This is a genomic window from Thauera mechernichensis (assembly GCF_029588855.1).
Taxonomy (GTDB): Bacteria; Pseudomonadota; Gammaproteobacteria; order Burkholderiales; family Rhodocyclaceae; genus Thauera; species Thauera mechernichensis.
The window spans coordinates 1-55,505 of sequence record NZ_JARQZE010000008.1; the positions used below are offsets into that span (position 1 = coordinate 1).

The window sequence follows — 55,505 nt, forward strand, 5'->3', positions numbered from 1 at the left end:
ACTTCTGCAGCATGAAGATCACCCAGGACGTGCGCGACTTCGCCGCACAGCAGGGCATCGACGAGACCGAGGCGCTCAAGAAGGGCATGGAGGTGAAGTCGATCGAGTTCGTCAAGAGCGGTGCCGAGGTCTATCGCAACGTGTAAGGTCAATCGCCAGAGCGTAAGCCTCGACGGGCCGCACATGCGGCCCGTCGGCTTTTTGTACATCACGCTCGGAATTCGAAAGGCAACCGCCCCGGCAAACTGCAAGCCGCAGTTTCCAACGCGCAACACGAGCCAGCCTTCACGTTCGACGTGTAAACTGACGGGTTTTCCGCTCACGCCCGTCTCGGGCGCGCCCCAAGCCCATGACCCCGCTCGACCGCTTCACCCAGGATGACCTGATCGCCCAACTCGGCATGGAGACCGTCGCCAAGGGGCTGGGCTATCTGAGCCGGGTGAGCGCACTCTCCGCCGACGGCTGCTCGGTGTCAGCCCTGGTCAAGGGCAGGCAACGTACGCCCTACGACGTTTCCGCTGACGTGATCGAGGAAGAAGGACGCCCTGCGCTTGTCAGCGCATGCACCTGCCCCATGGGTTACGGTTGCAAGCATGTCGCCGCGATGATGCTGGTATGGCTGCACCAGCGTCGCCGACCGGACCGCCCGCGCGAGCAGGTGCGGGCGTGGGTAGAGGGCTTTCGCCAGGCCGCTCGGGCGCTTGAGCCAGGAGCCGCGGGCAAGCCCCAGTCCAGCAAGACGACCCACGCACTGCACTACGTCATCGAGCACGATGCCTACAGCAGCGATCACCGCGTCGCCTGCTACAAGGTGCGCCTGGACCAGCATGGACAGATACGCCAGCATGAACGCTGGAACAACATCGAGCGTGCGCTGCAGGCACCGCCCGCCTTCGTTGTCGACGACGACCACGAGATCCTGCGTCTGCTGTGGGCGCACAGGCCGCATGGCCGCCCCATCCCGAGCGATGGCGTGACACTGGAGGGCAGGCACAGCAACGCGCTGATGGCGAGCCTGCTCGCCAGCGGTCGCGCGCACTACGACGGCCTCGCCACACCGGTACTGAGCGCCGGCGAAGCGCGCCCGGGCACCCCGGACTGGACGCTCACCGCCGACGGCCTGCGCGCTCCGGTACTCAAGCTCGACCCCGCCGCTGCCCGGGTCCTGCCACTGCTGCCGCCCTGGTACATCGACACGGCCAGCGCGAGTGCCGGCCCGATCACGCTCGACCTTGCCCCCGAACTGGTGCAACGCATGCTGTGGCTGCCGCCGCTGACACAGGCGGAGTCGGAACTGGTGGCCGAAACCCTTGCCGAAGTCGCCCCCACCTTGCCCCCGCCGACCCTGCGCGGCGAGCCGCCCGTCGAAGTGAGCGGAACACCGGTACCCATACTGCGCCTGGAGACTCGGCCGGTGCTGCAGGCGCGCTATCGCAGCTATGCAGCCTATGGCACCTATGTCTTCGACTTCGCGCTGCTGGCCTTCCGCTACGGCCCGGTAACCATCGACGCCGGCGACGGCCGCCTCTTCCTCCCCCTGCCGGACGGCCGCAGCGCCCGCCTCACGCGCGACGAGACAGCCGAGCGGGTCGCGGCCCAGCGGCTCGCCACCGCTGGCTTCACCCGCATTCCGCCGGGTGCGATACAGGGCAGTTTCGGCCCCCTGCCGGCAGACGCACTCGGACTCGCAAGCGAGGCCGAGTGGCCGACCTTCATGGCCGACACAGCGGCCGCACTACGCGCCGAAGGCTGGACAGTCGAGTTCCCGAGCGACTTCCGCCACCACGCCATCGACATCGACCACCTGATGCTCGACATCGACGAGCATCAGGACGGCTGGCTGGGCCTGTCGCCCGGTATCGAAGTGGATGGCAAGGCATTGCCACTTGCACCTCTGCTGGCGGGGCTGTTCGCACACGATGCACGCTGGCTGTCGGGACGGCTGGACGATATCGACGACCACGAGGCGCTCATCCTCGAGGACCAAGAGCTGGGCCGCCTGCGCATCAGCGCCGGCCGCGTGAAGCCGCTCGTGCGCGCGCTCGTCGACCTCTTCGACCGCCCCGACCACGACTGGCGTCTTTCAAGGCTCGACGCCACACGACTGGCCGAGCTCGACCTGCCAGGCCGCGGCCACGATCTCATCGCACAACTCTCCAGCCGCCTGCGCGGCGCCACCGGCATCGCCGCAGTGCAAACGCCGAAAGGCTTCGGCGCCGAACTGCGCCCCTACCAGCTCGAAGGCCTGGCCTGGCTGCAGCACCTCGTAAGGCACGACCTCGCCGGCATCCTCGCCGACGACATGGGCCTGGGCAAGACAGCGCAGACGCTCGCTCACCTGCTCACCGAGAAGCACGCCGGCCGGCTGGATGTACCCGCACTGGTCATCCTGCCTACCTCGCTGGTGTTCAACTGGCAGGCCGAAGCCGAGCGCTTCGCGCCCGGGCTGAAGGTGCTCAACCTGCACGGCTCGGATCGTCACGCACGCTTCGACGAGCTCGATGCCGACGTGAAGATCGATGTGGCGCTCACCACTTATCCGCTGCTGTGGCGCGACGCAGAACAGCTGCAGGCGCGCCAATGGAGCCTGCTGATCCTGGACGAAGCGCAGACGGTAAAGAACGCCGCCAGCAAGGGCGCGCAGGTGATCCGACAGCTCAAGGCCCGCCACCGTCTCGGCCTTACCGGCACGCCGCTGGAGAACCACCTCGGCGAGCTCTGGGCGCAGTTCGACTTCCTGCTGCCGGGTTTCCTCGGCACGCACAAGCAATTCACCCAGACCTGGCGCACACCGATCGAGAAGCATGGCGACAGTGACCGCCGCGACCTGCTCGCCGCCCGCCTGCGCCCCTTCATCCTGCGCCGGCGCAAGGAAGACGTCGCCACCGAATTGCCGCCCAAGACCATCATCGTGCGCAGCGTCGGTCTCGAGGGCGGACAGCGCGACCTCTACGAGACGGTGCGCGCAGCCATGGACGAGAAGGTGCGCGCCGAAATCGCCGGCAAAGGCTTCGCGCGCAGCCAGATCGTGATCCTCGATGCTCTGTTGAAGCTACGCCAGGTGTGCTGCGATCCGCGCCTGCTGAAGTCACCGGCAGCGGCGCGCGTCAAGGAGCGCGCCAAGCTCGACCTGCTCATGGACATGCTGCCCGAGTTGATCGACGAAGGCCGGCGCATCCTGGTGTTCTCACAGTTCACCTCCATGCTCAGCCTGATCGCTGCGGAGCTCGACAAGGCGAAGATTGGCTGGGTGGCGCTGACCGGCGACACCCGCGACCGCCGCATTCCGGTCGAAGACTTCCAGAAGGGCCGCGTGCCCGTGTTCCTGATCAGCCTGAAGGCGGGCGGCGTGGGTCTCAACCTCACCGCCGCCGACACCGTGATCCACTACGACCCGTGGTGGAACCCTGCAGCCGAGAACCAGGCCACCGATCGCGCCCACCGCATCGGCCAGGACAAGCCGGTGTTCGTGTTCAAGCTGGTATGCGCAGGCAGCATCGAGGAGAAGATCCTCGCCCTGCAGGAGAAGAAGGCCGCACTCGCCGAGGGTGTGCTGTCGGAAGACGCCAATGCGCTCGCCAAGTTCGGCGAAGCAGACATCGCCGCGCTGCTGGCGCCCCTGCCGCCCGCAGGGCGTTGAGCCCGAGCGGCGAGGCGCTCCCGGCAGGAGCGGCACCAAGCACGGGGTTGAAGGCAATGCGAGTCGGTCAGGGCCGACGAGAAGCAGGACCGGTAGGAGCTGCGCCAGCCGCGAGGGGTTGAGGGCGACGCGGCTGGGCGGAACCGATGAAAAGGCTCGCGGCTTGCGCCGCTCCTACGGAGGGTGCGAGACATCTGCCCCAAAAGGCCTCTCGAAACGCGTGCTGCTGTCCCGCGGGACACGCCTCCGAGGCATCTTGGGGCACGGAGGTGCTCGTCAGCGTGCCTGCTCGGCGATGAAGATCTCGACGCGGCGGTTCATCGCCCGCCCCGCCGCAGTCGCATTGTCGGCGATCGGCTGATAGGAACCGCGGCCATCGATCGAGATACGCTGCGCCGACACCCCGCGCATGACCAAGTAGTCGCGCACGGCAGCGGCACGGTTGACGGACAAGGGGTTGTTGATCGCATCCGTGCCCGTGCTGTCGGTATGACCGATGATGCTGACGGTCGTGACCGGGTGCTGGTTCAGCGTTGCGGCAAGTCGATCGAGCACCGGCCGCATGTTCGCCTTGATGTCGTGGCGGCCGACATCGAAGGACACATCTGCGGGAATATCGACCTTCAGCTGATTGTCCACGGTCTGGCTGACACCGACGCCAGTCCCTGCGGTTGCCTGCTCCATCTCGGCGCGTTGCCGCTGCATGTTCTGCGACCACAGGTAACCGCCTGCGGCGCCCACTGCCGCCCCCACTGCGGCGCCCGTCGCGGTACTTCTGCCCTTGTTTCCGCCCGCCGTCGCACGGCCGATGACTGCACCGGTCACGGCGCCGATACCTGCACCCACCGCAGTGTCGCGCTGGGTTTCGGTCATCGTCGCGCAGCCGCTCATCACCAGGGCCGTTGCACACACACTCATCGCAAGTATCTTCATGTTGCTCGTTCTCCGATTAGGTGCGGGCGGGCAGGTTCGACCGATCAGTTGACCTTGAGCGTACCGCCACGCCCGAGACCACCTTTTACATCCTGCGCCTTGTAGTTGCGAAGCGCCACGACCATATTGTTGTAAGCATCCATGAATGCCGCGACGGTCGCCTTGCCTTCAGGCGTACGCGAGAAGCCGCCCAGAGCGCCTCCGGCACCGCCACCGAAGGCACCCAGTGCTGCGCCGAAGTTCGTTGCCGTCGAGCTCCCCTCGGAAGCAGCAATCTGGACCGCCGAGCGGATATCGAAGAGCGATAGCGTCACGACCGACGCCTTGGACTGGATGCCGCCGGCGAGCGCGCCGAGGCGGCCACCAACGAGGCCGCCGACCAGGCCGCCCACGGAGCCGACCGAGTCATTATTGATGATGATCTGCGGCTCAAGATAGTAGTCAGCCGCAACGCGTTGCCCCTTCTCTTGCTTGGAGCCTGCACGATACTCGCCCGAGTTGCGCTGGATATCGGTAATCCGCGACAGGCGGCTGTCCGTGCGAAGGTTGCCGATCGACGTGATCACGAAGCAGTTGGATTGCTGAACGGCAAGGCGAAGCAGGGGCTCGATGGTCGTCACCTGAGTTGCGCTACCGAATTGGCCATACCAGTCGGCGGCCCGTCCATCGTCCACCGCGAGCGTACCGAGCGGCGCGTCGCAGCGTTCGAGTTGGGGGTTCGCATCGACGCTCGCCCCTCCGCCTGCCGCCCCCGACACCGCGGTCGAATTCGTTCCCGTCGTAACGCACCCGGCGAGTGCAGTCGCTGCGGCAAGCGCCAGCGCAATTTTGGAAATCCGGTGTTGGATCATGCTGCGTTCCTCCTGTTGAGTTTTTCCTTGAGCGTCGAGGGGTCCGCCGACGCAGGCGTGACTCGGGGCCGAGTCACTCGCAAAAAACCCCTGCACAGGCTGCAGGGGTTCGATCATGCGCTCAGCGGTAATACCAGTAGCCGTCGCGCCAGTAACCCAGATAGGTGTAGCGCCGGTACCAGTAGTCGTAGAACACACCTCTCCAGCGCTGGCGCCACTTCCACTCCGCCTCCTCCGACTTGCGCGCTGCAGAGGCCTCCGCAAGCAGGGTCCGCGCCTCCGTGTCGCCACGCCCCGCGGTAATGGAGAGCCATTTCTCGGCTTCACGGGGGTCCGGCCCCATCTCTTCCAGTCCGGTCAGGTAAAAGCGTCCGAGCGCCTTCTGCGCCTCCAGATGGCCACGCTCGGCGGCTGACCGCATCCATGTCAGCGCCTTGTAGCTGTCCTGTCGCACGCCGTCGCCGCGGAAGTAACGCAGACCCAGATCGTAGGCCGCACGGGGATCCTGTTCCGCGATGGCTTCGAGGGCTGCGGCACGGCCGTCATCCGCCTCATTGAAGGTCCGCGTCTCCTGCGTGACGACGTCCCTGCCCTGCTCGCGGCAACCGCCGCCATCGCATATCGTCACCGTTTCGCGTTGCGGTGGCTGCGCGCAGGACGCCAGCACGACACAACCGACAATAACGAGCCATCTCTTCATGATGAAGACCTCCACACCAGCGCGCAGCATATCAAGACTCGTTACATTAAAGCACAAAGTCATGAATCTGAAGATCCGACTCGCGAACACGCCTGCCCCAGGAGCGCTCACCCCCCCCGCGTCACCGCATTGAACAGCGCAAACCCTGCCCAGGTCATCAGCAGGGAGCCCAGGACATGGGTCAGCAGATGCACTCCCAGCCAGCCCAGCGCTCCGCGCTGCAGCAGGTGGAATGCCTCGGCCGAGAAGGTCGAAAAGGTCGTCAGGCCACCCAACAGCCCCGTCGTCAGCAGCAACTTCAGGGCGGACGACATCGCCGGCCAGGCCTGCACCGCAGCCAGCGCCACGCCCATCAGCAGACCGCCGACCAGGTTGGCCGCCAGAGTGCCGAGCGGCACCAAGGCGAACACCGGGTTCAGCCACAGCCCGAGCCCCCAGCGCAGCCAGGCGCCGCACGCCGCGCCCACCCCTACCGCCGCAAATGCCGCAAGATTCATTCCCACCGCTCCATCGTCAAGCGTTCGCACATACGCGCCCCGAGGCATCAGGCTCACATGCAGATTCTAACCGCGGCGGTGCAGCATCCGAGCCGGCGGGGCGGATCGGCTACAATTGGCGGGTTATCGCACCCTGGCAAGCACGGCCCGTGCCGCAGCGCCCTCACCAGAACGCTCAACAGATGAAACCCGAAAAAAACTCCGCCACCGAAGCCCCCGTCGTTTCCAATTTCATCCGCAACATCATCGACGAGGACATCCGCACGGGGAAATGGGGCGGCCGCGTCGAAACGCGCTTCCCGCCCGAGCCCAACGGCTACCTGCATTACGGCCACGCCAAGTCGATCTGCCTGAACTTCGGCCTCGCCGAGTCCTATGGCGGTGCCTGCCACATGCGCTTCGACGACACCAACCCCGAAAAGGAAGAGCAGGAATACGTCGACGCCATCATCGAGGCGGTGAAGTGGCTCGGCTTCGAGTGGGGCGAGCATCTGTATTTCGCATCCGACTATTTCGATCGCATGCACGACTGTGCGCTCAGCCTGATCAGGGCCGGCAAGGCCTATGTGGATTCGCAGTCAGCCGAGGAGATGCGTACCAACCGCGGCACGCTGACCGAGCCGGGCAAGGACAGCCCGTACCGCAACCGAAGCGTCGAGGAAAACATCGAGCTGTTCGCGCGCATGCGCGCAGGTGAATTCGCCGAAGGCACGCACATCCTGCGAGCGAAGATCGACATGGCGAGCCCCAACATCAACCTGCGCGATCCGGCGATCTACCGTATCCGCCATGCCACACACCACCGCACGGGCGACGCCTGGTGCATCTACCCGATGTACACCTTCGCCCACCCGATCGAAGACGCAATCGAGAGCATCACCCACTCGGTGTGCACGCTCGAATTCGAGGACCAGCGCCCGTTCTACGACTGGCTGCTCGACGCGCTCGCCGCTGCGGGCCAGTTCCCGCGCCCGCTGCCGCAGCAGATCGAGTTCGCCCGCCTGAACCTGACCTACGTGGTGCTCTCCAAGCGCAAGCTGATCCAGCTCGTCAATGAAGGCCATGTCGACGGCTGGGACGACCCACGCCTGCCCACGCTCATCGGCGCCCGCCGCCGCGGCTTCACCGCTACCGGCTTCCGTCGCTTTGCAGAGCGTATCGGCGTATCCAAGGCGGACTCGTGGATCGACATGAGCGTGCTGGAGGAATGCATGCGCGACGACCTCAACGAAGCCGCCGAGCGTCGCGTCGCCGTACTCGATCCGCTCAAGCTGGTCATCACGAACTACGCCGAAGGCGCCTCCGAACTGTGCCAGGCGCCGAACCACCCGCTCAAGCCCGAGCTCGGCAAGCGTGACATGCCCTTCGGCCGTGAGCTGTGGATCGAGCGCGAGGACTTCATGGAAGAGCCGGTCAAGGGCTTCCACCGTCTGTACCCCGGCAACATGGTGCGCCTGCGCTACGGCTTCGTCGTCAAGTGCATTGGCTGCGAGAAGGACGCCGCCGGCAACATCACCGCCGTGCTCGCCGAGTACATGCCCGACTCCAAGTCCGGCACGCCCGGCGCCGACAACTACAAGGTCAAGGGCAACCTGCACTGGGTGTCGGTCGCGCACGGCTACGAGGCAGAGGTGCGCATCTACGACCGCCTGTTCGCCCACCCCCATCCCGGCCAGCGCCGCGAGGGCGACGCGCCCGACGCCGAGCGCAGCTTCTTAGACGACATCAACCCGGACAGCAAGCGCATCATCACCGCCTACCTGGAGCCCGCGCTCAAGGATGCACAACCGGAAGAGCGCTTCCAGTTCGAACGCCACGGCTACTTCGTGGCCGACCGGGTGGACTCCAGGCCCGGCGCACCGGTCTTCAATCGCACGGTGACGCTGAAGGATTCGTGGGCGAAGGGCGGGAAGTAAGCCCCAGCCAAAGGAGAGCGAGCATGGCCATCTCAGCCCGAACGACCGACCCAATCGCAGCCTCGCTCGACTGCCTGCGCGGCCACCTGCCACCCGGCAGCCGCGTGATCGTGTTCGGTTCGCAAGCACGCGGGGAGGCTCGCGATGACAGCGACCTCGACCTGCTCGTAGTGGAGCCGGAGGTGCGCAACCGTTTCGACGAGATGGCCCGCCTCGCCTCCCTGCTCGGTCGTCAATTGATCCCGGCCGACGTGGTCGTGATGAGCGATGAAGCGTTCGAGCAGGAGTGCACCCAGCCGAACACCCTCGCTTGGCGCGCCACTCGCGAAGGACGGGTCCATGCATTCCCCCGGTGAACCCGCGCTCGGATTGCTGCGCAGGGCGCGGGACGATGCCTACGTGGTCGACCGTTTGGCGCAGGATCCCGCAGCACCGGACTGGGTCATCGGATTCCACGCCCAGCAGACGGCAGAAAACGGTATCAAAGCCGTTCTCGCAAATGCGAACGTCCTCTTTCCGAGGACGCACAACATCGCGATGCTGCTCGCTCTGCTAAAGCAGAACGGAATTCAGCCTCCCGATCAGGACATATTCCTCGAGAGGCTTACCCCCTTCGGAGTTGCGGCCCGATACGACACGGGACTGGATCAAAGCTTTTCCCTGAACCGGGAACGCACCCGAATGGAAACACTGGCGCTGCTCGAGTGGGCTGAAGCGATTCTGAGTAACGCCAAGAATGGCTCCGTGGGATCTCCATGACGGTACCCAAGTACCACGAACTCATTCGTCCCCTGATCGATGGCGAGGAGTTCGCCCGGCTCGCGGTCGAACACAAGGTCGGCGTGTCGGTGAAGCGCAGGATCGAGTTGAAACGCCTCGACTCCGACTTCTTCGACGAGCTCTGAACGTCCACGCTCGATGAAAGCCCTGCGCCGTCTTCTTCTCCTCGCACTCCTCGCCGCGCTGGTAGGCGCAGGGATCTGGTGGCTCACCAGACCGAAACCGGTCGAGGTGGTGGTGCATGAGGTCGCCCGCGGCACGGTCGAGGCCACGCTGACCAATACCCGTGCGGGCGAGATAGAGGCCTGCCAGCGCACACGGCTGGCCACCATCGTGGGAGGCCGCATCGACTGGCTGGGGGTGGAAGAGGGCGACCGGGTGGAAGCCGGGCAGGTGCTGATGCGCCTGTGGCACGGCGACCTCGATGCACGCGCGGCGGTCAATCGGGCCCAACTCGCAACCGCCCGCCAGCGCGTGCACGAAGCCTGCACCCTGGCCGACAACGCCGAGCGCGAGGCGGCACGCCAGGCGCAGCTGGTGCGGCGTGGTTTTGTTTCCGCCAGCGTCGAGGAGCGTGCGCGCACCGAGGCGCGCGCACGCCGCGCCGCCTGCGACACCGCCCGTGCCGACATCGCCACCGCCGAGGCCCAGCTCGCCGCCACCGAAACCGAGCGCCAGCGCCTGGTGCTCACCGCGCCCTTCGCCGGCACGGTGGCCAAGATCAGCGGCGAGCTGGGCGAATACTCCACGCCCTCGCCCCCCGGTGTGCCGACACCGCCGGCGATCGACCTCATCGACGATTCCTGCCTCTACGTGAAGGCACCGATGGACGAGATCGACGCGCCCAGAATCCAGCCCGGCCTGCCGGTTCGGATCACGCTCGAAGCCATGCCCGGCACCGTGTTCGAAGGCCGGGTCAAGCGCGTCGCACCCTACATCACCGCGGTCGAGCGCCAGGCCCGCACCGTGGCGGTCGACGTGGACTTCGTGCGCCCCGAGGAGGCGCGCGGCATGCTCGTGGGTTACAGCACCGACGTCGAGATCGTGCTCGCCACCCGCGCCGACACGCTGCGCATCCCCACCAGCGCGCTGCGCGAAGGCAGGCGGGTGCTGGTCGTCGAGGGCGACACCCTGATCGAGCGCGAACTCGAGACCGGGGTGGCGAACTGGGCGTTCACCGAGGTCCTGTCCGGACTGGCCGCAGGCGAGCGTATCGTGACTTCGCTGGAGCGCGACGGCGTGTCTGCGGGCGCGAAGGTGACCCTTCAGGCTGCGCCCTGAGCACACATGCAGCACAGCCGAGACGTACGCACGGCCATGGCCCAGATCGAACTCGACGGCATAAATCGCATCTTCAGGCTCGGTGACAGCGAGGTGCATGCGCTGCGCGACGTGAGCCTGCGCATCGAGGCCGGCGACTACGTCTCGGTGATGGGCCCCTCCGGTTCTGGAAAGTCCACCCTGCTCAACCTGCTCGGCCTGCTCGACCGCCCCGACGGCGGCAATTACCACCTGGAAGGTCGCGACGTCACGACGCTGTCGGCGGACGAACAGGCGGCCGTGCGCAGCGCACGCATCGGCTTCGTGTTCCAGAGTTTTCACCTCGTGCCACGGCTGACGGCAGCGGAAAACATCGGCTTGCCGCTGATGCTGGCCGGCCTGGCGGCCACCGAGCGTAGTGCGCGCATCGCGCAGGCGCTGAAGGACTTCGGCCTCGAAGGCCGCGCCCACCACCGACCGGAGGAACTCTCCGGTGGTCAGCGCCAGCGCGTGGCGATCGCCCGCGCCACCATCATGCGCCCGGCCGTCCTGCTGGCCGACGAACCCACCGGCAACCTTGACCGCAGCACCGGTCACGAGGTCACCGCCCTGCTCGAGGCGCTCAACACTGCGGGCACCACGCTGATCGTGGTCACCCATGACCCAGCGATGGGCGAGCGCGCCCATCGCTGGCTGCGCATGGAGGACGGTGCCATCGCCCAGGATCTGCGCCGGCACGAGCTGCCCGCATGAACCCGACCGACACCCTGCGCTTCGCCACCCGCGCCGCCACCGCCTACCCGCTGCGCACCGCGCTGATGACGCTGGCGATGTCGATCGGCGTCGCCGCAGTCGTGGTGCTGACCGCGCTCGGCGACGGCGCGCGCCGCTATGTGGTGGGCGAATTCGCTGCGCTCGGCGCACAGCTGCTGATCGTGCTGCCTGGGCGCACCGAGACCGGCGGCGTCAATCCGGGCAGCTTCGTCACCAGCACCCCGCGCGAACTCACCAATGCCGACGCCGCAGCCCTGTTGCGCCTGCCACTGGTGCAGCGCGTGGCACCGATCACGGTGGGCAACACCGAGGTTGCAGCCGCTGGCCGGCTGCGCGAGGTGATGGTGGTCGGCACCAGCACCGATTTTCTCGAACTGCGCGGCATGCGCATGGCACACGGCAGCTTCCTGCCCCGCGAGGACTTTGAGCGCGCCAGTGCGCTGGCGGTGCTCGGCGACGCCATCCGCGCCGAACTGTTCGGCCACGAACCGGCGGTCGGCCGCATGATTCGGGTCGGCGACACCCGGCTGCGCGTCATCGGTACGCTCGCTCCGGGCGGCCAGGGCCTGGGCATGACGACCGACGAACTGGTGCTGGTACCAGTGGCCACGGCGCAAGCCATGTTCAACACCAATGGCCTGTTCCGCATCCTGGTCGAGACCACCCAGCGCGATGCCCTGCCCGCCGCCCAGCGCCAGCTCGAGGCGTTGCTGCGCGCACGCCGCGACGGCGAACTCGACGTCACCGTGATCACCCAGGACGCCGTGCTCGGCACCTTCGACCGCATCCTCGGCGCACTCACACTGGGCGTCGCCGGCATCGCCGCGATCAGTCTCGCCGTAGCCGGCATCCTGGTGATGAACGTGATGCTGGTGGCGGTCACCCAGCGCACCGCCGAGATCGGCCTGCTCAAGGCACTCGGCGCCAGCACCGCGAGCATCCGTGCCGCTTTCCTCACCGAGGCCGCGCTGCTGTCGGTCGCGGGCGCGCTCACCGGCTTCGCGCTCGGCCACCTCGGCGCCTGGGGCGTGCGCCTGACCTGGCCCATGCTGCCTGCCTGGCCGCCCGACTGGGCGGTGATCGCCGCGCTTGGTACCGCACTCGGCACCGGCATCGCCTTCGGCGTGCTGCCCGCGCGCCGCGCCGCCGCGCTCGATCCGGTACAAGCCCTGGCCAGGCGCTGACACAGCATGCGCTGGCAGGACAGTCTCCACCTCGCCCTGCGCGCGCTCACCGCGCACCGGCTGCGCAGCTTCCTGACCCTGCTCGGCATCGCCGTGGGCATCGCCGCGGTGATCCTGCTGACGTCGATCGGCGAGGGTCTGCACCGCTTCGTGCTCGCCGAGTTCAGCCAGTTCGGCACCAATGTGCTCAGCATCACGCCTGGCCGCCAAGGCGCGCGCGGCGGCCCCCCCGGGCTGCCCTCCACCGCGCGCGACCTCACCCTTGACGATGCGGCAGCGCTTGCACAGCTGCCCCATGTGCGCCAGGTCAGCGCCTCTGTGAGCGGCAACGCCGAGGTCCGTGCCCAGGGGCGTGTGCGACGCACGATGGTGCTCGGTGTCGGACCCCAGATGCAGGAGGTGTACTCGATCCGCGTGCGCATCGGCCAGTTCCTGCCGCCAGACGAAGCAAGCAGCGCGCGCGCCTTCGTCGTGCTGGGCGCAAAGCTGAAACGGGAGCTCTTCGGCGTCGGCAACGCACTCGGCGAACGCGTGCAGATCGGTGACGAGCGCTTCCGCGTCGTCGGCATCATGGAGGAAAAGGGTCAGTTCCTCGGCGTTGACCTGGACGACGCCGCCTACATCCCGGTGGCGCGCGGCCTGGCCTTGTTCCGCCGCGACGGCGTGATGGAGATCGCGCTCACCTATGCGCCCACGGCACCGGCGGCACAGGTGGCCGAGAGCGTACGCACGCTGATGAGCGCCCGCCACGGCCGCGAGGACTTCACCATCATCACGCAGGAGGACATGCTCGCCACCTTGTCGAACATCCTCGCCATCCTTACCGCCGCGGTCGGCGCACTCGGCGGCATCTCGCTGGTGGTGGGCGGCGTCGGTATCGTCACCATCATGACGATTGCCGTCAGCGAGCGCACCAACGAGATCGGCCTGCTCGTCGCCCTCGGCGCACGCCGACGCACCATCCTCGCAATCTTCCTCGGCGAAGCGGTGGTGCTGGCAAGCCTGGGCGGCCTGCTCGGCCTGGCCGCCGGCATCGGACTCGCTCAGGGCATCGGCCTGCTGTTGCCGGCGATGCCGGTCAGCACCCCATGGCATTTCGTTGTCATCGCCCAGGCGCTCGCGATGATGGTCGGCCTGCTCGCCGGCGTCCTGCCAGCGCGGCGCGCTGCGGGCATGAACGCCGTCGACGCGCTGCGGGCGGAATAGCACGCCTGGTGACGAGGCCGCAGGTGCTTGATTTTTGTCAAACTCCTGGCAGATCGAGCAGCGCGGCAGCGCACATCGGCTAGATTGAAATCAAGCGTGACGTGAAATATTTCACGCCGCACAACGAATGGACTTCAGTCATCGCAAAAGAACGACACGAGGAGATGATCATGTGCACGCTGGATGCCCCCATCGCCCGCTGCGAAGCCGCCCGTACCATGGTAGTGCTGGATGAAACCCAGATGGAATGCGCAGTCGAGCATGAATGCCCGCCAGGGCGCAAGTGTCCGCTACAGGGATGCTTTGCCAAGGTGAGCGGCCTGTACGAGGCCCACCCCGAACTCGATGCGCGCATGCGCAGGACTTCACGCAAGGCCGCACACTGACGCTTGGTTCAAGCGCTGCGGCCTGCACCAAGCGTCGCGGCGAACGCGACGAGCACGCCCGACTTGGCGCCCGGACTCCGCGCCCGAGGACGACGGCTGGTGCCCTGACAAGGCGCCAGCCGTTCGCTTTTTGACGACATTGAGGAACCCCGGGCTGACGCGCATAGTCAGTTTCTCCCGCATAGAACGATAATATGCCGCGCGCCACAGCGCCGACGGCAGCCTCGAAGGGAGATGACGAACATGTGCATGAAGCGGGTGAAGGCGTGCTGACCAGCATCGGACTGATCGCGTTGGCGATGCTGGCCGCGCCATTGCTGACCCGTCCGCTGGACGATCGCGCGGGCTGGATCCTCGCGCTCGCGCCGCTTTCAGTGTTTGCCTATTTCGTCACGCTGGTGCCCGAGGTCGCACAGGGCGGCGTCATCACGCAGAGCGTGACCTGGGTCGGCGCGCTCGGCATCGAACTCGCCTTCCGCCTGGACGGGCTGTCGCTGCTGTTCGCCCTGCTGATCAGCGGCATTGGCACGCTGATCGTGCTGTATGCCGGCGCCTACCTGTCCGACCATCACCACCTTGGCCGCTTCTACGCCTACCTGCTGGGCTTCATGGCCGCCATGCTCGGCCTGGTGCTTGCGGACGACCTGATCGTGATGTTCGTGTTCTGGGAGCTGACCAGCGTCACCTCCTTCCTGCTCATCAGCTTCCAGCACGACCAGGCGGAGTCTCGGCGCTCGGCGCTGCAGGCCCTGCTCATCACCGGCGGCGGCGGCCTGGCCCTGCTCGCCGGCCTGATCCTGCTCGGCAATGTCGGCGGCAGCTGGCAGTTCTCGGGACTCTCTCCCGCGCTGATCGCCGATCATGCACTCTACCCCGCCATCCTCGCCCTGGTGCTGCTCGGCGCCTTCACCAAGTCGGCCCAGGTGCCTTTCCACCTCTGGCTGCCAAACGCGATGGCCGCACCCACACCGGTGTCGGCCTACCTGCACTCGGCGACCATGGTCAAGGCGGGCGTGTACCTGCTCGCGCGCCTGAACCCATCGCTCAGCGGCTCGATGAGCTGGAGCACGATCCTGATCACTGTCGGCGCCACCACCGCGCTGGTCGGCGCCGTACTGGCGATCCGCCAGACCGACCTCAAGCGCGTACTGGCCTACACCACGGTCACCGTGCTCGGCCAGCTCACCATGCTGCTCGGCACCAATACCCCCTATGGCCTGCAAGCCTTCGCGATCTACCTGGTCGCGCATGCCTTCTACAAGGCAGCGCTGTTCATGGCGGTGGGCTCGATCGACCACGCGACCGGCACACGCCAGATCTCCAGGCTCGGCGGCCTGCTGCGCTACATGCCGCTCACCGGCTTTGCCGTGGCACTGGCGGCGTTCTCCAACGCCGGCCTGCCACCGTTCTTCGGCTTCATTGCCAAGGAGTTCAAGTACGCCGGCCTCATCGAGCTCGGCATGGCGGGCTGGGTCACCACCCTGGTGATGATCCTCACCAATGCCTTGCTGCTCACCGCTGCCGGTCTCGTGTTCGTGCGCGCCTTCCTCGGCAAGGAAGGCCGCTATCCGCGCAAGCCACACGAGGTGAGCGTGCCGATGTGGATCGGCCCCATGCTGCTGGCCGTGGGTGGCTTCGTGTTCGGCGCCTTCAACAACCTCGCCGAGGTCTGGCTGATCGACGCCGCCGTGCAGGCGGTGTCCGGCACCGCCGTGCCGGTCAACCTCTACCTGTGGGGCGGAATCACGCCGGCTCTGGTGGCCAGCCTGCTCACGGTTGCCCTGGGTGTGTTCTTCTACCTGCGGCGGACCCGCGTGCGGCGGCGCCTGTCGCTGTGGCGTGTGCTGTGGCGCACCAGCGGCGACATGATCTGGGACCGCCTGCTCAAGCGCGTCTTCCTGTTTGCAGGCGGGGTGGCCGACCGCTTCCAGCATGGTTCGCTGCGCCAGCACATCAGCGCGCTGGTGGTCGCGATCGTCGGTTTCGCCCTCATAGGGGTCTTCGCCTCCACCGGAGAAGACCTGGCCTGGCCCGAGGTCACCAACCCGGTCAATCTCGCCGCCCTGGTCGGCTGCGTGCTTGCGGTTGCCGGTGCCGCCGCCGCTGCGGTAATGCCGGGCCGCGTGGCCCTGATCGCGACCCTGGGTGCGAGCGGTCTCGGGCTGGCGCTGTTCTTCCTCGCCGCACGCGCGCCCGACGTGGCCATCACGCAGCTGATGGTGGAGACGCTGACCGTCATCTTTCTGGCCCTGGTGCTGCGCAACCTGCCGCCAACGCGGATGGTCGGCTCGCGCAAACCGGCAGCCAAACGCTTTCATGCCCTCATCGCCGGCGCGATCGGGCTGGTCGTGAGCGCGATGATGCTGATGACCGTCAGCCAGCCCTTGCCGGGCGACATCGCGCGCTGGTACCTGGACAACAGCCTGCCGGGCGGCCACGGCGCCAACGTGGTGAACGTGATCCTGGTCGATTTCCGCGCCCTGGACACCCTGGGCGAGATCCTGGTCGTCGGGCTGGCCGCACTCGCGGCCGCTCCCCTGCTCGGCAGCGGCAAACCCGGCAAGGTCGCGGCCGAAGGCAGTTCGGACTTCGGCTCGGTGCTGCTGCGCCACGGCATCCGCCCGCTGTCCGCGCTGCTCGCGCTCATTTCGCTGATGCTGCTGTGGCGCGGGCACAACCTGCCCGGTGGCGGCTTCATCGGCGGGCTGGTGGCGGCGACCTCGGCGGTGCTGCTGGCACTGGCTTTTGGCGTCAACCGCGCGCGCGCCGTGCTGCGCGTACCGCCGACCACCGTCCTCGCCGTCGGCCTCGCCCTGGCTGCATCAGCGGGTGTGATCGGCCTGCTGCAGGGCCAGGCCTTCCTCACCGGCGGCTGGCTGTTCCCCGGCGGGCTGCCGCTGGGGACCCCCCTGCTGTTCGATGTCGGCGTCTTCTTCACCGTGCTGGGCGGCGTGCTGCTGATGCTGTTCCGACTGCTCGAGCGCGAGGACTGAACCATGGAAATCATCGCCTCCATCACCGTCGGACTGCTCGTCGCCATCGGCATCTGGATGATGCTTGACCGCGGCCTGCTGCGCGTCGTGCTCGGCGTCATCGTGCTTGGCAACGGGGTAAACCTCGCCGTGTTCGTCTCCGGCCGCCTCGATGGCCGCGCCGCCGCCTTCGTGGGCGAGAGCGGCGCCCCCGCGCTGGCCGCCAACCCGCTGCCCCAGGCGCTCGTGCTGACCGCAATCGTCATCGGCTTCGCCCTCTTCGTGTTCGCACTCGCCGTACTCAAGCGCAGCTGGGAGCTGCACGACAACGTCGAGACCGATCGCATCACGGCGGTGGCCGAGGAGCCGGCACCGGATCTGGCGCCCAAGCCCGTCGCGGACGGCCACGCCACGCCCGCAAGGGCAGCGGAAACGGAGGGCAAGGCATGAACGCCCTCATCATCGCTCCCATCCTGATCCCGCTCGCCACCCTGGTCCTGACCCTGCTCGCACGTCGCCACGGCCGCCTTGCGACCTTCTTCAGCCTTGCCGGCGCTGCCGCCCTGGCCGCGGTCGGCCTGGCGCTGGTGGTATTCGCCGCGGAGGGGCGCATCCTCGCCAGCCAGGCCGGCAGCTGGGCGGCACCCTACGGCATCAGCGTGGTGATCGACCGCCTCTCCGCTGCCATGGTGGCGATCACAGGCATCATCGGCCTCGCCACCGTGGTGTTCGCGCTGGCGCGCGACGACGACCCGGCGCGCAGCCGCGGCTTCCACCCACTGGTGCACGGCCTGCTGGTCGGCGTGTGCGGCGCCTTCATCACGGGCGACGTGTTCAATCTCTACGTCTGGTTCGAGGTGCTGCTGGTGGGCTCGTTCGCCCTGCTGGTGCTGGGTGGCGGCAAGCGCCGGCTGTCCGGCACCGTGGTGTACGTGGTGCTCAACCTGGTCGCAACGATGATGTTCCTGCTCGCCGCCGGCATGCTTTACGGCGCCAGCGGCAGCCTCAACATGGCTTTGCTGGCGCAGGCCTTCGCCGCCGGCGAGGTGCCGGCCACGGCCAATGCGGCGATCGTACTGATGCTCACCGCGTTCTCGATCAAGGCGGCGCTGTTCCCGGTGTTCGGCTGGCTGCCGGCGTCCTACCACGTCGCGTGGACGCCGATCTCCGCACTGTTCGCCGGCCTGCTCACCAAGGTGGGGGTGTATGCGCTGATCCGCATCGTCACCCTGTTCTGGCCGGACGCGGGCATCGCCCACGACGTGCTGCTGTGGGTGGCGTGCGCGACCATGCTCATCGGCGTGCTCGGCGCCGCGGCCCAGGTCGAGGTACGGCGCATCCTGTCCTTTCACATCGTCAGCCAGGTCGGCTACATGATCCTGGGCCTGGCGCTGGCCACGCCGCTCGCGCTCGCCGGCGCCGTGTTCTACCTCATCCACCACATCGTCGTGAAGGCAAACCTGTTCTTCATCGGCGGCATCGCCGCCCGCCTTACGGGCTCGGAGCGCCTGGCCGCAATGGGCGGTCTGTACGCCCATGCGCCCTGGCTGGCGATCCTGTTCGCCATCCCTGCCCTGTCGCTTGCGGGCATCCCGCCGCTGTCCGGGTTCTGGGCCAAGTTCGTGCTGGTCAAGGCCAGCCTCGATGCGAGTGCCTGGATCGCCGCCGCGGTGGCCCTGGTCACCGGCATCTTCACGCTGCTGTCGATGAGCAAGATCTGGAACGAGGCCTTCCTCAAGCCCCACCCCGCGGGCGGTATCAGCGCACGCAGCGCGGCCGGCCTGCGCCCGGCGCTGTGGGCCGTGAGCGCGCTGGCTGCGATGACCGTGGCGATCGGCCTTGGTGCCGGCCCGGTGATGGACTACGCGGTCGCCGCGGCCGACCAACTCGCCGCACCGCAGGCCTACATCCAGGCCGTGGTCGCGGCCGGAGGGCGATGAACATGTTGGGCTTGCATATTCTGCTTGCGGTGGGCCTGGCGGCCTTCGTCGGTGTTCTCAGCCCGCTCGGCGTGCTGGCCGCCTTTGTGGTGATCCACATCGGGCTGCGCCTGGCGAGCGACCTGCTCGGCCTTCGCCGCTACGTGTGCCGGCTCGAACACGGCACGCGCTTCGCGTTCTGGTTTGCCGCCGAGATCTTCAAGGCCAGCATCGACGTCGCCCGCATCGTGCTCGGCCGCAGCGTGCGGCCACAACCTGCGGTGATCAAGCTGCGCCTGGCGCGCCGGGACGATCGCGTCGCCACCCTGCTCGGCTGTCTGCTGACGCTCACACCGGGCACCCTCGCCCTCGACTACGCGCCCGAATCGGGCCTGCTGTACATCCACGCCATCGACGCCCGGGACGCCGACGCAGTGGAGTCCGGCGTGCGCGAGATCGAGCGCCGGCTGCTTGCCTGGATCGATGGCGGCGAGCCGCCCGCCCCCAAGGCCACCGATGGAGGACAGGCATGATCAGCGAAATCGCCGGCGCCAGCTGGGTACTGCCCCTCACCTTCGCACTCCAGGGCATCAGCGCGGTTCTCGTGCTCGTGCGCCTGATCCGCGGCCCGCACGCAACCGACCGCGTGGTCTCGATCGATGCGCTGACCTTGCTCGGGATCGGCGTCATCGCCCTGTTGGCGCTGGCGACCGCGGAACCGATGCTGCTCGATGGCGCCGTGGTGCTGGCGCTGGTGTCATTCCTCGGCACCACGGCCTTCATCCTGATGTTCCGCCGCCGCGGCCGCGGTGCGGACGAAAAGGTGACCTGGGTAGACCGCCCGCCGCCGGACGAACCCGCCGCGCTCAGCCCGCAACCGATGGAGGACAAGCCATGAGCAACGGATTCCTCGCCTGGCTATCGTCTGCCCTGCTGTTGCTGGGTGCCCTGATCGGCCTGATCGGCGCCATTGGCGTATTGCGCCTGCCCGACAGCTACACCCGCATGCACGCTGCGAGCAAGGCGGGCGCGCTCGGCGCCGCGCTCATCCTCGGCGGCGTCGCGGCAGCCACCAGCGGCGCCTTTGCGCTGGCGGCAGTGTTCGCCCTGGTCATCGTGCTCGCCACCGCACCGCTCGCCGCGCACGCCATGGCGCGCGCTGCCCACCGCTCGGGAATAACCCCGAAGACCGGGCCGCTGGGCGACGAACTCGCCGCCGACGTCGCGCGCGAACGCGCTCAGGCCTCTGCACCCCGCCATGGAGACTGAGCGCAGCCCTGGGTAGCGCTCAGAACCCCTCGTCCGCGCGCAGGAAACGCCACTGCCCGAGTGGCAGATCGCCGAGCTTGACGCGGCCGATACGCACGCGCTTGAGACCAACGACCTTCAGGCCCACAAGTTCGCACATGCGGCGGATCTGGCGTTTGCGGCCTTCGTTGAGCACGAAGCGCAGCTGGTCGTCGTTGATCCACTCGACCTTGGCGGGGCGCAGCGGACGGTCGTCGAGCATGAGGCCATGGTTGAGCAAGGCCAGGCCGCCGTCGATGATGCGGCCTTCGACCCGTACCAGGTACTCCTTGTCGACCTTGGAGTCCTCACCGATGAGCTGGCGAGCGATGCGGCCATCCTGGGTCAGCACCAGCAGGCCGGTGGAGTCGATGTCCAGCCGCCCCGCAGGCGCGAGCTGCTTGAGGTGGCTGGGGTGGAAGCGCTGCGCCGTGTCGCGGTCGAACTGGTTGTCGGCACCGATCAGGCTCACCGCGGGCGCATAGCCAGGCTCGGGTTGGCCGGACACATAGCCCACCGGCTTGTGCAGCAGGATGGTGACGCGCTGCTGCTGGCTGCGCGTGGCCTCGGGCGCGAGCGTGACACGGGCATCGGGGTCGATGCGCACGCCGAGTTCGGACACACGCTTGCCTTCGACGAAGACCCAGCCGCGCTCGATGTACTCGTCGGCCTCGCGTCGCGAGCACAGCCCGCGCTCGGCCATCACCTTGGACAGGCGCACGCCCTCCGGCAGGGGGCGATCGGCAGCCGGATGCTCAGCTGGCCGCGGCGTCGGCGCCAGCGCGCGCGCAGTCTCTGGCGCCGGCCTGGCGCGCGGCGGGCGATCGGCTTGCGGCGGCCGCTCCCTGGACCGTTGCGGGCGCTCTTCGGCGCGCTGGGTACGCTCGCCACGTGGCGAGCGCTCGTCCTGGGCCTGGCGTGCCGATCCTGGCTTGCGCGCAGGCTTCTCGGCCACGGTCTTCTCGGCCACGGTCTTCTCGGCTGCTGTCTTCGCTGCCGGAGGGGGAGCAGCCTCGCCCTGCGTGGCACGCGGGCGCAGCTTGAGCGTGCCTTCGATGGTCGAGGGCGCGGGCTTGGGTGGGTTGCGGCGTACGGAGCTCACACGTGATCCTTGTGCTCGGCCTCGGGCAAGCCGTCGAAGGTGCTCCAGCCCTGCTCGCGCCCGGTGGGCGGCAGGTCCTCGCGCAGTTCGACATGCTCGTGCAGATGGGCCTTGGCGATGAAATGGGCGGTAATCGGGGCGGTCAGGAACAGGAAGACGCTGATCAACACCTCGTGGATGGAAAGCGTGCCCTCGATACCGAAGAAGAACAGCATCGAGGCCACCAGCGCGCCACCGACCCCGAGCGTCGTCGCCTTGGTCGGCGCGTGCAGGCGGGTCAGCAGATCGGGCAGCTTGACCAGACCGATCGAGCCCACCAGGGCGAAGATGCCGCCGAGCACGATCAGCGCCGAGATCAGCAGTTCGAGCAGGAAGTTCATGGGCCGCTCACTCGATGACGTCGCCGCGCAGGATGAAGCGGCAGTAGGCGACGGTGGAAATGAAACCGAACATGGCGAACAGCAACGCGCCCTCGAAGAATACCGTGGTGCGTTGCTGGATGCCGAACAGGATGATGAGTGCGATGATGTTGATCACCATCGTGTCGACCGCGAGCACGCGGTCCATCAGCGAGGGCCCGCGCAGCAGGCGCCACAGGTTGAGCAGCACGGCAACCGACACCGCCGCATAGCCAAAGTTGAGGGCGTACTCGATCATGGGAAGATCTCCTTCAGGCGGGCCTCGTAGCGCGCCTTCATCTGGCGCACCGCCTCCTCCGCGTCAGGGGCGTCCAGGCAATGCACCAGCAGGCTGCGGCCATCGGCCGACAAGTCGCAGGACACCGTGCCCGGCGTCATCGTGATGGTGCCGGCGAGCACGGTGATCGCCTCGGGCGAACGCAGCTCGAGCGGCAGCGTCACCCAGCGCACGCGCAGCTGGTCGCTACGGCGGAACAGGATCAGGCGCGCGACCTGCAGGTTGGCCACTACCACGTCCCAGGCCACAAGCCCCATGTAGGCGAAGGCCTTGCCATAGGCCTTCACCGGCGGCCGTTCCGGCCAGAAACTGCTCGTCATGATCGGGATGATCACACCGAGGATCGTGCCCATCACCAGCCCGCCGAAGCTGAAGCTGTTGAGCAGCAGCATCCACAGAACGATCAGCACTACGGTCAGCAGCGGATGCGGCAACCAGCGCTGGATGAAGGGGCGTTTGTCCACGCTCGCTTTCTCGGCCATCAGCGTACACCTCCTGCGGCACCGAGCACCGCCTCGATATAGCCGGCCGGCGCAAACAGCTGCGCTGCCACGAGATCAAGCCAGGCATGGACCGGACCGGCAAGCACGGTCAGGGCGACGAGGCCGGCAAGCAGGCCGCCCACCGCCACGAAGGGCAATGCAGGGGCCGCGCGCAGCGTGGCTGGCGGCGGCGCCTCGAGTGCATGGCTCTTCCAGAACACCAGGCTGCCACCGCGCGCGAAGCCGACGACGGCCAGCAGCGAGGTCGCCAGGATCAGCGTCCAGAACCAGGCCGCCTGCGGGTGGCTGCGCACGCTGTCGAGGACGAGCAGCTTGCCAAGGAAGCCCGACAGCGGCGGCATGCCGGCCACCGCGATCGCAGCGGCGAAGAACAGCCCGGCGATGAGGGCACCCTGGGCGAAGCGCGGCGCCTGCGTGAGCCGGTCGCGGTGCATGCCACGGCGCTCGGCCACCATGTCGGCAATCAGGAACAAGGCCCCTGCCCCAAGGGTGGAGTGCAGCAGGTAGAACAGCGCAGCGCTCATGGACTGCGGGGTGAATACCGCGACCGTCGCCAGCAGCATGCCCATCGAACCGATCACCGCGAAGCTCGCCATCTGGCCCAGGCTGCGCGCCGCCAGCACACCGGTCATGCCCAGCACCAGGGTGAGCAGACCGGCCGGCAGCAGCCAGGGCGCCGCCAGCCAGGCTGCGTCGCCGGCATCTGCACCGAAGGCCAGCACGTAGAGGCGGATGATGGAGTAGGCGCCCACCTTGGTCATGATCGCAAACAGCGCCGCCACCGGCCCCGGCGCGTTGGCGTAGGTGCCGGGCAGCCAGAAGTGAAGCGGCACCAGCGCCGCCTTGACGCCGAACACCAGCAGCAGCAACACGGCCCCCGTCTGCAGCAGGGCCTGGTCGCCTGCCGGCACCTGCGGCACCTTGAGCGCGAGGTCGGCCATGTTGAGCGTGCCGGTCACGCTGTAGATGAGGCCGACCGCAATCAGGAACAGCGAGGAACCGACCAGGTTGGTCACCACGTACTGCACGCCCGCCTTCACCCGCAGGCCGCCCCCGCCATGCACCATCAGCCCGTAGGAGGCGATGAGCAGGATCTCGAAGAACACGAAAAGGTTGAAGAAGTCGCCGGTGAGGAAGGCGCCGTTGAGCCCCATGAGCTGGAACTGGAACAGAGGGTGGAAGTGCTTGCCGCGCTCATCCCAGCCGTTGATCGCATATAGCAACACGCCAAGGCCCAGGGTTGCGGTCAACACCAGCATCAGCGCCGCCAGGCGGTCGAGCACGAGGACGATGCCGAAGGGCGCCACCCAGTTGCCCAGCGCATAGACGCGGACGCTGCCGTCGCTGGCCATGGCGAGCAGCACCAGGGCGACCGCCAGCAGCAGCCCCGCAGACAGGACCGAGAACACGCGTGAGAGCACGATGTCATGACGCGCCGCAATCACCAGCACGGCTCCGAGGATGGCCGGCATCAGGATGGGCAGGATCAGCCAGTGGTTCATGCGCGCTCCTCGAGGCCCGCAGCGGCACGCGCGGCCGGCTCGCCCTGCTTGCGGCCGAGCAGCTTCCAGTCGTCCTCGCGTGCCTCGGGCGAGGCGTCGCCGGGCAGGTCGACGTGGTCATTGCCGGTCTCTAGATAGGCGCGCAGGGACATCACCACGATGACGGCGGTCATGCCGAAGGAGATCACGATGGCGGTCAGTACCAGGGCCTGTGGCAAGGGATCGGTGTAAGCCGCGGCATCGGCGCTGATCACCGGCGGCAGATTGACGGCAAGCCTGCCCGTCGCGAACAGGAACAGGTTGGTCGCGTAGGTGAGCAGGGTGAGGCCGATGATGACCGGGAAGGTACGGGCGCGCAGCACCAGGTAGACGCCCGCGGCCGTCATCGCGCCGATCGCCGTGGCGACGAGGAATTCCATCAGTTGTGCTCCTTGCTCATGCCCATGCTGGGATCGACATCCATCGCCGTGCGGTTGACCGGCCGCTGCCCGGTCAAGCGCCCCATGCGCGACAGGTTGGCCAGCGCGAGCATCACCGCACCGACCACGGTCAGGAACACCCCGGTATCGAAGGCCATCGCACTCGCCAGCTCGAACTCGCCGACCAGCGGCAGGTGGAAGTGGTCGAAGGCCGAGGTCAGGAAGGGGCGGTCGAGCACCATGGAGGCAATCCCCGTCCCCGCCGCGATCAGCACGCCGGCGCCGATCATGGCGTGGTAATTGACCCTGACGCGCTGCGCCGCCCAGCCGAAGCCGCTTGCCATGTACTGCATGATCAGCGCGATCGACACCACGAGCGCGGCGATGAAGCCGCCACCGGGCTGGTTGTGGCCGCGCAGGAAGATGTAGGCCCCCACCAGCAGCGCCAGCGGCAGCATCACCCGGGTGGCGACTACCATGATGATCGGGTGGCGGTCGACCGACACCGGCAGATCGGGCGTCCACGCGCTCAGGCGGCGGGCAACGCGGCCATGCAGGGCACCGTCGAGCAGCGCGTAGATTGCGAGCGCGGCAATGCCGAGCACGATGATCTCGCCGAAGGTATCGAAGCCGCGGAAGTCGACCAGGATCACGTTGACCACGTTGGTGCCGCCGCCGCCCGACACCGAATTCTCGAGGTAGTAGGTGGACAGCGAGCTGCCATCGCGGGTGAGCATGGCCCAGCTCACCAGCCCCATGCCGCCGCCCGCGATCAGCGCGAGCACCCCGTCACGCAGGTGGCGCAGCGGGTCGGCGCTGACGGTGGAGCTCAGCGGGCTCGCCTTGGGCAGGAAATAGAGCGCCAGCAGGATCAGGATGACGGTGGTGACTTCGACGGAGATCTGCGTCAGCGCAAGGTCGGGCGCGGACAGGTAGATGAAGGCCACGCACACGATCAGGCCCACGGTGCCCACCACCAGCACCGACAGCAGGCGCTGGCGGAAGAACATCACGGTCAGCACGCAGCCGCCGAGCAGCAGCAGCCAGGCGACCACCGCCACCGGCTCCGCCGGCAGCAGTTCGCGCGTACCGGCCTCGTGAGAAGCGCCGATGAAGGTCGCGAAGCCTGCCAGCGTCATCGCACCGATGGCAAACGCCAGGTAGCGCTGCAGCGAGCCATTATGCAAGCCATGGGTCACGCGCTGTGCCAGCGCGAGCGCGGCCGCCATGACGGCGTCGAACATCGCCTTGGCTTCCGGATGCGGCCCCGCCCGCCAGACTGCGCGCACGCGCGGATAGGCACGCAGCGCCCCCAGGCCGACCACTACGGCCACCACCGACAGTGCGAGCGCGATGTTCACACCATGCCACAGCGCCAGATGGTAGTCAGGTAGCGCGCCACCGATCACCGCCTGCGCCACCACGGCCACCAGTGGCCCCGCCACCGTGGCCGGCAGCAGCCCGATCAGCACCACCAGCACCACCAGCAGGGCTGGCGGCAGCCACAGGCCGGCGGGCGGGTCGTGCGGCGTGTGCGGGTAATCGCTGCGCTTCGCCCCGAAGAAGACATGCACGATGTAGCGCAAGGAATAGGCCACCGAAAAGCAGGCCGCGAGCGTGGCCAGCGCCGGCACCACCCAGCCGTTACCCAGCCAGGCGGTCGCTGCCGCCTCGTGCAGCATCATCTCCTTGGACAGGAAGCCATTGAGCGGCGGCAGCCCCGCCATCGACGCTGCCGCGACCATGGCCAGCGTGGCGGTGACCGGCATCAGGTGCAGCAGGCCGCCCAGGCGCTTGATGTCGCGCGTGCCGGCCTCGTGATCGATGATGCCGGCGTTCATGAACAGCGCGGCCTTGAAGGTGGCGTGATTGAGGATGTGGAACACCGCCGCCACGGCCGCCATCGGCGTGCCGAAACCGAGCAGCATGGTCACCAGGCCGAGGTGGCTGACGGTGGAGAAGGCGAGCAGGCCCTTGAGGTCGTCCTTGAACAGCGCGATCACCGCCCCCACGAGCATGGTGATGAGCCCCGTGGTGGCGACGATGTAGAACCATTCCACCGTGCCGGCGAGCACCGGCCACATGCGCGCCATCAGGAACAGTCCCGCCTTCACCATGGTTGCCGAGTGCAGGTAGGCCGACACCGGCGTGGGCGCCGCCATCGCGTGCGGCAACCAGAAGTGGAAGGGGAACTGCGCGCTCTTGGTGAAGCAGCCGGCGAGAATCAGCAGCAATGCCGGCAGGTAGAGCGGCGAAGCCTGGATGGCGTCCTTGTGCTGCAGGATGTCGGTGAGATTGTAGGAGCCGGCGATGTCGCCCAGGATCAGCATGCCGGCGATCATCGCCAGTCCGCCTGCACCGGTGACTGCAAGCGCCATGCGCGCACCCTGGCGACCCTCGGGCAGGTGCTTCCAGTAGCCGATGAGCAGGAAGGACGACAGGCTGGTCAGCTCCCAGAACACCAGCAGCAGCAGGATGTTGTCCGACAGCACGATGCCCACCATGGCGCCCTGGAAGAGCAGCAGGTAGGTGTAGAAGCTGCCCATCGGATCGTCCTTGGCGAGATAGAAGCGCGCATAGACGATGATCAGCAGGCCGATGCCGAGGATGAGCCCGGCAAAGAAGAAGCCCAGGCCGTCGAGGAAGAAGTTGGCGTTGAGCCCCAGCGCCGGCAACCAGTCCCAGCCCGCCTGCACTACCTCGCCGCGGAACACCGCCGGCGCATGCGACAACAGCAGCGCGAAGGCAAGCAGCGTGAAGGTGAAGGTGCTGGTCGCACAGGCATTGCGCCCGGCACGGATCATCAGCGCCGGCAACAGGGCTCCGACGAAGGGTAGCAGCACGATCAGGACCAGGCTCATCAGGGCATCCGGAAGCGGGGGACAAGGAACGGAGAGGGCAGGCGGGAGACGACGCCGGGCGAGTAGCATCGCAGTGGCGACGCCGCTCGATGATCACCTGCAAACGTCCGGCCCGCGCGCATTCCGGCCAAAGTATATCTTTGAAGCAATCGGGTCACCACACGGCACTGTATTTCACTAGGCGAAATCAGCATGCCCGGTTACCATCGCCCTCCAACAAACGACCGTTCCGACATTGTCCAAGCAGAGCCCCGCCTTGTCCGCACCCAAGCCCGACGCCGCCGCCCCGGAAGGCAAGAATTCGATCCAGGTCATCGAGCGCATGATGAAGCTGCTCGACGTACTCGCACAGCATGCCGACCCAGTGCCGCTCAAACAGCTCGCGCTCGAGACCGGACTGCACCCCTCCACAGCGCACCGCATTCTCGGCGCCATGACCGGCACCGGCTTCGTCGAGCGCTCGGAAGCCGGCGTCTACCGCCTGGGCATCCGCCTCCTCGAGCTGGGCAGCCTCGTGAAGTCGCGCATCTCGCTGCGCGAAACCGCAATGCCTTTCATGCTCAAGCTGCACGCGGCAACCGGCGAAAGCGTCAATCTGGGCGTGCGCGCCGGTGACGAGATCGTGTATGTGGAGCGAACGTCCAGCGGGCGCGCGTCGGTGCGCGTGGTGCATATCGTCGGCGCTCGCGCGCCGCTGCACACGACGGCAACCGGCAAGCTGTTCCTGGCCGAGGATGGCGCCGAACGCATCCGCGATTACGCTCGCCGCACCGGCCTGCCCGCATCGACGCCGGCCTCTATCACCACCCTGCCCGCGCTGGAAAAGGAACTCGATCGCGTCCGCCGCCACGACGTCGGCTTCGACCTCGACGAAGTCGAAGCGGGTGTGCGCTGTATCGCGGCGGGCATCCGAGACGAGAGCGGCGAGTTGATCGCCGGGCTGTCGCTGTCGACCCCGTCGGATCGTTTCAACCCGGACTGGGCGCCACTCGTGCGCGAAACGGCCGACGAGATCTCGCGCGCCCTCGGCTTCAGCGCACCACGTACTCGCTGATCCTGTCGGCGCGCCGCCCGGCGCAAGGGGCGGCTCAGCCGCCAGCGCGTTGCGGTGCGACCGCGAGGCGTTGCGGCATGCCTTGTTCGAGCCACTTGCGCACGCGCTTGGCGTCGGCGGTACGCGTGTAGCGCCCGCTCGAATCCATCAGCACCATCACGACCGGCTGCTGCTGCAGCCAGGCCTGCATGACCAGGCAGCGCCCGGCCTCGGAGATGTAGCCGGTCTTGGACACACTGATCGCCCACTCGGGACTGCGCACCAGGCCATTGGTGTTGCCAAAGCGCAGCATGCGGCCGCGCACGTCAACGTAGCGCTCGTGCGCAGTCGAGAACTCGCGAATGAGCGGGAACGCGGCCGACGCGGCAACCAGGCGGGCGAGATCCTTCGGGCTGGACACGTTGCCGGGATTCAGTCCGGTGCTGTCGCGGAAACGCGTATCCCACAGCCCGAGCAACCGCGCCTTCACGTTCATGGCCTCGACGAATGCACTCTCGCCACCGGGGTAATTGCGTGCCAGCGCCGAGGCGGCACGGTTCTCCGAGGACATCAGCGCCAGCTGCAGCATCTCCTCGCGGCTGAGCGTCGTGCCCAGCGCCAGGCGAGAGCCAGTACCCTTGAGGCGGTCGATGTCACCTTCGGTGATGGTGAGGCGCTCGGACAGGCTCTGGCCCGCCTCGAGCACGACGATCGCCGTCATCAGCTTAGTGATCGAGGCGATCGGCACCACCGCGGAACCATTGCGCTCGAGCAACACCTCGCCGGTGTTCTGGTTGATCACATAGAAAGCGCTCGAACCCAGCAATGGCAGGCCGTTGGCGTCCAGCGCAAGCGGCGCATCCTCGTCGGCCCCCAGCGCGGCCGGAGCCGCTGCTGCTGCCGCCGCGGCCGGTACGGCCTTGCGCGCCACTACCTTCTTGGCCGCGGGCTTGGCATTGGTACCGGGCTTGGCAACCGCCTTCTTGGGCGCAGGCTTGCTGGACACCGCCTTCTTGGGCGCCGCCTTCGCCGGAGCCTTGGGCGCGGGCTTGCTCGCAGCGGTCTTGCCAGCGGACTGAGACTTCGTGGACGAGGCCAGCACGGCCCCCGACTGCAGTGCGAACAGCGCGGCAAGGCTGGCAACGAGGAGTCTGAGCTTCATGGTGAGCGGCAAGCCTAAAAGACGGAAAGAAACCGGAAAGCGTTTTGTATGAAAAATAAGCAGATACAAAACTGATTTCAAGTAATTTCGAATTGTGTCTTCACATTTTCCCACATTCGGCGACCGCGTGCGGCCGTCGTCTCGGCACATTCCGGGCGCGCGCCGCTAGCCGATGCGCAGGAAGTCGCTCAACTCGGACTTGCGCGCCATCGCATCGTCGTAGCCAAGCTCGATCAGGGTACGGGTGAAGCCCGGCTCGAACAGCAGGTAGGACAACAGGGTGGAGCCCTCACGGCGCATCGTCCCCAGACCACGCAGCACCATGCGCAGCAGGCGCGGCAGCTGATGGCCATGACGCCCGGCGATGGTATCGAGCCGCTGCGAGGGCTGGATCACCAGGGTCTCTATCGCGCGCAGGCCGATGCCAGCGAACTGGCGCTGGGCAGGCTCGAGACGGGACACGGTGTCGTTGATGCGTGCGAGACGCTCCAGATCGACCGCAAGCGTGTCGAGAAAGATGCTCGACAAGGCATGGCCGGCAATCTGCGCAGGCGAGGGATAGCGCTCGGCGCGCTGCCGCCCCTCCTCCGCCGTGCGTCCCGCGCCGACCACCAGGATGCGCTCCGCCCCCAGATGGATGGCAGGGCTCACCGGCGCGAGCTGGCGCATCGAACCATCGCCGAACCACTCGCGATGGATCCTGACCGCCGGAAACACGAAAGGCAGGGCGCTGCTCGCCATCAGATGTTCGATAGTCAGCTCGGTACGCACGCCCATGCGCTGCTCGCGCCGCCACGGGTGAATGTCGAGCGAACCCTGGAAGAAGGCCAGGCTCTGGCCGCTGGAGTAGCCAGAAGCCGTGACACTGAGCGCATAGAGCGCCCCGCTCTTGATCGCCTGGTCAATGGCACGGAAGTCGAGCGCGCGCTCGAGCAGTCCGCGCAGCGGCGCGTTGTCGAGCAGGGAGCGCGGCGTCTGGCGCAACAGCCAGCCGCCGAACAGCGCCGACCCCCAATGGATGCCGCTGCCAAGCAAGGCGGGCGCATCGACGCGATAGACCTGCTCGGCATGCAGGTTGCGCCAGATGCGCTCGATATGGCGGACGGCGCGATTGAAATCGACCGCATGCGAGGCCAGCGCGGCGGCGTTGATTGCACCGGCCGAGGTGCCGCAGAGGATGGGAAAGGGATTGCCAGGGGACGCGCCCCGGAGCTCGCGAATGGCGCTCAGCACACCGACCTGATAGGCCGCACGTGCACCACCGCCGGTCAGCACCAACGCCGCCCGCCCCTCCTGCATCCGCATCCGCCCGCCTCCGATCACCCGTTGCCTCAAGCATGAGGCAGCGGGCGATCGTCATGCAAGCATGTACGGCGGACGACCGATGCGAATCAGCCGACCTGTCCCGCCTCCACGACGGTGAGCGCCGTCATGTTGATGATGCGGCGCACGGTCGCCGACGGCGTCAGGATATGGACCGGCTTGGATGCGCCGAGCAGGATCGGCCCCACCGTCATGCCCTCGCCCGCCGCGTTCTTCAACAGGTTGAAGGCGATGTTCGCCGCATCCAGGGTGGGGAAGATGAGCAGATTGGCATCTTCGCGCATCCTGGCGTTGGGGAAGATCTGCAGGCGATGCTTGGCGTCGAGCGCCGAGTCGCCGTGCATCTCGCCCTCGACCTGCAACTCGGGGTGACGCTCGTGCAGCAGGCGCAAGGCCGTGCGCATCTTCTCGGCGGTCGGCGAGTCGGCCGAACCGAAGGACGAATGCGACAACAAGGCGATGCGCGGCTCGACACCAAAGCGCTTCATCTCCTCGGCGGCCAGCAGTGTCATCTCGACCACCTGTTCGGGCGTCGGGTCGTAGTTGACATAGGTGTCGGCCAGGAACAGGGTGCGTCCGGGCAGGCTGAGCAGGTTGACCGTGTACAGGTTGTTGACCCCCTCGCGCCGGCCGAGCACGGTTTCGACGAACTCGCGGTGCAGGCGGTGCATGCCGTAGGTGCCGCAGATCAGGCCGTCGCCGTAGCCGAACTTGAGCAGCAGCGTGCCGATGAGCGTAGTGCGGCGGCGCACTTCCTTCTTGGCGTACTCGACCGAGACGCCGCGACGCTCCATCAGGCTGTGGTAGTGCTGCCAGAGTTCGTTGAAGCGCGGATCGGAGTCCGGGTTGACCATCTCGAAGTCGCGCTCGGCCGCCATGCGCAGACCGAAGCGCTCGATGTTGTGGATCACCACGTCCGGGCGGCCGATCAGGATCGGACGCGCCAGGCCCTCGTCGACCACCTGCTGCACGGCACGCAGCACCTTCTCGGATTCGCCCTCGGAGAAGATGATGCGCTTCGGATCCTTGCGCGCGGCGGCGAACACCGGCTTCATGATCAGGCCCGAATGCCAGACGAAGTTGTTGAGCTGGCCGCGGTAGGCGTCCCAGTCGCTGATCGGCCGTGTCGCCACGCCCGAAGCCTCGGCTGCCGCAGCGACTGCGGGGGCGATCTTGACGATCAGGCGCGGATCGAAGGGGCGCGGGATGATGTACTCGGGGCCGAAGCCGCCCACCTTCTCGCCATAGGCGGCCGCGACGATATCGCTCTGCTCCACGCGTGCGAGTTCGGCGATCGCCTTCACCGCGGCGAGCTGCATCTCGTCGGTGATGGTGGTCGCGCCGACGTCCAGCGCACCGCGGAAAATGAAGGGGAAGCACAGCACGTTGTTGACCTGGTTCGGGTAGTCCGAACGGCCGGTGGCGATGATGGCGTCGCTGCGCACCTTCTTCACCTCGTCGGGGAGGATCTCGGGCGTGGGGTTGGCAAGCGCGAGGATCATCGGGTTGGGCGCCATCTTCGCGACCATCTCGGGCTTGAGCACGCCGCCCGCCGACAGACCGAGGAAGACGTCGGCGCCCTCGATGACCTCGGCGAGCTTGCGCGCATCGGTCTTCTTCGCATAGCGCGCCTTGATCGGATCCATGAGCACCGTGCGGCCCTCATAGACCACGCCTTCGATGTCGGTCACCCAGATGTTCTCGACCGGAATGCCAAGCTTGACCAGCAAGCCCAGGCAGGCCAGCGCCGCCGCACCCGCGCCCGAGGTCACCAGCTTCACCTTGTCCAGCGCCTTGCCCTGCAGATGCAGGCCGTTGAGCAGTGCGGCGCCGACCACGATCGCGGTGCCGTGCTGATCGTCGTGGAAGACCGGGATCTTCATGCGCTCGCGCAGCTTCTGCTCGATGTAGAAGCACTCGGGCGCCTTGATGTCCTCGAGGTTGATGCCGCCGAAGGTGGGTTCGAGCGCGGCGATCATGTCGATCAGCTTGTCGGCGTCGGGCTCATCGATCTCGAGGTCGAAGACGTCGATGCCGGCGAACTTCTTGAACAGCACGCCCTTGCCTTCCATCACCGGCTTGGCCGCGAGCGGGCCGATGTTGCCCAGGCCGAGCACAGCCGTGCCGTTGGTGACCACGCCGATCAGGTTCGAGCGCGCGGTGAGCTCGGCGGCCTGGGCCGGATCCTCGACGATGGCATCGCAGGCGGCCGCCACGCCGGGCGAATAGGCCAGCGACAGGTCGCGCTGGTTCGACAGCACCTTGGTCGGTGTCACCGAGATTTTCCCGGGGCGCGGATAACGGTGGTAATCGAGCGCGGCAGCGCGGATCAGTTCGTCCATGGTCTCTTCCTTTCTGTTCTTCGGCGTGGAGTGCGCGAGCAACGCGCCCCACCCCAAAAGACGACGGAGCAGGACGACTCGCGCACGATCCTGCGCAGCATACCGCAAAGGCCAATCTTTCGCATTACGAAAAACGTCTTTGCATCGTGAAACAAACACTGCCCGGCCTGCGTGCGCACTTCCATGATAGCCATGCGTTTGCTCACCGATAGTTACGAGCGCATTCATAAGTCTGCGCTCCTCATGGCATAATTACGGGCTTTCACCGATTGCAATTCGTTCGCGCACGTTTCACCCGCAAACGCATCGCATCGGTACGTCGGGGCGCCCCAGCCGGCGCCCGAGCAGCCCGCCGGCCAGGCAGCACCTGCTTCAACGATGGCCGACCGACGGGAATGGTTACGCATCACAGCACGGGAGAGCTGTACACATGTCTCAGAACCACGCCCAGGCGGCCATTGCCGCTGCCCCCGAATATGTCCGCCACGAAGGCCTGAAGCAGTGGGTCGGCGAGATCGCCGCCCTGACCGAGCCTGACCGTGTCGTCTGGTGCGACGGCTCCCAGGAAGAGTACGACCGCCTGTGCGCAGAGATGGTCGAATCCGGCATGCTGATCAAGCTCAACCCGGAAAAGCGCAAGAACTCCTACCTCGCCTGGTCCGACCCCTCGGACGTCGCCCGCGTCGAGGACCGCACCTTCATCTGCTCGCAGGACAAAGGAGACGCCGGCCCCACCAACAACTGGGAAGACCCGGCGGTGATGCGCGAGACGCTGAACGGCCTGTTCAAGGGCGCGATGCACGGCCGCACCATGTACGTGGTGCCGTTCTCGATGGGCCCGCTCGGCAGCCCGATCGCCCACATCGGCGTCGAAATCTCCGACAGCCCCTACGTCGTCACCAACATGCGCACCATGACGCGCATGGGCCGCGGCGCCATCGAGGTGCTCGGCACCGACGGCGAGTTCGTGCCCTGCGTGCACACCGTCGGCGCCCCGCTCGCCCAGGGCGAGAAGGACAGCCGCTGGCCGTGCAACCCGACCACCAAGTACATCGTGCATTACCCCGAGACGCGCGAGATCTGGTCCTACGGCTCGGGCTACGGCGGCAACGCCCTGCTCGGCAAGAAGTGCTTCGCGCTGCGCATCGCCTCCACCATGGCGCGTGACGAAGGCTGGCTGGCCGAGCACATGCTGATCCTCGGCGTCGAATCGCCGCAGGGCGAGAAGACCTACGTCGCCGCCGCCTTCCCGTCGGCATGCGGCAAGACCAACTTCGCCATGCTGATCCCGCCCAAGTCCTTCGACGGCTGGAAGATCACCACCGTCGGCGACGACATCGCCTGGATCAAGCCCGGCCCCGACGGCAAGTTCCGCGCCATCAACCCCGAGTTCGGCTACTTCGGCGTCGCCCCCGGCACCTCCGAGAAGACCAACTTCAACGCCATGGCCACGCTCAAGGAAAACATCATCTTCACCAACGTCGCGCTCACCGACGATGGCGACGTGTGGTGGGAAGGCATGAGCAAGGAAGCCCCCGCGCACCTGATCGACTGGCAGGGCAAGGACTGGACGCCCGAGATCGCCCGGGAAACCGGCCGCAAGGCCGCGCACCCCAACGCGCGCTTCACCGCGCCGGCGAACCAGTGCCCGTCGATCGACCCGGCCTGGGAAGATCCCGCCGGCGTGCCGATCTCCGCCTTCATCTTCGGCGGCCGCCGTGCCACCACCGTGCCGCTGGTGTACCAGGCGTTCAACTGGAACTTCGGCGTTTACATGGCCGCTACGCTCGGCTCCGAGACCACCGCCGCTGCCTTCGGCGCTCAGGGCGTGGTGCGCCGCGACCCGTTCGCCATGCTGCCCTTCTGCGGCTACCACATGGGCGACTACTTCAACCACTGGCTGCGCATGGGCCACGTCGTCGAAGATACGCCCAAGATCTTCTGCGTGAACTGGTTCCGCATGAACGAGAAGGGCGAGTTCATGTGGCCGGGCTTCGGCGAGAACATGCGCGTGCTCAAGTGGATCGTCGAGCGCTGCCAGGGCAAGATCGCCGCCAAGGAAACCGCGCTCGGCTGGATGCCGCGCTTCGAAGACCTCGACTGGACCGACGCCGAGATCACCCGCGAGGAATTCGACGCCCTGACCAAGGTCGACGCAGACGCCTGGCGCACCGAACTCAGCTCGCACAAGGAGTGGTTCGACAAGCTGCAGGACCGCCTGCCGCGCCAGCTCGTGCTCAAGCGCGAACTGTTCGAGCTCGCACTCAACGCCGACTGATCCACCGCACGCCCGACCGAAAAAAGCGCCGCAGGTCGGCGCTTTTTTCATTTCGGCGCAGAATGGCGCCGCTCTCACCACCCGTCATCGCCGGAGCCCACGATGCAAGCTTTTTCCCGCCGCGCAGCCGACATCCAGCCCTTCCACGTCATGGAGCTGCTGCGCCGGGCGCGCGAGCTCGAGGCCCAGGGGCGCGACATCATCCACATGGAGGTCGGCGAACCCGATTTCGGCACGCCGCAACCCGTCATCGAGGCTGCCACCCGCTTCCTTGCCAGCGGCGACGTCCATTACACCCCGGCGCTCGGCCTACCCAGGCTGCGCGAGGCGATCGCACGCTTCTACCAGGATCGCTTCAAGGCCGAGGTCGCACCCGAGCGCATCATCATCACCACCGGCGCCTCCGGCGCCTTGATGCTCGCGCTCGCTGCCACCACAGACCCCGGCGACGAATGGCTGCTGCCTGACCCCGGCTACCCCTCCAACCGCCATCTCGTGCGCGCCTTCGAAGGTGTCGCGCAGGCACTGCCGGTAGACGCGCAGACCCGCTACCAACCCACTCCGGCCCGGGTCGACGCAGCCTGGACCGCACGCAGCCGCGGGTTGATGGTGGCCACGCCATCCAACCCCACCGGCACCCTGCTCGGCATCGACGAGATCGCCGCCCTGCACGCGGTCACCCGCCGGCGCGGCGGCCTGCTGCTGGTCGATGAGATCTACCAGGGCCTGACCTACGGCATCGACTCCGCCACCGCACTGGCACACCCGGCACTCAACGCGGCCGATGACGTCTTCGTCGTCAACAGCTTCTCCAAGTATTTCGGCATGACGGGCTGGCGGCTCGGCTGGCTGGTGGCGCCCACGCCCCTCGTGCGCGAGATCGAGAAGCTCGCCCAGCACTTCTTCATCTCGCCCTCGTCGCCCGCGCAGCATGCGGCCCTCGCAGCCTTCGAGCCTGCCACGCTGGAGATCCTGGAGGCACGGCGGACGGAGTTCGCCGCCCGCCGCAACGTACTGCTGCCCGCGCTGCAGGAAATCGGCTTCACGATCGCGACCGAGCCGCAAGGCGCCTTCTATATCTACGCCGACATTTCGAAGCTCGCGGACGACTCCGAAGCGCTCGCCCGCCGCATGATCGAAGAGGCAGGCGTGGCAGCCACGCCCGGGCTCGACTTCGGCCACCACCTGCCGCGCCGCCATCTGCGCATCGCCTACACCACGCGCGAATCACGCCTGCTCGAGGCCGTTGAACGCATCAGCGCCCTGCGGGCCTGATCGGCCGGCAGGGCGCTGTAATGAGCAGGCGCGGGCTTAGCTCGCCTGCTCGAGGCTGGTGCGGACCACGTCACGCCCGGCGATCAGCATGAGCCGCTTCTTCAGCGACATCACCTTGCGTGTGTAGCGGGCCTGCGGGTCCTTCAAGGCTCCGTTGTAATACTGCAGCGCGCGCTGCAGGCTGCCATAGCGCTGCAGGCCTTCGTGGAGCACCAGGGTACCCACGCGCACATTCACCTCGGGGTCGAACAGCGCGTTCTTGCCGCGGTTGGCGCCGAGCTTGTCCTGGTGGTAGCGCGGGATCACCTGCATCAGCCCTTGCGCCCCCATGTTGCTGACCGCACGCGGGTTGAAGCTCGACTCCACGGCCATCATCGCCACGATCAACAAGGGGTCGAAGCCGAGTTCCTGCGCAGAAGCCTCGGCGGCTGCCAGTGCGGGGACGATGGCCGTCTCGGATACACGATAGTTCTCGGTGATCCAGTCGCGCACGCGCGCCATCTCGATCGACAGCTCGCCTTCTTCCTGCGCGAACGGATCTTCGCCCAACATCTCCAACCCGGTCACTGCCGGACTGAAGGCCTTGAGCGCGGGCTCGACAGGCTGTTCGGTCGCACGCCTGAACGGCACCGACGGCGTGTAGGAGACATCGGCGAGCGTCACTGCCGGACTGACCGGCGGCGTTACCCGCAAGCCAAGGCCAGAGACCATCGACAGCTCGGAGGTGGTCGGCTCCGCCGCCGGGAGCGCAAACGCATCGCTGAACTGCAGGGTCGCACCGGCATCGGCAGCGCCATTGGCAGCCACCATATGGACCGTACCCAGGAGGCCGGCAGAAAACAGTGCACCGTAGACGAGGCTGGTCGCCGCACCGCCCGTTCTGCGCGCAAGCGCATTGAATCGAGTTGCGTGTTTCATGGTGTCCTCCATGCTGTGGCCTGAGCCGCCACCCTGGCCGCACCCTGTTGGAGTGCTGCGCCCGCGCCACCCTTTGAGGGCAGCGCGCATGCCGCGTGGCCGATTGGCCACGCCGGCAGATGGCCGGCTCGGTCGCCAGTAGGTGTTAAAGCCCGCCGCCGCAACCAGACGACAGACCCCGCGGTGCGCGCGTCCATGAAACTGCGTCTCCCTCTCAGAGAGGCGCCGCACCGAGATTGATTGAATTGTTGCGATGCAACAGGAAGCGAATTCTATTCTTCGACAAACATTTTGTCAAAACTTGACATGCGGGTGCCCTGGCGCCCGCATGTCATCACCCATGCACAGCAGCCGCTCCAGCCGCTGCCAGTCGAAGAACGGCCCGGGATCGGTCTTGCGCCCGGGGGCGATGTCCGAGTGCCCCACCACGGCCTCGATCGGGTAGCGCGTGCGCAACTCGGCGATCAATCCGGCCAGGCGCACATACTGCACGGGCTCGAATGGCTGTGTGTCACAGCCTTCGAGTTCGATGCCTATCGAGAAATCGTTGCAGCGCTCACGCCCATTCCAGCACGACACGCCTGCATGCCAGGCGCGGTGCTCGGGGGCGACGAAGCACACCACCTCGCCATCACGACGGACGAAATAGTGCGCCGACACGCGCAGATGCTGGATGTCCGCGTAATAGGGATGCTCGGCCGGGTCGAGCGTATTGGTAAACAGCTGCTCTACCCCAGGACCGCCGAAAGAATCGGGTGGCAGGCTGATGGCGTGCACCACGACGACATTCGGAACCACCCCCTCGGGTCGTGCATCGTAGTTGGGCGATGCACACAGCCGCAGCACCACAGCGTCGCGCTCGCCGCCTCCAGCCCTCATTGCCAGTAGATCACGAATCAATCGCCGACACTCCCTGCCGCTCAGCGCCGGGTATCGACATAGCCAATGCTGGCCTGCGGTGCACTGTTGATCACATCCCACCCGACCGTCGCCGCGCCGTTCTGGAAGGTACGCCCGACACCCAGATCCAGGCCGACACGATTCATCATCGGATAGTAACTGGCACCGACCGATCCCACCGTACGATCTTCGCGGTCACTCGTCAGCACCTTCACCGACAACCCCGGCCCACCGCCACCAAAATTGTAGTTGATACCGAACATCACGGCCGGATCGGCCTGCGCCGCGGTCGCGGCAAGGGCAAAAGTGGAAGCGACAAACAGCTTGCGCATCGGACTCATCTCCTGACTGGGTCTATCGGACGCCGCACCTCATGCGGGCGCAAGACTGACCACAGGAGACGGAAAAAGATTGGTGTGGAGATATCTCGAAACATCTTGGCGAGTGCGTGGCGAAAACCTGCGAGCGGGGTCATGCGAGCGGGGTCATGCGAGCGGGGTCAGGTCTTTCATTTACTCACAGTCCGTTGAGGCCGCCGTAACACACGCCCCTTGCTGACGATGCGGCTGATCGAACTGTAATGCAAGCCGAAGAAAGCAGCGAGTTGGGCGTAGGTGAACTCACCGGAATCAGCCGCCTCGAGGATGGCCCGGTCTCTCGAGGGGAAACGCTCGACGTAGGCGTCGAGGGCCACACCCTTCGGGCGACGCTGCATCCTGGGCACCTCGCTCAAGTTGTCATCGTCGGCAAACCTGCTCGCCATGCGACCTGCAAAATCCGCGCTGCCCAGGTAGATCTGCGCATTCAGGCCTTCCCAGATCGGCGGAAGACCAACACCGGCGCGCACAAAGTCTTCGTAGCGGCCGATGGCGCGCGTCCGCACTTCACCGAACTGGCCAAGGACCCAGTTCGTCGCCAACCATGACGGGGCCTCCACCCGGCCGAGCAGCGCGCGATGACTGCTCCACGGCCAGTCCGCCGCATCCTTGCACAGGCCGGCACGCACCGGATTGAGCACGACATAGCGCGCGAGCTCCACCAGGTAGGCGTCCGCCTCCACGAGGATCGCCTTGTAGCGCCCCTGAAAAACGTGACCGACGCGGCCATAGCGGCGATTGACCGCCTGCGTATACACCCCGTTGAGCTGCCGCATGCCGCGCGCCAGGTTGGCTTCGGCAGTCTCCACGACGACATGGTAGTGGTTACCCATCTGGCACCACGCATGGCAGCGCCAGTTGAAGCGCTCGCAGACCTCGCCGAAGAGATCGAGCCACGCCCGCCGGTCGACGTCATCACCATAGATCATCTCGCGCCGGTCGCCGCGCGACGTCACATGATACACACCGCCCGCAAGCTCGATTCGCAACGGCCGCGCCATGATGCCCGTCCTTTGAAAGGAGAGCTCGAATTATGCTTATGCCATTTCCTGCCCGCAAGCCCGTCACGCATCACTCGGCTCTGTGATGATCAACTGAAAGACCTGACCCCGAGCACGTGACCCCGAGCACGAGAAACCCCTCACCCCGCCCGGGCGGCCTGCCTGATAGCCTCGGCTGCCCACTGGTTCAAGCTCTGCCCGTGCGCAGCGGCAGCGACGACCGCCGCCTCGTGCACAGCGGGATCGACGCGCAGCGAGAACTTGCCCGAGAAACGCTTTCGTGGCTCGATGCCCCGCCGTTCGCAAGCATCCAGGAACATGCGGAGGGACGCCTCACCTTCGCGCCTCAGTCCGGCCACATCTGCCGCATAAAAATCCGCACCACCATTCAAACCGACGAACTCGCCGCGAAACATCTGGATGTCCGGATCGAAGGTGATCACGGCCTCGTAGCCCCCGATGTTCATGGTGTTCATGGTTGCACTCCGTTTTCTTCAAGCCACTTCCGAATTGCTGCAACTGCGCCCTTGTCGGTATCCGGGGACGGGTGCGGGCGATGAAAGACACGCACCACACCGAACAGGAACACCTCCACCCGAGAACCTTCGCGCTCCGAAATCTCGGCACCCAACTCCCGGAACAAAGCCTCGATGCCCCACCAGCGCACATTGGCCGAGACCGGCCGGACATGGATCAGTTCAAGGGTGCGCTGGTGTTTGCGCTTCACGATCTTATGGTATCAAAAAACGATACCAGACCAAAATGAGCAAATGAAAGACCTGACCCCAACCCTCCAACCCCCAGACAACCCCACCCAGAAGTGCGCTCATGCTGAGTGCAAAAAAAACGGGAGCCGAAGCTCCCGTTTTTACTTTCAAACCTGTCTGGAGGACAGATTAGAAGGTGTGACGCATACCAACGGCGAAGACGTCGGAATCCTTGCCGGTCACGCCAGTGGGCGCGCCAACGACGCCGTAGGCAAGACCGTTGCCGTTGTCGGTGCGGTTGAAGCCAGCGTAGGCGGTGGTGCGCTTCGACAGGGCGTGGGTGTAGGCGATCGAGTACGACTTGGCCTTGGCATTGACAGCATCAACATCAGCCTGGCCGTAGCCGACGTGGACATTGCCAGCGGCGCTGACCGGAACGACAACGCCGATCTGCCAGATGTCGGAGTCGTTACCCTTGACATGACCAATCGACTTGGCGTCCTGGTAGTTGGCAGCCAGGGTCAGCACACCGAAGTTGTAGCTCGCACCGATCGACCATTCCTTCTGGTCTTCGGCGGTGTCTTGCAGCAGCTGATACACGGCGGCGACACGCAGCGGGCCGTTGCTGTAGTCCAGACCCAGACCGACGGCGTCGTCGTTGCCTTCCTTCGGAGCAAGCTCAACAGCGTCCATCGAGTAGATGGCGCGGACCTTCAGGCCAGAGAACGAGCCGTTGTAGGCGATCGAGTTGTTCCAGCGGGCGTCGCCACCAGCATCGATGCTCGAGCCGGTGCCAGCAGCCAGGATGGACTGCGGCGACAGGATGCCGGAGTTGCCGAAGGCGTCAACAACGTGGTCGAAGCCCGGAGCGTACTGACGGCCGAGGCTGACCGTACCGAAGCCACCCGACAGACCGACGAAGGACTGACGCGAGTTGCCACCCAGGCCGGTGCCGTCATCGACGTTGTAGCCTTGCTCGAAGGTGAACACAGCCTTCAGACCATTGCCCAGGTCTTCAGCGCCACGGAAGCCCAGACGGCTACCCGACAGGCCACCGCTGTTGACGGCCGACAGGTCGTTGGCGCCATGCGAACCGAAAGCCATGTAGGCGTCGGCCACACCGTAGATGGTCACGTTCGACTGAGCGAAGGCCGGAGCCGAAACCAGGCCAGCAACAGCCAGCGCGATCAGTTTCTTCTGCATGTATTTCTCCTCAAATTTGAAGTTGAGACCGCGGCACCTGCCTCGGCCCTACTCACCTCTCTGGCGAGAAGTTGGGGCGATTCTGCAAACCTGAGCCCGGGCATGCAAGTCCGGGCGACGGAAAACACCACATTCCGGGCTTTGTTGTTGCGGGCGTGCAACAGAACGCCGGATCAGCGCCGCGCATCGAGCCGCGGCAGGGCCGCCTTCCAGCCCAGCAGCTTCTCGTCCGCCGTCACCAGCGTCGCGTTGCGCACCGCCGCGGAGGCGGCAATGAAGCGGTCCGCGAGGTCGCGATGCAGGTCGGCGAACCCCGCGGCCGCAAGCGCAATGCGGCCATCGAGCGGGATCTCGAGCAGCCCCGCGCTGAGCAGGCCTGCCCGCCAGCCTTCGATCGCGAGCGGCAGAACGATACGGCCTTTCTCTGCAAGCATCGCGCACTCCCAGAAGCTGATCGCACTCACCGCGACCTCGCCAGCACGCCAGGCCTGCTCGATGCGCGCACGCGCCTGCGGGCCGAGCGCGGCATCGTCGGCGTCCATCCAGATGAGGGCGTGCGTGTCGAGAACGATCACGACAGCACCTCCCAGTCATCGTCGGCAACCGGTGACACGATGTCGCCCAGGATACGTAAGCCTGGATGCAGACCAAAAGGCGAAGATGCGCGCGCGCCCTGATAGGGATGCAGTTCGGCCACGGGCTTACCGTTCTTCGTGACGACAAGGATCTCGCCGGAGGCCGCCACCTGATCCATCAGGGCGAGACAGCGGGCCTTGAATTCGGAGGCCTGGATGGTTTGCATAGTCGTACTCCCTGGATAATCGATGACCATGATCATGACCATGGTTGGATGCAAATGCAACAAGGCTGCAAGCAGGCAGCATGCACGGGTTCATCCAATACAAAATTCGGCACATTTTGTACAAAACATACAATTCAAGCTCACCAGAACGAAGAGGAGTGGCCACCATGCGCACCGTCCCTGCCACCGAGGCAAAACAAGCCATGGGCGTTTGCGTTGTTGCGACGCGGACATTAAAGTGCACACACAAACGTAGATACAAGAGGTAATACCATGGGAACGCTGACCAGCCGAGTGTTCAACAACGGCAACAGCCAGGCTGTGCGCATACCCGCAGAGTTCCGCCTCGACACCGACCGCGTCAGCATCACGCGCAACGAAGCGGGCGATCTGGTGATCCACCCCTTGCGCGTGCAACGCGGCACCGCCCTGATGCAGGCCCTGAAGGCGCTGGGCGAAGTGGACGAGGACTTCATCGCCGCGCTCGAGGCCGAACAGGAAGCGCCGCTGCAAACGCAGGAGCGCCAGGCGCTGTGATCTACCTGCTCGACTCCAACATCCTGATCTACCTGATCAAGAACCAGCCGCCCGGCATCGCGCAGCGCATCGACGCCCTCCCCGAGAACGACGCCCTGTGCATGTCTTTCGTGACCTGGGCGGAGCTGCTGAAGGGCGCCGAGCGCAGCACTCGCAAGACGGAGGTGCTACGCCGGCTGAACGCTCTGGCGCGCCAGGTACCGGTGCGCTATCCCGCCGACCCCGCCATCTGCAGGCATTACGCGGAACAGGCCACCCGCCTCAGGGAGGCAGGCACACCGATCGGCGCGAACGACCTGTGGATCGCCTGCCATGCGCTGGCCGAAGACGCCACACTGATCACCCACAATACGCGCGAGTTCAGGCGGATTGCGGGTTTGCGCGTCGAGGACTGGGTAGCCTCCGACACAGACTGAAGCAGGCCACCCCGGAACTCCCACCGCCCCTTAGCACTCTCACGCCCCGAGTGCTAATATTGAAGCGCACAAGGAGGACCCAAGCCCATGTCACACGCCCTGACCTTCCCCGTTCCCGCCGCCGGCAGCCTGGACCAGTACATCCAGAGCGTGAATCGCATGCCGATGCTGAGCGAACAGCAGGAGGTGGAACTGGCGACGCGGCTACGCGACGAGGGCGACGTGGATGCGGCACGGCAGCTGGTGATGTCGCATCTGCGCGTCGTCGTCGCCATTGCGCGCGGCTACCTCGGCTACGGCCTGCCCCACGCCGACCTCATCCAGGAGGGCAACGTCGGCCTGATGAAGGCCGTCAAGCGCTTCGACCCGAGCCGCGGCGTGCGCCTGGTGTCGTTCGCGATCCACTGGATCAAGGCGGAGATCCACGAGTACATCCTGAAGAACTGGCGCCTGGTGAAGATCGCCACCACCAAGGCGCAACGCAAGCTGTTCTTCAACCTGCGCGGCATGAAGAAGGACAGCACCACGCTGCAGCCTGCCGAGGTGCAGGCGATCGCGGCCCAGCTCGACGTCAAGCCCGAGGAAGTGGTGGAGATGGAAACGCGGCTCACCGGCCGCGACATTCCGCTCGACGCCGGCAGCGACGACGAGGACGAGCGCTTCGCGCCAATCTCCTACCTGCCCGACCCGCAGGCCGAACCTTCCGAGCTCATCGCCGAGGCCCAGCTGGCACACCTGCAGGACACCGGCCTGCGCAATGCGCTCGCCAGCCTCGACGACCGCAGCCGAGCCATCGTGCAGCGGCGCTGGCTCGCCGAAGGCGACAGCGCCACCCTGCACGAGCTGGCGGCCGAATACGGCGTCTCAGCCGAACGCATCCGCCAGATCGAAGCCAAGGCCATGCAGAAGATGCGGGGGATGCTGGCGGCAGTGGTGTAACTACAGCGCCAAGGCACTCTCCAGACAACAACGGCAGCTCGAAGGCTGCCGTTGTGCTTTCATGCGCTACGCTCGCACATCGCTGCTACTTCCCATCCAGCAGCGCCTTGATGTCCGCCGCGACCACCTGCGGCTCCTCGCCGTGCCTCATGTACAGACGCAACCGTCCATCGGGACCGAAAACGTAGGTACCGGCGGAATGGTCGATGGTGTAGTGGCCGGCCAGATCGCCGCTCTTGCGGTAGAACACGCGGAAGTCCTTGGCAATGGCAGCGATCTGCTCGGGCGTGCCGTACATGCCGAGGAAGCGCTGGTCGAACACCGGCACGTACTCGGCAAGCAGTTCGGGCGTGTCGCGCTCGGGGTCGACGGTGACGAAGACCACCTGCACGCGGTCGCTGTCGGCGCCGAGCAGGCCCATCACCTCGCTCATGCCCACCAGCGCAGTGGGGCATACGTCCGGGCATTGGGTGTAGCCGAAGAAGATGGTGACCGCCTTGCCCTTGAAATCGGCCAGCGTGCGCTCCTGGCCGTGATGGTCGGTGAGGCGGAAGTTTCTGCCATAGTCGGCGCCGGTGATGTCGGTGCTGCGGAACACCGGCTCGGCAGGCGTGCAGGCGGCGAGGACGCCGAGCGCCAGGGCGGGCAGAACGAGGGCACGCAGGCGCGCAAAAAGCGTTGATGACGAGAGAGCGGACGACATGGGCTTGCCTGTTTGACTGCAGAATCAGCGCTCGATGATAGACCCATCGCCTGCCCACCGGAACCCGCTGCGGCATTCGGCCGCAGCCGCCGCAGCGCTTGTCCGCCATCAAGGCACACTGGAATGGCGCTGTCCGACTGCACCTCCGCCAGCCCCACCCTCCCCTGCGCTCCTCGGGGCACCCGCCCGCGTCAGCCTGCCGACAGTCGCCTGCGCAGCGCACGCATCAGCGCCCCCAGCAACGGCAGCTTCTCGTACAGTTCCTCGGCGGCGTCCCAGTAGTCGCGGTGCAGCAGCACGCGGCCACCGGCATCGAAACGCAGGTGGGTCACGCCATGCACCACCACCGGCCGGCCGCGCAGCAGGAAATGGAAATCCCAGCCCAGCATGGCCTGCGCACCCTGCTCGATGCGCTCGGTGACCACGAAACGCGGCGCATCGACGGTATCGAACATGTGCTCGAAGATTCTGCGAATGGCTGCGGTACCGACGACATCGTTGAACGGATCCTTGAAACGCGCGTCGGCGGCATAGAGTGTGTCGACACCGGCCAGCGAGTGCGGCGCGAGTTTTTCGTAGAAACACGCCACGCGGCCAGCCGCGCTCGCGGCGGCGTCCGCAGTGGCGGGCGCCATGCCCTCGGAGCCCATGTGCGTCGACCTCATAGTCCAGTGGCTCGCCGCACGAGCCGGAAATAGAAGCGCCGCGGCAGCCACTGCAGCGCCTTGAGCACGCGGGTGAAGCGCTTCGGGAAGTGGATCTCGAAGTCGCCGCGCGCAAGGCCGTCTACGATCGCCTGCGCCGCCTGGACCGGCGTCTGCAGGGCCGGCATGTGGAAGTCATTGGCGGCTGTGAGCGGCGTGGCGACGAAGCCGGGGTCGATCAGGAAGACATCGACGCCGCGCGGCGAAAGATCCAGGTAGAGCGTCTCGGCCAGGTTGATCAGCGCCGCCTTGGTCGGGCCATAGACGGTCGCCTTGGGCAGCCCGCCGTAGCCGGCGACGCTGCCGACCAGGGCGATCGCCCCGCTGCCCTGGCGCAGCAGCACGGGCACGAGCTCGCCGACGCCGCACAGCGTGCCCACCAGGTTGAGCTCGACCGTCTCGCGCACGGCCTCGGCGCTCAGTTCCCAGGCGCGCAGCGGGCGATAGGTGCCGGCGTTGAACACCACCAGGTCCACGCCACCCCAGCGCGCCAGCACGGCGGCCTGCGCACGCGCAAAGTCAGCGTCGCGCGCGAGATCGAGCGCTTCGACCACGCAGTCGGACGCGGCCACCCCGCGCGCCATGCACGCCGCGCGCACCGCCTGCAGCCGCTCGACGCCGCGCGCCGACAGCGCCAGGCGCGCACCGCGCGCGGCCAGGTCCAGCGCCAGCGCCTCGCCGATGCCGGTGGAGGCGCCGACGATCCACACCCGCCGCCCCTGCCAGTTTCGGATCGGCGTGTTAAGCGGGGCGAACAGCCCGCGCCCGCTCCGGGTCACCGTCGTCATCGCTGCATCCTCGCTGCCATGCGCGCCCGGTCCTCGCCGCTCAATCGGCGCGCTTGAAGAAGGACAGCGTGACCTCGCCGAGGCGGAAGCCCCACTTGCTCATCAGCGAACGGTTGAGCATCACCTTATCGTCCATCAGGAACATCCAGTCGTCGAAATCGACGTTGTAGACCTTGTCGCCGACTGGCAGCGCCAGCACGTAGCGCCAGCGCAGCGCATTGCCCGCAGCCTCGCCGCTGGCCTCGCCGACGACATCGTCGGCGCGCCCGCTGTAGCGCCCGGGGCCGAGGCGGGTGATGGTCCACACGCGGCGCTGGGTGCTGCCATCGGAGTAGGTGAAGTGCTCATCGAGGGTGCCGACCTCGCCCTCCCAGCTCGCCTCGATCAACACGTGGAAGCGCTTCACCACCTTGCCCGAGCGGTCCTGGAACATGCCGTAGGCGTCGAGCGTGCCGTTGAAGTAGTCGCGCAGTTCGAGCACCGGCTGCTCGGCGCGGTAATGATCGACATTCACCGTCGTGCACCCCCACAGGCCGACCACGGCCACGATCCACAAGAAAAGACGTTTCACGATCACGATTGCACTCCCTCACAGACGGTCGCCTTGCGAAGGCCGTCGGCCGACGGCACATCCGGCTCGATCCAGGCGCGCCAGCGCCACAGCAGCACGATCGCCCCCAGCTTGAGCACGACCGGCACGAAGCCATACACCGCCGCCAGCGCCGTCACCGCAGCAGGCTCGCGCGCCCCCGGCGCATAGCCGAGCAGCGCGAGCAGCGGCAGCGCCAGGCCAGCCGCCAGTGCGAGGTTGGCCTTGGTGACGAAATTCCACCAGCCGAAGCATGCCCCCGCCTGCAGAGGGGGCTGAGCGCGCCCGGTCGCGCTGCGCGCGACGAGGTCGGCGAGCAGCGAGGGGGGCAGGCTGAGGTCGGCGCCGAGCGCGAGCCCCGACAGCACGCAGATGAGCGCGTAGGCGAACACGTCGCCGTCCCCGAGCAGCCCGGCCCAGGCGAACACCGCGACTGCCAGCACCATACCGGCGAGCCAGGCGCGCAGCTTGCCGATGCGCTGCGACACCCGCACCCACAGCGGCAGGCTGGCCGCCGCGGCGACGAAGTACAGCACCAGGAAGAGACCCGCGAGCCGTTCAGCGCCGAGCACGTCGGCGACGAAGAACAGTACGGTGGCCGACGGAATCGCCGCGGCGATGCCATTGGCGGCGAACACCGCGAGCAGGCGGCCGAAGCCGGCGTCGCGCACGGTGGCGCGCAGGCCTGACCACAGCGGCGTCGCCCGTACCGGCACGCGGCCTGCACCCTGTCCGGCCAGGCCGGCAGACGGAACTGCCGGCGCGCGCCACAGCGTCCACAGGCCGAAGCCGGCGAGCAGCGGCAGGAACAGCCAGGCCAGGCGCGCCAGCCCGGTCGCCTCGTCGGCGCCCAGCGCAAGCACCGCCGGCAGAGCCGCGGCCAGCACCACGCCGCCGAGCCCGAAAGCCTCGCGGCTGGCGACGTAGCGCGTGCGCAGAAGCGGCGTGTGCGCCACCTCCGCACCCCAGGCGTTGTAGGCGATGGTCGCCACCGACCACGCCAGTGACACGCCGACCAGCAGCAGGAACAGCCAGCCAAGACCCGCCCCTGCGGGCGGCGCAAGCAGGCCGAGCATGCCAGCGCCCAGGCCCGGCAAGGCCAGCGCGACCCACAGCCGGCGCCTTGGCAGGCGGTCGTTGGCCCAGCCGATCAAGGGGTCGGTAAAGGCGTCGACGATGCGTGCGGCGAGCAGCACCGCCCCCACCAGCGCCAGCGGCAGGCCGAGTCCTTCAGCGTACAGGCGCGGCACGTGGACATAGATCGGCAGCGCGGCGAAGGCCAGCGGCAGGCCGAGCGCTCCATAAGCTAGCAGCGCCTGGCGAGAATCGGTGCCAGGGCCCGGATCAGGTGAGGCGCTGGTCGCGGCGGCGCTCATCGCGCGCGCTCCGCCAGGCCGAGCAGTTGCGCGCGCAGACGCGGTTCGCGCGTGCGCGGATCGAGCCAGATTGCAAAGAAGGCCGCCGCCAGCTCGGCGTCTTCGAGCGCCGCGGTCGGCTGGCCCTGGTGCCAGAACTGCGCGCCTTCGCCCGGGCGGTGCAGCCCGACCAGAGTCTCGCCCGCCTCCACCGAGGGCAGTGCGCGCGCCAGGGCCTGCGCCCAGCGTGCCAGCTGCGCTTCATCCTCATAGCCGAGGCGACGCATCTCCCCCAGACTGAGTTCGACCAGGCGCGCGGACGACACCGCCCGTGCGTAGCGGATCGACAACGCATGGTCCGCAGCCAGCACCTGCGCCACCTCGGCCTCGTCGTCCACTGGCTCGGCGGCTGCATCGGGCATCGCCCACAGCGCCGCATCGTAGAGCTTGAGGCCGAACCAGCGCAGCTCACCCTCGCCCACGCGCTGAAGGCCGCCCTGAAGCGCCGGCGGCAGCTCACGCGCGAAGGACGGCGCGGCAACGAGCAAGGCGCCGGCGAGCAGCAGGGGCGCCAGCCAAGGATCGAGTGCAGCGCGCGGGCGTGGCATCAGCGCCTCCCGCCCCCTGCATCCGCATGCGCGAACACATAGTGGTGGACGTCGATGTCGCCCGTCTCGAAGCCGGCCTCGCAATAGGACAGGTAGAAGCGCCACATGCGCATGAAGCGCTCGGGAAAGCCCTGAGCGCGTACCGCAGCGGCCTGCGCCTCGAAGCTGCGCTGCCAATGCGCGAGCGTGCGCGCATAGTCGCGACCGAAGGCGAAGTCGCCGACGATGCCAAGCCCGGCGCGTTGCGCCTGCTGCGCCACCCTGCTCGGGCTGGGCAGCATGCCGCCGGGGAAGACGTGGCGCTGGATGAAGTCGGTGCCGCGCCGGTAACGAGCGAACAGTGCGTCGGCGATGGTGATGGCCTGCACCACACAGCGCCCACCCGGCTTGAGCAGCGCACCGAGCTGGCCGAAGTAGGTGGGCCAGAAGCGCTCGCCGACCGCCTCGATCATCTCGATCGACACGATGTGGTCATACTGGCCGCGCACGTCGCGATAGTCGCACAGTTCGAAGTCCGCGCGGTCGGCAAAGCCGCCGCGCTCGGCGCGCGCGCGCGCGAAGGCGAGCTGGGACGGCGACAGCGTGATGCCGAGCACCTTGCAGCCGAACTCTGTGGCGGCGACCTCGGCAAAGCCGCCCCAGCCGCAACCGACCTCGAGGATCGTCTGCCCCGGCTGGGCGCCGAGCTCGCCGAGGATGCGGCGGTACTTGCGCAGCTGGGCATCGACCAAGGACTCATCGGGGGTCGCGAAGACCGCGGCCGAATAGGTCATCGTCGGGTCCAGCCAGAGCGCGTAGAAGTCGTTGCCGAGGTCGTAGTGGGCCTCGATGTTGCGCCGCGAGCCGGTGCGGGTGTTGGCGCGCAGCAGATGCTGCAGACGGTGGCCAAGCAGGCGGAACATGCGGCCGTAGATGGCGCCATGCAGCTGGTCGCGGTTGGCCGACAGCAGGCGCAACAGGCCGGTGAGGTCCTCGGTGTCCCACAGGCCGTCCATCCAGGCTTCGCCGAAGCCGATGTCGCCGCGCGCGAGCGCCTCGTCGAACACGGCGTGGTCGCGCACCCGCAGGTGGGCCACGAGCGGACCGTGGCCGGCGCGCAGGCGCAGGCCGTCGGGCAGTTCGACGGCGAGCGCGCCACCCTGCAGGCGGTCGAGCATCTCCAGGGCGAGCCGGGTGGCGCGCGGGCGGCGACCGAGGCGCACGCTGGCCAGCGGCTGCAGGGCATGGTCGAGTGCGTTCATCAGGTGGTCTCCTCAAGCGGTGGCGCGGGCTTGCGATGGAACCTCACCCGACGCAGGGCCAGGCGCAAGGCCTGCCAATGGATGCGGGCGACGACGCCCAGGGTCATGAAGGGTTGGCGGACTAGCCACTTGCGCATCGCGGAGCCGTCGAGCGCCTGGGCGCGACCGGACAGGCGGGTGCTCAGGCGCAGCGCGCCCTCGTCCCACAGGTCGACCGACACCGCGTGCACCTCGCCCTGGCGCTCGAAGCGGAAGCGGTACTCGCCGCGCACCGGGAAGAAGGGCGAGACGTGGAAGCACTTGCGCGCGCGCAACTCGTCGCCCGCCGCAATCGGGCGCAGGTCGGGGTGGTGCACCAGGTAGTTGTGACGCTCGCCGAAGGTGTTGTTGACCTCGGCAAGCACGACACGCAGGTTGCGCGCGTGGTCATGGCAGAACCAGAAACTGACCGGGTTGAAAACGAAGCCGAAGATGCGCGGCATGGTCTGCAGCACCACCTCGCCGTCGCACAGCTCGCCCAGGCCATGCCGGTCGAGCACGCCGCGAATCCATGGCAGCAGCGGGCTACCGTCGCGGGCGCCGTGGTCGCGGCTGTATATGGCGAAAACGTTGGGGCGGTCGATGCCGAGCAGGGGCACCTGCAAGGTGTCGAGCCTGCCCAGCGGCAGGCGCAGGAAGGCTGTGGGGTAGATGAAGCGGTTGTGCGCCTGGACGTGGCGCTCATGCATCACCGCACCGAAGCATACGGCGGCGTTCATCAGGCCGCGAGCTCCAGCGCAGGCTCGACGGCCGTGACACGACCGCGCCGCCATGGCACCTCGACGCCCATTGCCTCGGCAACGGCCACCGCCGACTTGAGGCCATCTTCATGGAAACCGTAACCGGTCCAGGCCCCGGCGAACCAGCTGCGGTTGTTGCCCTGGATGGCCGGCAGCGCGGCCTGGGCGTCGATCGCGCCCTGGTCGAACACCGGGTGGGCGTAGTGGAAGCGGCCGATGACACGCTCACTGTCCGGCTCGAGGAAGGGGTTGAGCGACACCACCACCGGCGTCTCAAAGGGCAGCGGCTGCAGGCGGTTGATGAGATAGCTCACCGACACCGGGCGGTCGTCGGGCTCGCCCTCGCCGGACAGGTAGTTCCACGCCGACCACACCTTGCGCCGCTGCGGCAGCAGCGCGGGGTCGGTATGCAGAATGGCAAGGTTGTCCTGGTAGCGCACCGCTCCGAGGATGCGGCGTTCCTGCTCGCTCGCCCCCTCGCCCAGGATGGCGAGCGTCTGGTCGCTGTGACAGGCGAACACGACCTCGTCGAAGCGCTCGACGCCGGCACGCGTATGCACGCGCACGCCCAGCGCGTCGCGCTCGACGCGCAGCACCGGGTGGCCAACGCGCACATCGTCCAGGCGACCGAGCATGCGGCGCACGTAGCTGCGCCCACCGCCTTCGACCGTGAGCCAGCGCGGACGGTCGAGGACCTGCAGCAGGCCATGGTTGTGGCAGAACTGGACGAAGGTGGCGAGCGGGTAGTCGAGCATGGTGCGCGTCGGACACGACCAGATCGCGGCCGCCATCGGTAGCAGGTACCAGTCGCAAAAGGCCTGGCCGTAGCCCTCGAGCTCAAGATAGTCACCGAGCGAGATCGCCGGCATCCCACCTGCGGCCGCCAGACGCGTCGTCTCGCGGTTGAAGCGCATGATGTCGCGCACCATGCCCAGGAAGGCGGGGCGCAGCAGGTTGGCGCGCTGCGCAAACACCGTATCCAGGTTGGTACCCGCCCACTCAAGCCCGGGGCCGGCGAGGCTGACGCCGAAGCTCATCTCGGTTTCCACCGCCTCGACGCCGAGCAGTGCGAAGAGCGCGCACAGGTTCGGGTAGGTGCGGCGGTTGAAGACCAGGAAACCGGTATCGACCGGATGGGTGCGCCCCTCGAGGGTGACGTCCACCGTGTTGGTGTGGCCGCCGACGTAGTCGCCCGCTTCGAACAGCGTCACGCGGTCGCGCTGTGCCAGCAGCCAGGCCGTGCCGAGGCCGGCGATGCCGCCGCCGACCACCGCCACCCGGCGCGTGTCACCCGCACCCAGGCGCTCGAGCTCACCCATCTTCATGACGTCACTCCGCCGCGTTCTCGCCCTCGATCAGGGCGTACGCGGAATGGTTGTGGATCGACTCGAAGTTCTCGGACTGCACCGACCACGCGTCGATGCGGGCGTCGGCGCGCAGGCGCAGTGCGATGTCGCGCACCAGATCCTCGACGAACTTGGGGTTGTCATAGGCGCGCTCGGTGACCCACTTCTCATCCGGGCGCTTGAGCAGGCCGAAGACCTCGCAAGACGCCTCCTCCTCGGCCATGCGCACCAGTGCGTCGATATCCAGGTCGCCACGCAGGCGAGCCTTGAGCGTGATGTGGGAGCGCTGGTTGTGCGCGCCATAGGCGGAGATCTTCTTCGAGCACGGGCACAGGCTGGTCACCGGCACGGTCACTTCGAGCGTCGTGGCCACCACGCCATCCTCCACGCGCTCGACCACCACGCAGGCGTCCATGTCGAGCAGGCTGGCCACGCCCGAGACCGGCGCGAGCTTGTTGATGAACCAGGGAAAGCGCGCCTCGATGCGCCCGCTGTCCGCCTCCAGGCGCACCAGCATGTCGGCGAACAGGCGACGCAGACCGGCGAGGTCGAGCGCCTCGCGCTCGGCCTCGAGCAGTTCGACGAAGCGCGACATGTGCGTGCCCTTGACGTCGGCCGGCAGGCCAACCGTCATCTCCAGCGTGACCACGGTGTGTTGCACCGAACCCGCACTATCGCGCAGGGACATCGGGTAGCGCAGGCCGCGCACGCCCACGCGCTGGATCGGGAGGGCGCGGTGGTCGGCACTGGCCTGCACGTCGGGCAGGAAGAACTTGTCAGGGGCGTTCATGAGCGTTCCTTGTGGCGGATGGCGCCGGGGTTGGCGATGGGGAGGGCGTCGGGTTGCGCGCTGGGCAGTGCAAGCGGTGCCGCGCGCAAGGGCAGATCCGGGCGATGCATGAAGATGAGCAGATCGATCGGCACCGCCCTGGCGCCCTTTACGGGCATCGGCGCGCCGTCCTGGGTCACCACAGCGACCATGACCGGTGCCACCGCCAACGGCGCGCCCGGCGCGAGCCGCTCGGCTTGGGCGACATGAGGCAGCAGCGAACAGACGGCTGCGACCGACAGACCGCCGAGCCAGCGTGGGAGCGTCTTCTCGTTCATAGCTATGTCCTGGACAGAAGTAAGCGACGATCAAACGATAGGCCAGCCCATCGTAGATGTCAATGTTTTGTCCTGGACAAATAGAGCAAAGAACACAAGAACAAGTGCCCCAATCCGCCCGGCGCGATGCTGCGCCGCGCTGTCCCCCGAGCAGCGCCGGCCAGCACGGGACGCCCTCGGCGGAACAAAGTCGCACCACAACCGGGGCTTGCGGTATTACGCTTGCGGTTCGCCGACACAAGATACGTAATCAAAGCGCGGAGACAGCCCCTGGATACCAACCCCATCAGCACCTTCGAGGTCGTCGCCGGCCTGCTCGGCGGCATCGGCCTGTTCCTGCTCGGCATGCACATGCTCACCGAAGGCCTCAAGCTGGCCGCGGGCCGCGCGCTCGAGGGCATGCTCGAGCGCGGCACGGCGACGCCGCTGCGCGGGCTGGCGGCAGGCATGACCATGACGGCCCTGGTGCAGTCCTCCACCGCCGTGACCGTTGCCAGCATCGGTTTCGTCAACACCGGCCTGCTGTCGCTCAAGAACGCGATCTGGGTGATCTTCGGCTCCAACGTCGGCACCACGCTCAATGCCTGGCTGGTAGCCGCGCTCGGCTTCAGCTTCAAGATCGACGCCTTCGCCCTGCCCTTCGTCGGCATCGGCGCCGCGCTCATGCTGGCCGGACGCAGCCTGCGCATGCGCGCACTGGGCCAGGCACTGGCCGGCTTCGGCGTGTTGTTCCTCGGCATCGACGTGCTCAAGGACACCTTTTCCGGCTTCGGCGCCGCGCTCAACCTGCAGGACTACATCAGCCCGGGGGTGATGGGCTGGATCATCCTGGTCGGCATCGGCACCTTGCTCACCGTGCTGATGCAGGCCTCGGGCGCAGTGATCGCGATCATCATCACCGCCGCTCAGGGCGGGCTGATGTCGGTGGAAGCGGCTTGCGCGATGGTCATCGGCACCAACATCGGCACCACCTCCACCGCCATCCTGTCGGCCATCGGCGCCACCTCCAATGCGCGCCGCCTGGCCGCCGCGCACGTGATGTTCAACCTCGTCACCGGCACCGTGGCGCTGCTGCTGCTGCCGCTGCTGATCACGCTGCTGGGCATGACGAGAGAATGGATGGAGCAGCCCGCCACGCCGGCGGTCACGATCGCCATGTTCCACACCCTGTTCAACCTGCTCGGCGTGCTGCTGATGGTGCCGCTGGCCGGCGGCATTCTGCGCCTGCTGTCGAGCCGTTTCCGCAGCCGCGAGGAAGAGATCGCCCGCCCACGCCACCTCGATGCCAACTCGCTCGCGGTGCCCGACCTGGCATTACGCGCACTCCGCCTGGAGCTGGGGCGCACGCAGAGTTTTGCGGTGACCGCGTTGACCGCGAGCACGCGTACGCCACCCGACGAACCCTGGATCGAACGCCAGGCCGGCGCACTCGACGCACTCGGCCCTGCAATCGCCGCCTATGTGCGCAAGCTCAGCGTGGCAAGCCTGCCGCCCGCGCTGGTCGAGGCGCTTGCGCACAGCCTGCGCACACTGCAGTACCAGCAGAGCGCAGTCGGCGCCGCACGCCAGGCTTGCAGCCTGGGCACGGTACTGGGCCCGCCGTCCGAGCCCGAGCTGGTGGCTGCCGCCGATGCCTTCCGCCAGGCCGCGGCCAACCTGGCTGCCAGCGCAGACGCGAGCCAGA

The 55,505-nt window shown here is 67.1% G+C and carries 57 protein-coding genes (1 of these 57 running past the window's edge); 23 read left to right on the forward strand and 34 right to left on the reverse strand.

Going from position 1 to position 55,505, the window contains the following annotated elements; translation table 11 throughout:
* Positions 1–349 precede the first annotated feature (349 nt).
* Positions 350–3,640, forward strand: coding sequence for a DEAD/DEAH box helicase (locus P7F68_RS12055; RefSeq protein ID WP_277833415.1), 3,291 nt, complete (start codon positions 350–352; stop codon positions 3,638–3,640).
* A gap of 276 nt (positions 3,641–3,916) precedes the next feature.
* Here the strand turns inward: P7F68_RS12055 and P7F68_RS12060 are convergent, their stop codons facing one another.
* From P7F68_RS12060 to crcB, 4 genes are all read right to left on the reverse strand, one after another.
* On the reverse strand, positions 3,917–4,573 hold the full coding sequence (locus P7F68_RS12060; protein ID WP_277833417.1) for a YiaD family glycine zipper/OmpA-like lipoprotein: 657 nt from the start codon (positions 4,571–4,573) through the stop codon (positions 3,917–3,919).
* A 44-nt stretch (positions 4,574–4,617) separates the two neighbouring features.
* The gene (locus P7F68_RS12065; protein WP_277833419.1) at positions 4,618–5,541 is read right to left on the reverse strand and encodes a hypothetical protein; all 924 of its coding nucleotides are present in this window, start codon (positions 5,539–5,541) and stop codon (positions 4,618–4,620) included.
* A gap of 4 nt (positions 5,542–5,545) precedes the next feature.
* A complete protein-coding gene (locus tag P7F68_RS12070) occupies positions 5,546–6,124 on the reverse strand; it encodes a tetratricopeptide repeat protein (RefSeq protein ID WP_277833421.1) in 579 nt (192 codons plus the stop codon).
* A 107-nt stretch (positions 6,125–6,231) separates the two neighbouring features.
* A complete protein-coding gene (gene crcB / locus P7F68_RS12075) occupies positions 6,232–6,621 on the reverse strand; it encodes a fluoride efflux transporter CrcB (protein WP_002932718.1) in 390 nt (129 codons plus the stop codon).
* Between the two features lie 182 nt (positions 6,622–6,803).
* Between crcB and P7F68_RS12080 the strand changes: the two genes are divergently transcribed.
* From P7F68_RS12080 to mnhG, 15 genes are all read left to right on the forward strand, one after another.
* On the forward strand, positions 6,804–8,537 hold the full coding sequence (locus P7F68_RS12080; protein ID WP_277833424.1) for a glutamine--tRNA ligase/YqeY domain fusion protein: 1,734 nt from the start codon (positions 6,804–6,806) through the stop codon (positions 8,535–8,537).
* Between the two features lie 23 nt (positions 8,538–8,560).
* The gene (locus tag P7F68_RS12085; RefSeq protein WP_002942892.1) at positions 8,561–8,893 is read left to right on the forward strand and encodes a nucleotidyltransferase domain-containing protein; all 333 of its coding nucleotides are present in this window, start codon (positions 8,561–8,563) and stop codon (positions 8,891–8,893) included.
* Positions 8,877–9,296 carry a HEPN domain-containing protein gene (locus P7F68_RS12090; protein WP_277833426.1) on the forward strand — a complete coding sequence of 140 codons (420 nt, stop codon included), beginning with the start codon at positions 8,877–8,879 and terminating at the stop codon, positions 9,294–9,296. Before P7F68_RS12085 ends, P7F68_RS12090 begins: the two co-directional genes overlap by 17 nt.
* The gene (locus P7F68_RS12095) at positions 9,293–9,442 is read left to right on the forward strand and encodes a hypothetical protein (RefSeq protein WP_002942897.1); all 150 of its coding nucleotides are present in this window, start codon (positions 9,293–9,295) and stop codon (positions 9,440–9,442) included. Before P7F68_RS12090 ends, P7F68_RS12095 begins: the two co-directional genes overlap by 4 nt.
* A 13-nt stretch (positions 9,443–9,455) precedes the next feature.
* Positions 9,456–10,598 carry an efflux RND transporter periplasmic adaptor subunit gene (locus P7F68_RS12100; RefSeq protein WP_277833430.1) on the forward strand — a complete coding sequence of 381 codons (1,143 nt, stop codon included), beginning with the start codon at positions 9,456–9,458 and terminating at the stop codon, positions 10,596–10,598.
* Between the two features lie 36 nt (positions 10,599–10,634).
* Positions 10,635–11,330: an ABC transporter ATP-binding protein gene (locus tag P7F68_RS12105; protein WP_002942904.1), complete on the forward strand. Its 696-nt coding sequence runs from the start codon at positions 10,635–10,637 to the stop codon at positions 11,328–11,330.
* Complete coding sequence (locus P7F68_RS12110; protein ID WP_277833432.1) at positions 11,327–12,535, forward strand: ABC transporter permease; 1,209 nt, start codon at positions 11,327–11,329, stop codon at positions 12,533–12,535. Before P7F68_RS12105 ends, P7F68_RS12110 begins: the two co-directional genes overlap by 4 nt.
* A gap of 6 nt (positions 12,536–12,541) precedes the next feature.
* On the forward strand, positions 12,542–13,741 hold the full coding sequence (locus P7F68_RS12115; protein WP_277833434.1) for an ABC transporter permease: 1,200 nt from the start codon (positions 12,542–12,544) through the stop codon (positions 13,739–13,741).
* Between the two features lie 170 nt (positions 13,742–13,911).
* Entirely contained in the window at positions 13,912–14,127 is a 216-nt protein-coding gene (locus P7F68_RS12120; protein ID WP_002942911.1) for a hypothetical protein, read from the forward strand.
* A 194-nt stretch (positions 14,128–14,321) separates the two neighbouring features.
* Complete coding sequence (mbhE, locus tag P7F68_RS12125) at positions 14,322–17,120, forward strand: hydrogen gas-evolving membrane-bound hydrogenase subunit E (protein ID WP_277833439.1); 2,799 nt, start codon at positions 14,322–14,324, stop codon at positions 17,118–17,120.
* Between the two features lie 3 nt (positions 17,121–17,123).
* On the forward strand, positions 17,124–17,549 hold the full coding sequence (locus tag P7F68_RS12130) for a Na+/H+ antiporter subunit C (RefSeq protein ID WP_002932681.1): 426 nt from the start codon (positions 17,124–17,126) through the stop codon (positions 17,547–17,549).
* The gene (locus P7F68_RS12135) at positions 17,546–19,039 is read left to right on the forward strand and encodes a proton-conducting transporter transmembrane domain-containing protein (protein WP_002942917.1); all 1,494 of its coding nucleotides are present in this window, start codon (positions 17,546–17,548) and stop codon (positions 19,037–19,039) included. The genes P7F68_RS12130 and P7F68_RS12135 overlap by 4 nt, the downstream gene beginning before the upstream one ends.
* 2 nt (positions 19,040–19,041) lie before the next feature.
* Positions 19,042–19,551, forward strand: coding sequence for a Na+/H+ antiporter subunit E (locus P7F68_RS12140; RefSeq protein ID WP_232431659.1), 510 nt, complete (start codon positions 19,042–19,044; stop codon positions 19,549–19,551).
* The gene (locus tag P7F68_RS12145) at positions 19,548–19,916 is read left to right on the forward strand and encodes an MrpF/PhaF family protein (protein WP_002932674.1); all 369 of its coding nucleotides are present in this window, start codon (positions 19,548–19,550) and stop codon (positions 19,914–19,916) included. Before P7F68_RS12140 ends, P7F68_RS12145 begins: the two co-directional genes overlap by 4 nt.
* Entirely contained in the window at positions 19,913–20,287 is a 375-nt protein-coding gene (mnhG, locus tag P7F68_RS12150; RefSeq protein WP_277833444.1) for a monovalent cation/H(+) antiporter subunit G, read from the forward strand. Before P7F68_RS12145 ends, mnhG begins: the two co-directional genes overlap by 4 nt.
* Positions 20,288–20,306: 19 nt before the next feature.
* On the opposite strand, the gene P7F68_RS12155 is transcribed toward mnhG, so the two are convergent.
* Genes P7F68_RS12155 through P7F68_RS12185 form a run of 7 tightly spaced genes read right to left on the reverse strand, consistent with a single transcriptional unit; the run spans position 20,307 to position 27,388 of the window.
* On the reverse strand, positions 20,307–21,407 hold the full coding sequence (locus tag P7F68_RS12155) for a pseudouridine synthase (RefSeq protein WP_277833446.1): 1,101 nt from the start codon (positions 21,405–21,407) through the stop codon (positions 20,307–20,309).
* The gene (locus P7F68_RS12160) at positions 21,404–21,787 is read right to left on the reverse strand and encodes a Na+/H+ antiporter subunit G (protein ID WP_002932391.1); all 384 of its coding nucleotides are present in this window, start codon (positions 21,785–21,787) and stop codon (positions 21,404–21,406) included. Before P7F68_RS12160 ends, P7F68_RS12155 begins: the two co-directional genes overlap by 4 nt.
* A 7-nt stretch (positions 21,788–21,794) precedes the next feature.
* Positions 21,795–22,064, reverse strand: coding sequence for a K+/H+ antiporter subunit F (locus tag P7F68_RS12165; RefSeq protein ID WP_002932388.1), 270 nt, complete (start codon positions 22,062–22,064; stop codon positions 21,795–21,797).
* Positions 22,061–22,585, reverse strand: a complete 525-nt coding sequence (locus tag P7F68_RS12170) for a Na+/H+ antiporter subunit E (RefSeq protein ID WP_002944701.1) — start codon at positions 22,583–22,585, stop codon at positions 22,061–22,063. The genes P7F68_RS12165 and P7F68_RS12170 overlap by 4 nt, the downstream gene beginning before the upstream one ends.
* Positions 22,585–24,108, reverse strand: coding sequence for a monovalent cation/H+ antiporter subunit D (locus P7F68_RS12175; RefSeq protein WP_002944700.1), 1,524 nt, complete (start codon positions 24,106–24,108; stop codon positions 22,585–22,587). The genes P7F68_RS12170 and P7F68_RS12175 overlap by 1 nt, the downstream gene beginning before the upstream one ends.
* Positions 24,105–24,527, reverse strand: coding sequence for a Na+/H+ antiporter subunit C (locus tag P7F68_RS12180; RefSeq protein WP_002932377.1), 423 nt, complete (start codon positions 24,525–24,527; stop codon positions 24,105–24,107). The genes P7F68_RS12175 and P7F68_RS12180 overlap by 4 nt, the downstream gene beginning before the upstream one ends.
* Positions 24,527–27,388 (reverse strand): monovalent cation/H+ antiporter subunit A, encoded by a 2,862-nt coding sequence (locus P7F68_RS12185; protein WP_002944699.1) that lies wholly within the window; start codon positions 27,386–27,388, stop codon positions 24,527–24,529. The genes P7F68_RS12180 and P7F68_RS12185 overlap by 1 nt, the downstream gene beginning before the upstream one ends.
* 256 nt (positions 27,389–27,644) lie before the next feature.
* Here P7F68_RS12185 and P7F68_RS12190 point away from each other — a divergent pair, with 256 nt between their 5' ends.
* On the forward strand, positions 27,645–28,442 hold the full coding sequence (locus P7F68_RS12190; RefSeq protein WP_277833454.1) for an IclR family transcriptional regulator: 798 nt from the start codon (positions 27,645–27,647) through the stop codon (positions 28,440–28,442).
* 34 nt (positions 28,443–28,476) lie between these two features.
* Here P7F68_RS12190 and P7F68_RS12195 read toward each other — a convergent pair whose 3' ends face one another.
* The 3 genes from P7F68_RS12195 to P7F68_RS12205 form a co-directional block, all read right to left on the reverse strand.
* Positions 28,477–29,583: a serine hydrolase gene (locus tag P7F68_RS12195; RefSeq protein WP_277833456.1), complete on the reverse strand. Its 1,107-nt coding sequence runs from the start codon at positions 29,581–29,583 to the stop codon at positions 28,477–28,479.
* Positions 29,584–29,748: 165 nt separating this feature from the next.
* Positions 29,749–30,888: a patatin-like phospholipase family protein gene (locus tag P7F68_RS12200; RefSeq protein WP_002932365.1), complete on the reverse strand. Its 1,140-nt coding sequence runs from the start codon at positions 30,886–30,888 to the stop codon at positions 29,749–29,751.
* 86 nt (positions 30,889–30,974) lie between these two features.
* A complete protein-coding gene (locus tag P7F68_RS12205; protein ID WP_002944689.1) occupies positions 30,975–33,248 on the reverse strand; it encodes an NADP-dependent malic enzyme in 2,274 nt (757 codons plus the stop codon).
* Between the two features lie 430 nt (positions 33,249–33,678).
* On the opposite strand from P7F68_RS12205, the gene P7F68_RS12210 reads away from it, so the two are divergent.
* Together P7F68_RS12210 and P7F68_RS12215 are read left to right on the forward strand one after the other, a co-directional pair.
* Entirely contained in the window at positions 33,679–35,526 is a 1,848-nt protein-coding gene (locus P7F68_RS12210) for a phosphoenolpyruvate carboxykinase (GTP) (RefSeq protein WP_002932355.1), read from the forward strand.
* A gap of 102 nt (positions 35,527–35,628) precedes the next feature.
* Positions 35,629–36,801 (forward strand): pyridoxal phosphate-dependent aminotransferase, encoded by a 1,173-nt coding sequence (locus P7F68_RS12215; protein WP_277833460.1) that lies wholly within the window; start codon positions 35,629–35,631, stop codon positions 36,799–36,801.
* A gap of 36 nt (positions 36,802–36,837) precedes the next feature.
* Here the strand turns inward: P7F68_RS12215 and P7F68_RS12220 are convergent, their stop codons facing one another.
* From P7F68_RS12220 to P7F68_RS12260, 9 genes are all read right to left on the reverse strand, one after another.
* Entirely contained in the window at positions 36,838–37,719 is an 882-nt protein-coding gene (locus tag P7F68_RS12220) for a transglycosylase SLT domain-containing protein (RefSeq protein ID WP_277833463.1), read from the reverse strand.
* Positions 37,720–38,013: 294 nt separating this feature from the next.
* Positions 38,014–38,598 (reverse strand): 1,6-anhydro-N-acetylmuramyl-L-alanine amidase AmpD, encoded by a 585-nt coding sequence (gene ampD, locus P7F68_RS12225; protein ID WP_002932342.1) that lies wholly within the window; start codon positions 38,596–38,598, stop codon positions 38,014–38,016.
* Positions 38,599–38,639: 41 nt separating this feature from the next.
* The gene (locus P7F68_RS12230) at positions 38,640–38,951 is read right to left on the reverse strand and encodes a hypothetical protein (protein ID WP_002932341.1); all 312 of its coding nucleotides are present in this window, start codon (positions 38,949–38,951) and stop codon (positions 38,640–38,642) included.
* A 176-nt stretch (positions 38,952–39,127) separates the two neighbouring features.
* On the reverse strand, positions 39,128–39,997 hold the full coding sequence (locus P7F68_RS12235) for a transposase (RefSeq protein ID WP_002932340.1): 870 nt from the start codon (positions 39,995–39,997) through the stop codon (positions 39,128–39,130).
* Positions 39,998–40,137: 140 nt separating this feature from the next.
* On the reverse strand, positions 40,138–40,473 hold the full coding sequence (locus tag P7F68_RS12240) for a type II toxin-antitoxin system HicB family antitoxin (RefSeq protein WP_277833469.1): 336 nt from the start codon (positions 40,471–40,473) through the stop codon (positions 40,138–40,140).
* Positions 40,470–40,724: a type II toxin-antitoxin system HicA family toxin gene (locus P7F68_RS12245; RefSeq protein ID WP_277833471.1), complete on the reverse strand. Its 255-nt coding sequence runs from the start codon at positions 40,722–40,724 to the stop codon at positions 40,470–40,472. Before P7F68_RS12245 ends, P7F68_RS12240 begins: the two co-directional genes overlap by 4 nt.
* 169 nt (positions 40,725–40,893) lie before the next feature.
* Complete coding sequence (locus P7F68_RS12250) at positions 40,894–41,907, reverse strand: porin (protein WP_277833474.1); 1,014 nt, start codon at positions 41,905–41,907, stop codon at positions 40,894–40,896.
* Between the two features lie 173 nt (positions 41,908–42,080).
* Positions 42,081–42,482, reverse strand: a complete 402-nt coding sequence (locus P7F68_RS12255) for a type II toxin-antitoxin system VapC family toxin (RefSeq protein WP_277833476.1) — start codon at positions 42,480–42,482, stop codon at positions 42,081–42,083.
* Complete coding sequence (locus tag P7F68_RS12260) at positions 42,479–42,709, reverse strand: type II toxin-antitoxin system Phd/YefM family antitoxin (protein ID WP_270069311.1); 231 nt, start codon at positions 42,707–42,709, stop codon at positions 42,479–42,481. Before P7F68_RS12260 ends, P7F68_RS12255 begins: the two co-directional genes overlap by 4 nt.
* Positions 42,710–42,982: 273 nt before the next feature.
* Here P7F68_RS12260 and P7F68_RS12265 point away from each other — a divergent pair, with 273 nt between their 5' ends.
* The 3 genes from P7F68_RS12265 (at position 42,983) to rpoH (ending at position 44,601) form a co-directional block, all read left to right on the forward strand.
* The gene (locus P7F68_RS12265; protein ID WP_277833481.1) at positions 42,983–43,246 is read left to right on the forward strand and encodes an antitoxin; all 264 of its coding nucleotides are present in this window, start codon (positions 42,983–42,985) and stop codon (positions 43,244–43,246) included.
* The gene (locus P7F68_RS12270) at positions 43,243–43,662 is read left to right on the forward strand and encodes a type II toxin-antitoxin system VapC family toxin (protein ID WP_277833483.1); all 420 of its coding nucleotides are present in this window, start codon (positions 43,243–43,245) and stop codon (positions 43,660–43,662) included. Before P7F68_RS12265 ends, P7F68_RS12270 begins: the two co-directional genes overlap by 4 nt.
* A gap of 87 nt (positions 43,663–43,749) precedes the next feature.
* Positions 43,750–44,601, forward strand: a complete 852-nt coding sequence (rpoH, locus tag P7F68_RS12275; RefSeq protein ID WP_270069306.1) for an RNA polymerase sigma factor RpoH — start codon at positions 43,750–43,752, stop codon at positions 44,599–44,601.
* Between the two features lie 85 nt (positions 44,602–44,686).
* On the opposite strand, the gene P7F68_RS12280 is transcribed toward rpoH, so the two are convergent.
* The 11 genes from P7F68_RS12280 to P7F68_RS12330 form a co-directional block, all read right to left on the reverse strand.
* Positions 44,687–45,304: an SCO family protein gene (locus tag P7F68_RS12280; RefSeq protein WP_002932322.1), complete on the reverse strand. Its 618-nt coding sequence runs from the start codon at positions 45,302–45,304 to the stop codon at positions 44,687–44,689.
* 191 nt (positions 45,305–45,495) lie between these two features.
* Entirely contained in the window at positions 45,496–45,954 is a 459-nt protein-coding gene (locus P7F68_RS12285) for a nuclear transport factor 2 family protein (RefSeq protein WP_002932320.1), read from the reverse strand.
* 11 nt (positions 45,955–45,965) lie between these two features.
* Positions 45,966–46,796, reverse strand: coding sequence for an SDR family NAD(P)-dependent oxidoreductase (locus P7F68_RS12290; protein WP_277833487.1), 831 nt, complete (start codon positions 46,794–46,796; stop codon positions 45,966–45,968).
* A gap of 40 nt (positions 46,797–46,836) precedes the next feature.
* Positions 46,837–47,367, reverse strand: a complete 531-nt coding sequence (locus P7F68_RS12295; RefSeq protein ID WP_037982795.1) for a DUF3833 domain-containing protein — start codon at positions 47,365–47,367, stop codon at positions 46,837–46,839.
* 2 nt (positions 47,368–47,369) lie between these two features.
* Positions 47,370–48,761 carry an MFS transporter gene (locus tag P7F68_RS12300; RefSeq protein WP_277833490.1) on the reverse strand — a complete coding sequence of 464 codons (1,392 nt, stop codon included), beginning with the start codon at positions 48,759–48,761 and terminating at the stop codon, positions 47,370–47,372.
* On the reverse strand, positions 48,758–49,348 hold the full coding sequence (locus tag P7F68_RS12305; RefSeq protein ID WP_002928683.1) for a chalcone isomerase family protein: 591 nt from the start codon (positions 49,346–49,348) through the stop codon (positions 48,758–48,760). The genes P7F68_RS12300 and P7F68_RS12305 overlap by 4 nt, the downstream gene beginning before the upstream one ends.
* Positions 49,348–50,589 carry an SAM-dependent methyltransferase gene (locus P7F68_RS12310; protein WP_002928682.1) on the reverse strand — a complete coding sequence of 414 codons (1,242 nt, stop codon included), beginning with the start codon at positions 50,587–50,589 and terminating at the stop codon, positions 49,348–49,350. Before P7F68_RS12310 ends, P7F68_RS12305 begins: the two co-directional genes overlap by 1 nt.
* Positions 50,589–51,347 (reverse strand): DUF1365 domain-containing protein, encoded by a 759-nt coding sequence (locus tag P7F68_RS12315; protein ID WP_277833495.1) that lies wholly within the window; start codon positions 51,345–51,347, stop codon positions 50,589–50,591. Before P7F68_RS12315 ends, P7F68_RS12310 begins: the two co-directional genes overlap by 1 nt.
* The gene (locus P7F68_RS12320; RefSeq protein WP_002928679.1) at positions 51,347–52,693 is read right to left on the reverse strand and encodes an NAD(P)/FAD-dependent oxidoreductase; all 1,347 of its coding nucleotides are present in this window, start codon (positions 52,691–52,693) and stop codon (positions 51,347–51,349) included. Before P7F68_RS12320 ends, P7F68_RS12315 begins: the two co-directional genes overlap by 1 nt.
* 4 nt (positions 52,694–52,697) lie before the next feature.
* Positions 52,698–53,504, reverse strand: a complete 807-nt coding sequence (folE2, locus tag P7F68_RS12325) for a GTP cyclohydrolase FolE2 (RefSeq protein WP_277833497.1) — start codon at positions 53,502–53,504, stop codon at positions 52,698–52,700.
* Complete coding sequence (locus P7F68_RS12330; RefSeq protein WP_270069297.1) at positions 53,501–53,821, reverse strand: hypothetical protein; 321 nt, start codon at positions 53,819–53,821, stop codon at positions 53,501–53,503. Before P7F68_RS12330 ends, folE2 begins: the two co-directional genes overlap by 4 nt.
* Positions 53,822–54,172: 351 nt before the next feature.
* Between P7F68_RS12330 and P7F68_RS12335 the strand changes: the two genes are divergently transcribed.
* Positions 54,173–55,505 carry the 5' portion of a Na/Pi cotransporter family protein gene (locus tag P7F68_RS12335; protein WP_386040587.1) on the forward strand. Its footprint extends 287 nt past the window's final position, so 1,333 of the gene's 1,620 nt are visible here — the first part of the coding sequence; its start codon is at positions 54,173–54,175; the stop codon falls past the right edge of the window.

Bases quoted from the DNA above. Each gene is read 5' to 3' on its own strand.
- P7F68_RS12060 (WP_277833417.1), bottom strand. From the start codon at position 4,573: ATGAAGATACTTGCGATGAGTGTGTGTGCAACGGCCCTGGTGATGAGC.
- rpoH (WP_270069306.1), top strand. From the start codon at position 43,750: ATGTCACACGCCCTGACCTTCCCCGTTCCCGCCGCCGGCAGCCTGGAC.
- P7F68_RS12280 (WP_002932322.1), bottom strand. From the start codon at position 45,304: ATGTCGTCCGCTCTCTCGTCATCAACGCTTTTTGCGCGCCTGCGTGCC.
- P7F68_RS12235 (WP_002932340.1), bottom strand. From the start codon at position 39,997: ATGGCGCGGCCGTTGCGAATCGAGCTTGCGGGCGGTGTGTATCATGTG.
- P7F68_RS12180 (WP_002932377.1), bottom strand. From the start codon at position 24,527: ATGGAATTCCTCGTCGCCACGGCGATCGGCGCGATGACGGCCGCGGGC.
- P7F68_RS12115 (WP_277833434.1), top strand. From the start codon at position 12,542: ATGCGCTGGCAGGACAGTCTCCACCTCGCCCTGCGCGCGCTCACCGCG.
- P7F68_RS12210 (WP_002932355.1), top strand. From the start codon at position 33,679: ATGTCTCAGAACCACGCCCAGGCGGCCATTGCCGCTGCCCCCGAATAT.
- P7F68_RS12305 (WP_002928683.1), bottom strand. From the start codon at position 49,348: ATGCCACGCCCGCGCGCTGCACTCGATCCTTGGCTGGCGCCCCTGCTG.
- P7F68_RS12110 (WP_277833432.1), top strand. From the start codon at position 11,327: ATGAACCCGACCGACACCCTGCGCTTCGCCACCCGCGCCGCCACCGCC.
- P7F68_RS12315 (WP_277833495.1), bottom strand. From the start codon at position 51,347: ATGAACGCCGCCGTATGCTTCGGTGCGGTGATGCATGAGCGCCACGTC.
- P7F68_RS12220 (WP_277833463.1), bottom strand. From the start codon at position 37,719: ATGAAACACGCAACTCGATTCAATGCGCTTGCGCGCAGAACGGGCGGT.
- mbhE (WP_277833439.1), top strand. From the start codon at position 14,322: ATGCCGCGCGCCACAGCGCCGACGGCAGCCTCGAAGGGAGATGACGAA.
- P7F68_RS12165 (WP_002932388.1), bottom strand. From the start codon at position 22,064: ATGATCGAGTACGCCCTCAACTTTGGCTATGCGGCGGTGTCGGTTGCC.
- P7F68_RS12200 (WP_002932365.1), bottom strand. From the start codon at position 30,888: ATGCGGATGCAGGAGGGGCGGGCGGCGTTGGTGCTGACCGGCGGTGGT.
- P7F68_RS12215 (WP_277833460.1), top strand. From the start codon at position 35,629: ATGCAAGCTTTTTCCCGCCGCGCAGCCGACATCCAGCCCTTCCACGTC.
- P7F68_RS12105 (WP_002942904.1), top strand. From the start codon at position 10,635: ATGGCCCAGATCGAACTCGACGGCATAAATCGCATCTTCAGGCTCGGT.
- P7F68_RS12185 (WP_002944699.1), bottom strand. From the start codon at position 27,388: ATGAGCCTGGTCCTGATCGTGCTGCTACCCTTCGTCGGAGCCCTGTTG.
- P7F68_RS12230 (WP_002932341.1), bottom strand. From the start codon at position 38,951: ATGCGCAAGCTGTTTGTCGCTTCCACTTTTGCCCTTGCCGCGACCGCG.
- P7F68_RS12145 (WP_002932674.1), top strand. From the start codon at position 19,548: ATGATCAGCGAAATCGCCGGCGCCAGCTGGGTACTGCCCCTCACCTTC.
- P7F68_RS12260 (WP_270069311.1), bottom strand. From the start codon at position 42,709: ATGCAAACCATCCAGGCCTCCGAATTCAAGGCCCGCTGTCTCGCCCTG.
- P7F68_RS12300 (WP_277833490.1), bottom strand. From the start codon at position 48,761: ATGAGCGCCGCCGCGACCAGCGCCTCACCTGATCCGGGCCCTGGCACC.
- P7F68_RS12290 (WP_277833487.1), bottom strand. From the start codon at position 46,796: ATGACGACGGTGACCCGGAGCGGGCGCGGGCTGTTCGCCCCGCTTAAC.
- P7F68_RS12070 (WP_277833421.1), bottom strand. From the start codon at position 6,124: ATGAAGAGATGGCTCGTTATTGTCGGTTGTGTCGTGCTGGCGTCCTGC.
- P7F68_RS12320 (WP_002928679.1), bottom strand. From the start codon at position 52,693: ATGAAGATGGGTGAGCTCGAGCGCCTGGGTGCGGGTGACACGCGCCGG.
- P7F68_RS12135 (WP_002942917.1), top strand. From the start codon at position 17,546: ATGAACGCCCTCATCATCGCTCCCATCCTGATCCCGCTCGCCACCCTG.
- P7F68_RS12170 (WP_002944701.1), bottom strand. From the start codon at position 22,585: ATGGCCGAGAAAGCGAGCGTGGACAAACGCCCCTTCATCCAGCGCTGG.
- P7F68_RS12065 (WP_277833419.1), bottom strand. From the start codon at position 5,541: ATGATCGAACCCCTGCAGCCTGTGCAGGGGTTTTTTGCGAGTGACTCG.
- P7F68_RS12140 (WP_232431659.1), top strand. From the start codon at position 19,042: ATGTTGGGCTTGCATATTCTGCTTGCGGTGGGCCTGGCGGCCTTCGTC.
- P7F68_RS12100 (WP_277833430.1), top strand. From the start codon at position 9,456: ATGAAAGCCCTGCGCCGTCTTCTTCTCCTCGCACTCCTCGCCGCGCTG.
- ampD (WP_002932342.1), bottom strand. From the start codon at position 38,598: ATGAGGGCTGGAGGCGGCGAGCGCGACGCTGTGGTGCTGCGGCTGTGT.
- P7F68_RS12085 (WP_002942892.1), top strand. From the start codon at position 8,561: ATGGCCATCTCAGCCCGAACGACCGACCCAATCGCAGCCTCGCTCGAC.
- P7F68_RS12250 (WP_277833474.1), bottom strand. From the start codon at position 41,907: ATGCAGAAGAAACTGATCGCGCTGGCTGTTGCTGGCCTGGTTTCGGCT.
- P7F68_RS12175 (WP_002944700.1), bottom strand. From the start codon at position 24,108: ATGAACCACTGGCTGATCCTGCCCATCCTGATGCCGGCCATCCTCGGA.
- P7F68_RS12265 (WP_277833481.1), top strand. From the start codon at position 42,983: ATGGGAACGCTGACCAGCCGAGTGTTCAACAACGGCAACAGCCAGGCT.
- P7F68_RS12090 (WP_277833426.1), top strand. From the start codon at position 8,877: ATGCATTCCCCCGGTGAACCCGCGCTCGGATTGCTGCGCAGGGCGCGG.
- P7F68_RS12330 (WP_270069297.1), bottom strand. From the start codon at position 53,821: ATGAACGAGAAGACGCTCCCACGCTGGCTCGGCGGTCTGTCGGTCGCA.
- P7F68_RS12195 (WP_277833456.1), bottom strand. From the start codon at position 29,583: ATGAAGCTCAGACTCCTCGTTGCCAGCCTTGCCGCGCTGTTCGCACTG.
- mnhG (WP_277833444.1), top strand. From the start codon at position 19,913: ATGAGCAACGGATTCCTCGCCTGGCTATCGTCTGCCCTGCTGTTGCTG.
- P7F68_RS12095 (WP_002942897.1), top strand. From the start codon at position 9,293: ATGACGGTACCCAAGTACCACGAACTCATTCGTCCCCTGATCGATGGC.
- P7F68_RS12310 (WP_002928682.1), bottom strand. From the start codon at position 50,589: ATGAACGCACTCGACCATGCCCTGCAGCCGCTGGCCAGCGTGCGCCTC.
- P7F68_RS12080 (WP_277833424.1), top strand. From the start codon at position 6,804: ATGAAACCCGAAAAAAACTCCGCCACCGAAGCCCCCGTCGTTTCCAAT.
- P7F68_RS12130 (WP_002932681.1), top strand. From the start codon at position 17,124: ATGGAAATCATCGCCTCCATCACCGTCGGACTGCTCGTCGCCATCGGC.
- P7F68_RS12240 (WP_277833469.1), bottom strand. From the start codon at position 40,473: ATGAACACCATGAACATCGGGGGCTACGAGGCCGTGATCACCTTCGAT.
- P7F68_RS12055 (WP_277833415.1), top strand. From the start codon at position 350: ATGACCCCGCTCGACCGCTTCACCCAGGATGACCTGATCGCCCAACTC.
- P7F68_RS12160 (WP_002932391.1), bottom strand. From the start codon at position 21,787: ATGAACTTCCTGCTCGAACTGCTGATCTCGGCGCTGATCGTGCTCGGC.
- crcB (WP_002932718.1), bottom strand. From the start codon at position 6,621: ATGAATCTTGCGGCATTTGCGGCGGTAGGGGTGGGCGCGGCGTGCGGC.
- P7F68_RS12285 (WP_002932320.1), bottom strand. From the start codon at position 45,954: ATGGGCTCCGAGGGCATGGCGCCCGCCACTGCGGACGCCGCCGCGAGC.
- folE2 (WP_277833497.1), bottom strand. From the start codon at position 53,504: ATGAACGCCCCTGACAAGTTCTTCCTGCCCGACGTGCAGGCCAGTGCC.
- P7F68_RS12120 (WP_002942911.1), top strand. From the start codon at position 13,912: ATGTGCACGCTGGATGCCCCCATCGCCCGCTGCGAAGCCGCCCGTACC.
- P7F68_RS12205 (WP_002944689.1), bottom strand. From the start codon at position 33,248: ATGGACGAACTGATCCGCGCTGCCGCGCTCGATTACCACCGTTATCCG.